The 57,671-nt window shown below is 51.9% G+C and carries 46 protein-coding genes and 3 pseudogenes (2 of these 49 only partly in view); 7 read left to right on the plus strand and 42 right to left on the minus strand.

Going from position 1 to position 57,671, the window contains the following annotated elements; all coding sequences use genetic code 11:
* Together ACFPPD_RS24215 and ACFPPD_RS24220 are read right to left on the minus strand one after the other, a co-directional pair.
* Positions 1-619: the 5' end (the start) of an EAL domain-containing protein gene (locus ACFPPD_RS24215; RefSeq protein ID WP_209744164.1), read on the minus strand. 1,550 nt of this gene lie to the left of the window's left edge; the window shows 619 of its 2,169 coding nt (coding positions 1-619); it begins with the start codon at positions 617-619; its stop codon lies off the left edge, out of view.
* A 231-nt stretch (positions 620-850) separates the two neighbouring features.
* Positions 851-1,873 carry an AraC family transcriptional regulator gene (locus ACFPPD_RS24220; RefSeq protein WP_209744166.1) on the minus strand — a complete coding sequence of 341 codons (1,023 nt, stop codon included), beginning with the start codon at positions 1,871-1,873 and terminating at the stop codon, positions 851-853.
* Between the two features lie 137 nt (positions 1,874-2,010).
* Between ACFPPD_RS24220 and ACFPPD_RS24225 the strand changes: the two genes are divergently transcribed.
* Positions 2,011-2,592: an NAD(P)H-dependent oxidoreductase gene (locus ACFPPD_RS24225; protein WP_209744169.1), complete on the plus strand. Its 582-nt coding sequence runs from the start codon at positions 2,011-2,013 to the stop codon at positions 2,590-2,592.
* Positions 2,593-2,662: 70 nt separating this feature from the next.
* Here ACFPPD_RS24225 and ACFPPD_RS24230 read toward each other — a convergent pair whose 3' ends face one another.
* From ACFPPD_RS24230 to ACFPPD_RS24245, 4 genes are all read right to left on the minus strand, one after another.
* A complete protein-coding gene (locus ACFPPD_RS24230; protein WP_378083738.1) occupies positions 2,663-2,854 on the minus strand; it encodes an SDR family oxidoreductase in 192 nt (63 codons plus the stop codon).
* Positions 2,855-2,901: 47 nt separating this feature from the next.
* Complete coding sequence (locus tag ACFPPD_RS24235; protein WP_209744172.1) at positions 2,902-3,696, minus strand: hypothetical protein; 795 nt, start codon at positions 3,694-3,696, stop codon at positions 2,902-2,904.
* 76 nt (positions 3,697-3,772) lie between these two features.
* A complete protein-coding gene (locus ACFPPD_RS24240) occupies positions 3,773-4,540 on the minus strand; it encodes a TIM barrel protein (protein ID WP_209744175.1) in 768 nt (255 codons plus the stop codon).
* Between the two features lie 24 nt (positions 4,541-4,564).
* Positions 4,565-5,533 carry a Gfo/Idh/MocA family protein gene (locus tag ACFPPD_RS24245; protein ID WP_209744178.1) on the minus strand — a complete coding sequence of 323 codons (969 nt, stop codon included), beginning with the start codon at positions 5,531-5,533 and terminating at the stop codon, positions 4,565-4,567.
* A gap of 129 nt (positions 5,534-5,662) precedes the next feature.
* Between ACFPPD_RS24245 and ACFPPD_RS24250 the strand changes: the two genes are divergently transcribed.
* Positions 5,663-6,499 carry an AraC family transcriptional regulator gene (locus tag ACFPPD_RS24250; protein WP_209744181.1) on the plus strand — a complete coding sequence of 279 codons (837 nt, stop codon included), beginning with the start codon at positions 5,663-5,665 and terminating at the stop codon, positions 6,497-6,499.
* 186 nt (positions 6,500-6,685) lie between these two features.
* Here ACFPPD_RS24250 and ACFPPD_RS24255 read toward each other — a convergent pair whose 3' ends face one another.
* The 8 genes and pseudogenes from ACFPPD_RS24255 to ACFPPD_RS24290 all read right to left on the minus strand — a co-directional run bounded on the left by ACFPPD_RS24255 (position 6,686) and on the right by ACFPPD_RS24290 (position 16,010).
* Entirely contained in the window at positions 6,686-7,654 is a 969-nt protein-coding gene (locus ACFPPD_RS24255) for an NAD(P)-dependent alcohol dehydrogenase (RefSeq protein WP_209744184.1), read from the minus strand.
* Between the two features lie 13 nt (positions 7,655-7,667).
* Positions 7,668-8,629, minus strand: a pseudogene (locus ACFPPD_RS24260) (NAD(P)-dependent alcohol dehydrogenase).
* Positions 8,630-8,651: 22 nt separating this feature from the next.
* On the minus strand, positions 8,652-8,927 hold the full coding sequence (locus tag ACFPPD_RS24265; RefSeq protein WP_209744187.1) for a hypothetical protein: 276 nt from the start codon (positions 8,925-8,927) through the stop codon (positions 8,652-8,654).
* A 168-nt stretch (positions 8,928-9,095) separates the two neighbouring features.
* On the minus strand, positions 9,096-11,729 hold the full coding sequence (locus ACFPPD_RS24270) for a winged helix-turn-helix domain-containing protein (RefSeq protein WP_209744189.1): 2,634 nt from the start codon (positions 11,727-11,729) through the stop codon (positions 9,096-9,098).
* A gap of 34 nt (positions 11,730-11,763) precedes the next feature.
* Positions 11,764-13,602: a UbiD family decarboxylase gene (locus tag ACFPPD_RS24275; protein ID WP_209744192.1), complete on the minus strand. Its 1,839-nt coding sequence runs from the start codon at positions 13,600-13,602 to the stop codon at positions 11,764-11,766.
* A 620-nt stretch (positions 13,603-14,222) separates the two neighbouring features.
* Positions 14,223-14,447, minus strand: a complete 225-nt coding sequence (locus ACFPPD_RS24280) for a helix-turn-helix transcriptional regulator (protein WP_209744195.1) — start codon at positions 14,445-14,447, stop codon at positions 14,223-14,225.
* 1 nt (position 14,448) lies between these two features.
* Positions 14,449-14,895 carry a hypothetical protein gene (locus ACFPPD_RS24285; RefSeq protein ID WP_209744198.1) on the minus strand — a complete coding sequence of 149 codons (447 nt, stop codon included), beginning with the start codon at positions 14,893-14,895 and terminating at the stop codon, positions 14,449-14,451.
* A gap of 191 nt (positions 14,896-15,086) precedes the next feature.
* The gene (locus tag ACFPPD_RS24290) at positions 15,087-16,010 is read right to left on the minus strand and encodes an NADP-dependent oxidoreductase (protein WP_209744200.1); all 924 of its coding nucleotides are present in this window, start codon (positions 16,008-16,010) and stop codon (positions 15,087-15,089) included.
* 83 nt (positions 16,011-16,093) lie between these two features.
* Between ACFPPD_RS24290 and ACFPPD_RS24295 the strand changes: the two genes are divergently transcribed.
* The 3 genes and pseudogenes from ACFPPD_RS24295 to ACFPPD_RS24305 all read left to right on the plus strand — a co-directional run bounded on the left by ACFPPD_RS24295 (position 16,094) and on the right by ACFPPD_RS24305 (position 18,323).
* Positions 16,094-16,378, plus strand: coding sequence for a MarR family winged helix-turn-helix transcriptional regulator (locus ACFPPD_RS24295; RefSeq protein WP_209744203.1), 285 nt, complete (start codon positions 16,094-16,096; stop codon positions 16,376-16,378).
* 269 nt (positions 16,379-16,647) lie between these two features.
* Positions 16,648-17,221: pseudogene (locus ACFPPD_RS24300) on the plus strand (transcriptional regulator).
* Between the two features lie 127 nt (positions 17,222-17,348).
* Positions 17,349-18,323 carry an aldo/keto reductase family protein gene (locus ACFPPD_RS24305; protein ID WP_209744206.1) on the plus strand — a complete coding sequence of 325 codons (975 nt, stop codon included), beginning with the start codon at positions 17,349-17,351 and terminating at the stop codon, positions 18,321-18,323.
* A 111-nt stretch (positions 18,324-18,434) separates the two neighbouring features.
* Here the strand turns inward: ACFPPD_RS24305 and ACFPPD_RS24310 are convergent, their stop codons facing one another.
* The 6 genes and pseudogenes from ACFPPD_RS24310 to ACFPPD_RS24335 form a co-directional block, all read right to left on the minus strand.
* Positions 18,435-18,899, minus strand: a complete 465-nt coding sequence (locus ACFPPD_RS24310) for a DinB family protein (RefSeq protein WP_209744210.1) — start codon at positions 18,897-18,899, stop codon at positions 18,435-18,437.
* Positions 18,900-19,002: 103 nt separating this feature from the next.
* A pseudogene (locus tag ACFPPD_RS24315) lies at positions 19,003-19,605 on the minus strand (IS1595 family transposase); the annotation flags it as partial.
* A gap of 46 nt (positions 19,606-19,651) precedes the next feature.
* The gene (locus ACFPPD_RS24320) at positions 19,652-20,557 is read right to left on the minus strand and encodes a phosphotransferase family protein (protein WP_209744213.1); all 906 of its coding nucleotides are present in this window, start codon (positions 20,555-20,557) and stop codon (positions 19,652-19,654) included.
* Positions 20,558-20,604: 47 nt separating this feature from the next.
* Positions 20,605-21,555: a glycoside hydrolase family 43 protein gene (locus ACFPPD_RS24325; protein ID WP_209744216.1), complete on the minus strand. Its 951-nt coding sequence runs from the start codon at positions 21,553-21,555 to the stop codon at positions 20,605-20,607.
* 18 nt (positions 21,556-21,573) lie between these two features.
* Positions 21,574-22,527 carry a glycoside hydrolase family 43 protein gene (locus ACFPPD_RS24330; RefSeq protein ID WP_209744219.1) on the minus strand — a complete coding sequence of 318 codons (954 nt, stop codon included), beginning with the start codon at positions 22,525-22,527 and terminating at the stop codon, positions 21,574-21,576.
* 10 nt (positions 22,528-22,537) lie between these two features.
* Positions 22,538-24,925, minus strand: a complete 2,388-nt coding sequence (locus ACFPPD_RS24335; protein ID WP_209744222.1) for an alpha-L-arabinofuranosidase C-terminal domain-containing protein — start codon at positions 24,923-24,925, stop codon at positions 22,538-22,540.
* A gap of 111 nt (positions 24,926-25,036) precedes the next feature.
* Between ACFPPD_RS24335 and ACFPPD_RS24340 the strand changes: the two genes are divergently transcribed.
* A complete protein-coding gene (locus ACFPPD_RS24340; protein WP_209744224.1) occupies positions 25,037-25,816 on the plus strand; it encodes a helix-turn-helix domain-containing protein in 780 nt (259 codons plus the stop codon).
* Positions 25,817-26,218: 402 nt separating this feature from the next.
* On the opposite strand, the gene ACFPPD_RS24345 is transcribed toward ACFPPD_RS24340, so the two are convergent.
* From ACFPPD_RS24345 to ACFPPD_RS24400, 12 genes are all read right to left on the minus strand, one after another.
* Positions 26,219-26,431, minus strand: coding sequence for a hypothetical protein (locus ACFPPD_RS24345; protein ID WP_209744227.1), 213 nt, complete (start codon positions 26,429-26,431; stop codon positions 26,219-26,221).
* Positions 26,432-26,574: 143 nt separating this feature from the next.
* Positions 26,575-28,455, minus strand: coding sequence for a hypothetical protein (locus tag ACFPPD_RS24350; protein ID WP_209744230.1), 1,881 nt, complete (start codon positions 28,453-28,455; stop codon positions 26,575-26,577).
* Between the two features lie 86 nt (positions 28,456-28,541).
* On the minus strand, positions 28,542-28,916 hold the full coding sequence (locus tag ACFPPD_RS24355) for a hypothetical protein (protein WP_378083683.1): 375 nt from the start codon (positions 28,914-28,916) through the stop codon (positions 28,542-28,544).
* Positions 28,913-30,322 (minus strand): family 43 glycosylhydrolase, encoded by a 1,410-nt coding sequence (locus tag ACFPPD_RS24360; RefSeq protein ID WP_209744233.1) that lies wholly within the window; start codon positions 30,320-30,322, stop codon positions 28,913-28,915. Before ACFPPD_RS24360 ends, ACFPPD_RS24355 begins: the two co-directional genes overlap by 4 nt.
* A 6-nt stretch (positions 30,323-30,328) precedes the next feature.
* The gene (locus ACFPPD_RS24365; protein ID WP_209744236.1) at positions 30,329-31,252 is read right to left on the minus strand and encodes a glycoside hydrolase family protein; all 924 of its coding nucleotides are present in this window, start codon (positions 31,250-31,252) and stop codon (positions 30,329-30,331) included.
* A gap of 80 nt (positions 31,253-31,332) precedes the next feature.
* On the minus strand, positions 31,333-32,973 hold the full coding sequence (locus tag ACFPPD_RS24370; RefSeq protein ID WP_209744239.1) for a type 2 periplasmic-binding domain-containing protein: 1,641 nt from the start codon (positions 32,971-32,973) through the stop codon (positions 31,333-31,335).
* Positions 32,974-33,029: 56 nt separating this feature from the next.
* Positions 33,030-33,908 carry a carbohydrate ABC transporter permease gene (locus ACFPPD_RS24375; protein WP_209744242.1) on the minus strand — a complete coding sequence of 293 codons (879 nt, stop codon included), beginning with the start codon at positions 33,906-33,908 and terminating at the stop codon, positions 33,030-33,032.
* Positions 33,908-34,867, minus strand: coding sequence for an ABC transporter permease (locus ACFPPD_RS24380; RefSeq protein ID WP_378083688.1), 960 nt, complete (start codon positions 34,865-34,867; stop codon positions 33,908-33,910). The genes ACFPPD_RS24375 and ACFPPD_RS24380 overlap by 1 nt, the downstream gene beginning before the upstream one ends.
* Before the next feature lie 251 nt (positions 34,868-35,118).
* Complete coding sequence (locus ACFPPD_RS24385; RefSeq protein WP_209744245.1) at positions 35,119-36,483, minus strand: response regulator transcription factor; 1,365 nt, start codon at positions 36,481-36,483, stop codon at positions 35,119-35,121.
* Between the two features lie 9 nt (positions 36,484-36,492).
* On the minus strand, positions 36,493-38,247 hold the full coding sequence (locus ACFPPD_RS24390) for a histidine kinase (RefSeq protein ID WP_209744247.1): 1,755 nt from the start codon (positions 38,245-38,247) through the stop codon (positions 36,493-36,495).
* 160 nt (positions 38,248-38,407) lie between these two features.
* Positions 38,408-39,334 carry an NAD(P)-dependent alcohol dehydrogenase gene (locus ACFPPD_RS24395; protein ID WP_209744250.1) on the minus strand — a complete coding sequence of 309 codons (927 nt, stop codon included), beginning with the start codon at positions 39,332-39,334 and terminating at the stop codon, positions 38,408-38,410.
* Between the two features lie 41 nt (positions 39,335-39,375).
* On the minus strand, positions 39,376-40,719 hold the full coding sequence (locus ACFPPD_RS24400; RefSeq protein ID WP_209744253.1) for an ABC transporter substrate-binding protein: 1,344 nt from the start codon (positions 40,717-40,719) through the stop codon (positions 39,376-39,378).
* Between the two features lie 239 nt (positions 40,720-40,958).
* Between ACFPPD_RS24400 and ACFPPD_RS24405 the strand changes: the two genes are divergently transcribed.
* A complete protein-coding gene (locus ACFPPD_RS24405; RefSeq protein ID WP_209744258.1) occupies positions 40,959-42,656 on the plus strand; it encodes a sensor histidine kinase in 1,698 nt (565 codons plus the stop codon).
* A 169-nt stretch (positions 42,657-42,825) separates the two neighbouring features.
* Here the strand turns inward: ACFPPD_RS24405 and ACFPPD_RS24410 are convergent, their stop codons facing one another.
* The 10 genes from ACFPPD_RS24410 to ACFPPD_RS24455 form a co-directional block, all read right to left on the minus strand.
* A complete protein-coding gene (locus tag ACFPPD_RS24410; RefSeq protein ID WP_209744403.1) occupies positions 42,826-44,004 on the minus strand; it encodes an MFS transporter in 1,179 nt (392 codons plus the stop codon).
* A gap of 328 nt (positions 44,005-44,332) precedes the next feature.
* Entirely contained in the window at positions 44,333-45,286 is a 954-nt protein-coding gene (locus tag ACFPPD_RS24415) for an S-layer homology domain-containing protein (RefSeq protein ID WP_209744261.1), read from the minus strand.
* Between the two features lie 248 nt (positions 45,287-45,534).
* Positions 45,535-46,110, minus strand: a complete 576-nt coding sequence (locus ACFPPD_RS24420; RefSeq protein WP_209744264.1) for a dihydrofolate reductase family protein — start codon at positions 46,108-46,110, stop codon at positions 45,535-45,537.
* A gap of 69 nt (positions 46,111-46,179) precedes the next feature.
* On the minus strand, positions 46,180-47,016 hold the full coding sequence (locus ACFPPD_RS24425) for a helix-turn-helix domain-containing protein (protein ID WP_209744266.1): 837 nt from the start codon (positions 47,014-47,016) through the stop codon (positions 46,180-46,182).
* 90 nt (positions 47,017-47,106) lie between these two features.
* Positions 47,107-50,349 (minus strand): S-layer homology domain-containing protein, encoded by a 3,243-nt coding sequence (locus ACFPPD_RS24430; protein WP_209744269.1) that lies wholly within the window; start codon positions 50,347-50,349, stop codon positions 47,107-47,109.
* A 164-nt stretch (positions 50,350-50,513) separates the two neighbouring features.
* Positions 50,514-54,890 carry a helix-turn-helix transcriptional regulator gene (locus ACFPPD_RS24435; protein ID WP_209744272.1) on the minus strand — a complete coding sequence of 1,459 codons (4,377 nt, stop codon included), beginning with the start codon at positions 54,888-54,890 and terminating at the stop codon, positions 50,514-50,516.
* Positions 54,891-55,064: 174 nt separating this feature from the next.
* Positions 55,065-55,886, minus strand: coding sequence for an inositol monophosphatase family protein (locus ACFPPD_RS24440; protein ID WP_378083696.1), 822 nt, complete (start codon positions 55,884-55,886; stop codon positions 55,065-55,067).
* Between the two features lie 31 nt (positions 55,887-55,917).
* Positions 55,918-56,430, minus strand: coding sequence for an MgtC/SapB family protein (locus ACFPPD_RS24445; RefSeq protein ID WP_209744277.1), 513 nt, complete (start codon positions 56,428-56,430; stop codon positions 55,918-55,920).
* A gap of 20 nt (positions 56,431-56,450) precedes the next feature.
* Positions 56,451-57,449 (minus strand): LacI family DNA-binding transcriptional regulator, encoded by a 999-nt coding sequence (locus ACFPPD_RS24450; protein ID WP_209744279.1) that lies wholly within the window; start codon positions 57,447-57,449, stop codon positions 56,451-56,453.
* Between the two features lie 37 nt (positions 57,450-57,486).
* Positions 57,487-57,671, minus strand: the end of a protein-coding gene (locus ACFPPD_RS24455) for a carbohydrate ABC transporter permease (protein ID WP_209744281.1). Its footprint extends 454 nt past the window's final position; the window shows 185 of its 639 coding nt (coding positions 455-639); its start codon lies off the right edge, out of view; it ends in the stop codon at positions 57,487-57,489.

Consider the following 57,671-nt stretch of genomic DNA (forward strand, 5'->3'; position numbering starts at 1 on the left):
CATATCTCGTATAAATAAACCGGCCGTCTTCTTCCTTGAACGCGTAGATCATGCCCTTCAGCTTATTCACGACGTTTAGTAACGCATCGGACACTTTGATTTGCTCGTCCATGCAATTGGCCATGAACCCGATGAACAGTTGCATGATCCGGTCGATCCCGTCCCAACGTTCCTTGATCCGCCTAGTGGATTGCGAACCGAGCGCGGCTTTGCAACGCATCAGAAACTCATCCACGAACAGCGGATTGGGCGGTTGGTTGAACAGCATGTCTTTATGGAAGAAATCCGCGGCCCCCAATGCGAGCGCGTCGAAAGCGAACGTGGAACCTTCTTCGGTGTAGCTGCTCAGCATGACGACGGGAACCGAATGCTCGGACATGATTTTCTTGAGCGCCGTCAACCCGTCCATGACCGGCATTTCCACGTCCATCGTAATTAAATCCGGTTGAAGCGCCGCCAATCGATCCAACGCTTCCCGACCGTTGGACGCCGTTCCGACAACGACGAAAGCCGGTTCCCGTTCTACGATGGCTTGTATCAGGCGTCTCATGACCGCCGAGTCGTCTACGACCATCACTCTCTTCGGATTGTGGGTTGAACCGGCGTTTCCTTCGTTCAAGGGTCTCTCCCCTCCACTTTCTTGTTGTTTTCACTATCCTAGAAGGTTCTGATTTCGTTCCCCCTATTTGGATTCTATTAACAATATAAGGCGAGGTTGTTAGAAGACTTGTGTGGTAAATGTTAGAAATGTATGGATGAAAATCGATCTTTCGACATATGAACCAAAAAAACGCATGCCGCCAGCCCCAATTCGGACGGCTACATGCGGTTCTTAGGAATAACTTCAAACTCAGCGAATGGATGCCTCGGTACGTGCATAAGCCCGGTACTGGCCCGGCGTCTGCCCGGTCCATTTCTTGAAAGCGCTCTGGAAAGCGCTCGGTTCCGAGAAATGAAGCGCGTATGCGATGTCTCCGACCGAAAACTCTCTTTTCTTCAAATAGCCGATCGCGAGTTCTTTGCGCACTCGCGTCGTCAATTCGACGTAAGAAGTATTCTCTTCCTTCAGCTTGTTCTGAAGCGTCCTCGTGCTCGTTCCGAAAGAATCCGCAGTCTGGCGCAACGTGGGGAAGTACGCGGGCATGCACGTTCGGAACCATTCGACGACCCGTTCGGCGTACGCGCCTTCCCTTTCCCATCCGGAAAGCGTGTCTTGGACGATCGTCTCGAACAAGGCCAGCAGCTTCGAGTCAGCATACAGGACCGGATGGTTCAGCGCATCCTTGTCCAGTAAGAGCCTCGTCGACCGTTCGCCGAAACGGGGAACGACGCCGAACGTCCGGACGTAAGGCTCGACATCGGCTGGCGCATCGTGGGCGAAATGAACCGCCCGCAACGAAATCGGTCGATTGCCGAGCTTCGCCATTAACCGGTAAAGCGAATGGGCCATGTCCTCTACGCAATGGCGGGAAAGCGAGCCTTCATGCTGCGTGAACAAGCGGATCGACGCCTCGTCGCCCCGAACGTCCCAATCCAAGTTAATTCCGCTGCACAGAATATCGTTATATCTCCGGTAGGCGGACAACGCGTCGGAGATCGTTTTCGAATGCAGCATGACGTAACCGAGAACGCCCATGTCCGCGAATTCCATCATGCCGCCTTGGCTTAAGCCGAAGTAGTCGTCGTTCGTATAGGCCGCCGCTTCGAGCATCAGCCTCTCCAACTCCTTCCCGTCGATTCTCGCTTCAACGTCTTGAAGAAGCGAATAATCGAAAGAAGCGGCGCGACAAAACAGTTCCGCTTCGTAGCCTTTATGGACGAGCGTTTTCATGATCGGATAAACCATGGAAATCGCGATTCCCCGGGACTTCATGCCGCTCCCCTCCTTTGCGCGAATGAACAATTCCGTTGCGTCCGCGATCATAGGATTCGTCTCCGGATCGCCTTATGCTTAGCACAGATGCTCTTCGCTTAGTGTATCACGGAGACAATCGGAGGAGGAATAGGAGAATGAAATCGAACGTTCTCGTCATTAACGGGCATCCCGATGACCGGAGCTTCTGCGCGGCGCTGTCCGACGCTTACCGGGAAGGCGCGGCCGGCAACCGGGCAACCGTCAAGACCATCGATCTCGGCCGAATCGACTTCGTGCCGATCCTGAAATTCGGCTATCGCCAAAGAATCGAACTGGAGCCGCCGCTGCTGGAGGCGCAAGAGCTGATCCGATGGGCGGATCATCTCGTATTCGTCTACCCGACCTGGTGGGGTACGATGCCCGCCCTTCTGAAGGGTTTCGTCGACCGCGTCTTCTTGCCGGGGTTCGCCTTCAAATATCGGGAAAACTCCGTCTTGTGGGATAAGCTGCTGAAAGGGAAAACGGCGCGCCTGATCGTCACGTCCGACACTCCGTCCTGGTACAACCGGATTTTCTACAAGCGCGCCGGCCATCTTGTCATGCAACGGAACATTCTTAAATTCTGCGGAATCACCCCCGTGAAGATTACCGAGATCGGTCCCGTAAAGTCGTCTACGCTAGAACGGCGGGACCAATGGTTGACCGAAGTCCGGCGTCTCGGAGAGCGTTTGGCGTAACGAAAGAGACGGAACCACCTGCTGAGGCTCCGTCTCTTCGATTGTCCGGCTGACGGAACGGAAGATCGGCTTACAAAAACATGCCGCCCGACGCCTCGATGCGCTGCGCGTTGACCCAGCCCGTCTCCGGCGAGCATAACGCCGCGACGAGACTTCCGATATCGTCGGGCTCGCCGGCTCTGCCGAGCGCGGTCTGCGAACCGATATAGTTCCTCATGTCTTCGCTCGCCTTCAACCTGCCGCCTCCGAAATCGGTCGCGATCGCGTATTACGATGATCCCGAGTATGTTCGCAAATTGGACGAGCACCTTATTCGATTTCGGCAAACCGAAGGTTCGTTAACGTAAATCGTCCCGCTTCATAACGGACATCCGCGTCGATCGTACCGATGTATTCGGGGGTTACGAACGCGACGACGTGCATGCCGGCGCCGAACTGGGCCTTTATTCCCCCGTCCTCCACGATGAACCGGACGATACTTCCGAACAGAAAGCCGTCGTCGATCGGGCCGTAATCGTCGGATTGGTATTTCTTCAGGCTGATCGCGCGGTGCTTGCCTTCGATCGCGATATCCCCGGTCAACTCGCCGTCGACCGTCACGATCTTCAGATCCGTCGCTTCGCGGAGCTGGGACAAGTATTCGTCCGGCGAGAAGAGACGGTCATCGAACGTAACCGGATCCACTAAGCGCAGTTCGTCGACGGATACGCCGGTTCCCGATCCGACGGTAAAGGCAATCGCGAGTTCCTCTCGCCCGTCTCCGTCGAAATCGCGAAGCCGCATGCTCGGTTCGATGCCCCTCGGCGTCATGTACAACCAATCGTCATACGTATGTCGCTTATCCCCCGCCTGAACGATGACGCCGCCGGCTTCACGGCCATATACGCTGACGTCGCGCCCCGGAATCGTTCCCAGTAAGATGTTGTCCTTCCGCGCGGCATCCTCAAGGGAAGCCGCCGCTTGTGCGGTCGGCTCCGCCGCAACGCTCCCGGTTGCGGACGGAATCGATGTTTTTTCGTCTCCGGAGGAACACGCCGTCGCCAGCAACCACGTCCCGAGCGCGACCGCCATCGCGAACGTCGCCTTTCTTTTGCCTCTTTCCATGCCCCGCAGCTCCTTTCGTTAGCTCTTCGCTATCAAAACGATGCCGGCTGGAAAAAGTTGCTTATACTCGGCTGCGTTACTCCACTTTCGACAATATTTCTTCCTTGTATTGACGGATCGCCTCGTCGGTGTCGATCGTGTACCCGCATTCCAAGCCGACGAAGCCGTCGAAGCCGGTCCCCTTGATCGCCCGCAGGATGTTGACGTAATTCAGCTCGCCCGTCCCCGGCTGCTTGCGCCCCGGGTTGTCCGCGATATGGTAATGGTTGATCCGATCGATGTAACCGGTCGCGTTGCGGATGACGTTGCCTTCCGTAATCTGCTGATGGTATACGTCAAAGACGAGCTTGACGTTCGGGCTGCCGACTTGGTCGACGACGTCGACCGATTCGTCGGAACGCTGCAGGAAATGGCCCGCGTGATCGACGAGCCCATTCAGCGGCTCGACCTCCAGCACGATGCCCGCCTCTTCGAACAACGGGGCGCAGCGCTTCAGCGTTTCGACCATGACTTGCCTCTGGGCGTCCCGCGGTACGCCGTCGAGCGCATTGCCGGTCTGGGAAATGACCGAGCGAACGTTCAGCATTTTGCAGGCTTCTATCGTCTGCCGAACGCCTTCCATATACGCATCCCTCAGCGATTCGTCGACCAAGCTAATGAACTTCGTGCAAGTGGCGCTAAGGCCGACGCCGATTCTCTCTTGTTCCTTGGCCGTCCGGCGCAAATCTTGCAAATCCCACCAAGCGTAATACTCCAAGCCGTGAAAGCCGTGATCCTTGATTTTCTCCAGATGATAAACCTCGTCCTTGCCCGGATAAGCCCCGATGCACAATGAATATTTCATAGGAAATTCCGTCCCCTTTCTTGATTAAAGCCGAATCGGTAGTCCCGAAGCCGCGGAGTCGTTGGCCGCGATCGTGACGTCGTGCGTCTTGAGCGAGTCCTCGTAATCGGATAAGATTCTCGACGCGTCCCCTGTGCGAAGCGCATGGAGGAAGGCTTCGTCCTCCGAGAAATAAGGATTCGATTCGTTCGGATGTTTCCTGGTGCCTTCTCTCGCGATCTCCGTCAACCCGTCGCTTCTTAGCTCCAGCACGCCGTTCTCCGTGTACACGTCCAAGCCGACATGGTGACCGACCGGAAGCAGACACGTATTCGAGATCGTCGCGACCATGCCATTCGCCAGCTTCATCGTCACCGCACCGACGTCCGGCACGTCCGTTCCCTCGACTTTGTCCCCCATCACCTTCAACGCGTAAGCCGCGTATACCTCCTTGACTTCTCCGCACAAATAGCGCAACAAGTCGACGATATGCGTCGTCTGCTCCACGAATTGGCCGCCCGATCTCGCTTGAACCCTCCACCAAGGTACCATCGGCATGCCGCCCATCCAATAACCGAGCGCCATGCCCGCTTTGCCGTTCTCCAATATCCGCTTGGCCGCCGCCGCGGATTGGTCGTATCTCCAATGGTATCCGACGGAAGTGATTAGCTTGCTTGCTTTGACTTTTGCGCCGATCGCCTCCGGAAGCTCCCGATCGGTGCCCAGAGGCTTCTCGACGAGAAACGGAATGCCTCTTTCGACGAGCTTCAGTTCCGCTTCACCGTGAGCCATCGGCGGCACGCACACGTAAACGCCGTCCAGCGCGGAATCGTCCAGCATGTCGTCCAGATTGGAGAACGCTTTCGCGTTCGCATGCTCCGAAGCCGCCTTCTCGGCTCGCGAGAGATCGACGTCGTAGAACGAGACCAGGCGCGCGCCGTCCATTTGCACCAAATTTTTAATATGATGATTCGCAATGCCGCCCGTTCCGATAAAACCCAGCTTCAATGTCATGGACCGATCCACTCCCGTAATTAGGATATCGAATAATTCAACTACGAGATCATTGTAGACCAGCAATAATCGGATTAAAATATAATATACTTCGTAATTGATATAGAAAAATGAAACTAGAGGTGCGTCATGTCGACATCTTATGGCAGGCATTTCGTCACGACGGAATGGGATCGTGCGCTTCCCCTTCATCTGACGAGCGTCGGTCTGGTGGAGCATCAATCTCCCATCGACCGGGAGCAAGGTTTCGGGAGCTACCACTGGTTGCACACGGTCGAAGGTTGCGGACAATTCACGGTTAACGGGACGACGACGAAGCTGTTGCCGAACGAGGGCATTCTGATGAGAACCGGCACGCCCCACAGCTATTGGCCGGATTCCGAGCGGTGGACGACGTGGTATATGACGTTCGACGGAGCGCTCGCGAATCCGATCGCCGCGTCGCTCGAACTTCCTATGTCGCAGCCCTTGAGCTGGAGCGACGATTGCCCGCTCGCGTTCATTCATGAGCAATACGGCGAGAAATTCGGCTATAGCTTCGACTTCGCGGGCGTTAACGGATCGCTTGAAGTGTACTCGTTCTTGGCGTTGCTCAAGAAATACGGCCAATCGAGCGGACAACCTTCCTTGTCCAAAGGACACGAGAGACTGAAGCCGATCTACCTGCTGATCGAAGAACGATACGGGGATCCGACGCTCGGACTCGACCGAATGGCGCAAGTGCTCGACATTAGCCCGCAATATTTGAATAAATTATTCCGGACGAACTGGGGGATCAGTCCCTATCAATATTTAGTGCAATTCCGAATTCAGAAATCGAAGGAACTGCTACTCGCGGACCGGAACCGAACAGTGAAGGAAATCGCGGCGGACGTCGGCTTTCAGGACGACAGCCATTTCGTGCATACTTTCCGCAAGCTGTCCGGGACGACGCCGGTGCAATTCCGTTCGCTGTTCGGCAAATAAAGAAAACCATGCCGGTTGGCGTGGTTTCGGGATTCGCTCTTTAAGATTCTTTTATCAAAGTCATAGGGGCGAGTTCTGACCCGCGGATCACGGCAATAACCATGGATAAGCGCAATCGAGGGAGGAACGCGGAATGAAGTTGCGCAAAGCCGTTTACCGCAACATTCGATTCCGGAATTCCTTTTCCTACAAAGTAATGACGACGTTTCCCTTTTTGCGTCCAGTATCCACGTACCGATGAGCCTCGACGATCATCTCCAGCGGGTAGCGTCGGTCGATGACCGGTACGAGCTTGCCTTCATCGATAAGCTCGCCGAGAAATTGCAAATCTTCGATCTTCTCGCTCGATGCGCCCGATATAACCTTCTTGCCCGTCGTCATCGAGGTCCACAGCCCTCGAAACACATGCCCGGTCTCCATGACGGCCAGCAGGTAGAAGCCTTTCGGTTTCAGCATGGCGATGCATGCCGAATAGGGGCTCTTGCCTACCGTATCGAACACGATGTCGTAGCTCTCTCCGCTTCGAGAGACACTCTCTTTCTCATAATCGATCACCGCGTCCGCACCCAGCGCCCGAACCCATTCCGCGTTGGCTGCACTGCATACGGCCGTCACCTTCGCGCCAAAATACTTTGCCAGCTGCACGACATACGTGCCTACGCTTCCCGAAGCGCCGTAGACGAGAACGTTGGATCCGCGCGCGATCTTCCCTTTACGCAGAAAATGCAACGCGGTCAGCGCCCCGACGGGTACGGCGGCGGCTTCCTCGTAGGTCATGCCGGCGGGTTTGGCTGCAATCGCCGTCTTTTCGGGAAGGCAAATATATTCCGCGTACGTCCCGAAGGCGAATCCCGATACTCCGAACACGGCGTCGCCGATCCGGAATCTGCTCGCCTCGCTGCCTACGGCGTCGACGACGCCGGCGAATTCGATGCCGAGAATCGGTTTTCTCGGTTTGCCGAAGCCGAGCACGAATTTCATCGGAAGCCAGAACATCGGAGGCGGCGTGAAGCTCCTCACTCTGCAGTCCCCCGCCGACACCGTCGTCGCGATGATTCTGATCCGGATCTCATTCTTCTTCGGAACGGGCATTGCTACGTCTTGGATCTCCAGCACTTCCGGAGGCCCGAACTTGCGGCATACGGCCGCTCTCATACGCGTAACCCCCTTATCGGATGTCGATGACGACGTTTCCTCTCTTATGGCCCTGCTCCACGTACGCGTGAGCTTCGGCGATCCGCTCTAGCGGATAATGCCGGTCGATCACCGGTCGGATGCGGCCCGCTACGGCAAGCTCATTCAGGAACAGCAGGTTTTCTTTGTTCTGCTTAAGGCCCGTAGCCGAGAAAATCGCCCGCTTGTCGCCGAATTTCTTCGTCCACATCGTCTGAAACAGAATGGCGGGAGTCGGCACCGTCCCGAGGTACGCGCCCCCTGCTTTCAGAATGCTTTTGCATTTCGAGAAAGAGCTCTTCCCGACCGCGTCGAACACGACGTCGAAGGCTTCGCCGAGTCTCGTAAAATCTTCGTTCGCATAATCGATCGCCCGGTCGGCTCCATGGGAGAGGACGAGCGGAGCGTTCGCTCCGCCGCATACCGCTGTCACGTCCGCCCCGTAATGCTTGGCAATCTGCACGGCGTAGATGCCGACGGCCCCGGACGCCCCGTTGATCAACACCTTTTGCCCGCTTCGGATTCTCGCGATGTCCCTCAGGAAGGTCAGAACGGTTAATCCTCCGTCGCAGATCGCGACGGCCTCCCCGTAAGTCAGATGGGTCGGAATCGGCGCGAGGGCGCCCATCTCGGGCAAGCATTTGTACTCGGCATGCGCGCCGAAGGAAGTGATGGCGGACCCGTATACGCAATCTCCGGCCTTGAACAAGTAACCGCTTTGCCGACCGCCTCGACTTCCCCGGCCAGCTCGCAGCCGGGGATGTATTTGGGCTTCGTTAACCCGGCGATAAACCTCGTGGCGAACGGATTCGCCTTGCGGATAGCGCAGTCCGACGGCGTGACGACGGACGCCATGACTTTAATCAGCACTTCGTCGTCTTTGGGTACCGGCTTCTCGAACTCGCGTAACCGAAGCACGTCCGGCGAACCGTATTTAACCGCAATCGAAGCTTTCATCTTGCCATTAGAGACGCTTTGGCTATTCATCCCTGCATTCCCCTCTCTTGACCGGAGGGACGACGACGCGAAGCACCGAAATCAACGGTAAACCTAGATCGCGTATTTTCCTGAGCAACCCGTGCAACGCGGCCTGATCGGCCACGACGCCTTCGATCGACGAATCGCCGCACGGTTCCGGAATGATGGTCAGTCCGTCGAACCAGTCCGACCATCGTTCGTCCAATTGGCCCTTGATTCTGATTTGATACGTCGTCGGCTCGTTCGCTTCCGTCGGGGGGTCGTTACGGTTCGTCATCGCCTTGCACCTGCCGCGACCGAGATTCGAATCTCGGCCGCTTGATCAATTTACTCGTATTGTAACTCCGGGGCGATGGCGACGTGACCCTACTTAAGTAGGGTTCGGGGGGATTACGAGGCTGTCGTAAGGGAATGCGAGAGGCAGCGCTTCGTTCGCGCGGAGGAATCAGATCAAGCCGAGCTCGCGGGCCCGGGCGACCGCTTCCGTACGGCGCCGCACTTGCAGTTTATCGAAAATAATCCGGTTATAACCTTTCACCGTACTTAAGGCAAGAAAGAGACGATCGCAAATGTCCTGATTCGAGAGGCCGTCGGCGATGAGCCGCAGCACTTCCGATTCGCGCGTGCTGAGCGGCTCGATCAGAAGTCGAGTCAGGGCCGGAGCGGACGTGCGCGAATCGGGAAGACATTCGGTCTCGAAGACTGCGAGCAATTCGGCCGCGTAGTCCGATGTCGATCCGCGAGGGGATACTTCGGACAGCAGACGGCCCATCGGCCTGCCTTCGTCGACGAAGAGGCGAACGAATCGTTCCGGCTCCGCTAGCTCCATAGCGCGGTCAAGCAAAGGAAGCGCTTGTTCTTTCTGCCCGAGCGCGCGCAGCGAGATCGCACGTACGATCATGACTTTCAGTCGTTCGTCTTCCCAGCCTCTCTCCTCCGCTTGCAGTTGCGGTCGCTCCAGCGCTGCGATCGCGGCGGACGCGTTACCCTGCGCTAAATACGACTTGGCAAGGCTGATGGGCAGGTCGTGCTCGACGGCGACTCGGGCTGCGGCGTCCGAATCTCCGCGGCGGATCAACGCCGCGACCTCCGCCGCCGCGATATCGGGCAATTGATGAAGGTAGCCGTGACGACGAGCGAACCGGCCGGCTTCGGCCACGATGGCGGCGGCTCCCGCCTCGTCTCCCCGGGCGAGTCTTATGCGGGCGAGCATCAACTCGCAGGCGACGAATCTGTCCGTATTCTCCAGCATCCGGGCAAGCTGAACGCTTTTCCTTCCGTGTTGTTCGGCCTCGTTCAGCTCGTTCCACTCGTAATGGAGCTTCGCCAAGCCCAAATGCGCTTCGCAAACGGCGGGTATCGGCGAATCGCCCGCCATCCTCAACACGTGCCGGTACGTATCGGCAGCCGATCTGAGCCGGTTATCCGAGTGTTGGATGAGGCCGAGGCCGATCGCGGCCAACGACGCGATAAGGGAATGGCCAATAGATTCGCCGACGGCCATCGCCTCGGCGTAGGCTTTGCCGGCGGCAGCCCGGTCACCCATCAGATGATAGGCGTAACCGAGCGTCCAAGTCGTCGCCGTTCGTACGGGCAAATTCCGCGGATGCAAATACGCGAGCGCGCGGTTGGACTCGGCCAATATCGTCTCGACTTCATGCCGGCTGGCAGCCGCGGACGCGCGAATCGAGGCGATATGGCCGATGAGGTCCCTGACGTTGCCGTCTTCCTGATCTTCGATCGCGAGCCCGGCTTCTGCGACTCGCAGCTTCGGTTCGACGCCGCCGGTCTGTCCGGCCATCAACAAGACCGACGCGTAGACGACGCATAAGGAAGGTCTCGTCTCAAAGGCCAGCTCCGGCAACGACTCCAGCCAGTTCAGCACCGGAACGAATTCGCCTCGGAAGTGGAGCGGCAGCCCCTTTCCTTCCGCCAGACGGGCAGCCCTCTCCACGTCTCTCGCAGCGACCGCATGCCGGAACGCCTCCATTTCGAGGCCGTTCTCCTCATACCACTCGCTGGCCCGCGCGTGCAACGCTGCGGCGGCCTGTTCGCCGACGCTCAGGAGCAACCGTTGCTTGAGCAACTCGGCGAACAGATGGTGATAGCGATACCAACGCCGCTCGTTATCGAGAGGGACGATGAACAGGTTGATCTTTTCCAAATAGGCGAGCGTCTCTTGACCCGGCATGTCTGCGTCCCGAAGCAACACGGCATCGGCAAGAGGACCGCACAGCCGGTCCAACACTGACGTGCGCAGCAAGAACCGCTGCACGTGATCGGGCTGCCGATGAAGAACCTCTTCCAATAGATAATCCAATACGAACCGATGGCTGCCGCCGAAAGACCGGATGAAGCCGGTTGTGTCTTGATGGCCCTGCATGGAGATCGCGGCCAATTGAAGACCGGCGATCCAGCCCTCCGTCCGGGCTTCCAGCGTAACCACGTCGTCCGGCGACAAGATTAGACCCATCGCCGAGTTCAGGAATCCCGTCGCTTCGGCCAACGTGAAGCGCAAGTCCGCGGCCCTCAGCTCGTTCAGTTGATCCCTCGCGCGCAGCCGGGCCAGCGGCAAGTTCGGATCTTCCCGCGTCGCGACGACAAGGTGCATCCCCGGAGGCATGCGTTCGATGAGAAAGGCAAGCGCTTCGTCGACGGGTTTGGCATCGATGACGTGATAGTCGTCCAGCACGAGCGCGATCGGTTCGGCCCTTGCGGCAATGTCGTTCAGAACGGTCGTTAGAATCGACTCCGCGGGCGGCGAATGGGAAGATCGGAGCGCAACGAAAGCGCCTTCCCCGACATTCGCCCCCGCCGACCGCAAAGCGGCGAGAACGTAAGTCAGAAAACGCGCGATATCATTGTCCCCTTCGTCGAGCGATAGCCATGCGACCGACCGTCCGCAACCGGCGATCCATTCGCCGAGCAACGTCGTTTTGCCGAAACCGGCGGAGGCGGACACAACGGTCAGTTTGCGGTGCAACCCTTCGTTCAAACGTTCGGTCAAACGTGGCCGGCTAACGGCTTTCGGCCGAGGCGAAGGCCTATATAGCTTAGAAGACAACAACGGTACGGACATGGGAACACGAGCCTCCGGTCGTAAGGATGATCGCTTAGGTCAGGCGAATACCGTGAAGACTGCCGTCTTTTTCGAACAAGCGCTCGATGTTCTTGGCGACCGTCGGATCCGAAATTAACGGCGGCGCTTGATGCGGCTTCGAGCGGGCATCGATGATCGCGTTATCGCAAGCCCAGTGCTTGTTCTCGAACCCGGCGTTGACGCCGTGAATATCGTGGGAAGGATTGCTGCGGGTGAACGTCGCCCACAGGAAATTGGAAGTCGTCGCGCTCATGAACTCGCTATCGTCGCAGACGATGATCATCGGACAGGAGTCGAGCGGACCTTGGGCGCGGATGGCGTCGCATAAGAGTTCGATATCGCGAACCGAGGCCTTGTAATCCGAGAACGGCGATCCTTGGACGGCGACGATGCCGGGCATGACCAATCTCGCGTTGCCGAATCCCTGCAGCCCTTGCAGCGCTTCGGGAACTTCCCGGCAGAGCTCCCTCTTCTTCTCCCCGACGGCGGCGAAAACGACCTTGCTGCCGCTGTTTAATCCCGTACCCGAATAATCGAGCGTGTCGATCGTCGTATTCGTCTGGAAATGGATGTCGCGGCGAAGATCGATTCGTTCCAGCATATACGTCATAAACTCCTCCACCCGATGAGTATCGAGCGGCCGATCCTCTTCCGCCGTGATGAACAAATACTTGGCCAAGCTCAGTTGTCCCGTACCGAGAATCCGGTTGGCGATCGTAAGGGTCTCGGCAGGCTGCCTGATCGGCTGATAAGGCGTGTACCGCTCGCTGCCGATCGCGAACAGCAACGGATGCACGCCGGCGTCGTCCACCGCGTGCACTTCTTTGACGCCAGGAATTTCTTGCCGGATCGCCCCTCCCGTCAGCTCGTGGATGAGCGCGCCGAACGCGGTATCCTCTTGAGGCGGCCGGCCGACGACGGTGAACGGGAAAATGGCGTTCGGTCTGGCGTACACCTTGTGAACCCGCAGGACGGGAAAAGGATGCGTCAGGCTGTAATAGCCGAGATGATCGCCGAAAGGCCCTTCCGGCTTCGTTTCTCCCGGATGGATCTCTCCCGTGATGACGAAATCGGCGTCGTTGCTGACGCAGAAGCCGTCGATATAGCTGTAGCGGAACCGGTGGCCGGACAGCAGCCCCGCGAAGGTCAATTCGCTCATCCCTTCCGGCAAAGGCATGACGGCCGACAGCGTATGCGCCGGAGGACCGCCGATGAAGCAGCTCACTTTAAGCGGAACCCCTTGTTTGTTCGCCTTGTCCTGATGGATGCCGATGCCTCTATGAATCTGGTAATGGATGCCGACCTCTTGATCCGTGACGTAGTCGTTGCCGTTCAGTTGGACGCGGTACATGCCCAGGTTGGCGTTCATGATGCCCGGCTTATCCGGGTTCTCCGAATACACTTGAGGCAAGGTCACGAAAGCTCCGCCGTCCCCTTGCCAATGCTTAATGAAAGGCAAATCGGAAATTTTGATTTCCTGAAGGGCGACCGGCTTGCCGTCCGCTTGCTTGTGCGGCAACGCCTTCCATGCCGCCAATCCCGTGCCGACATGCTTGAACGGGTTCTTGAAAGCCGCCATCGGATCGTTGCGCAAAGCGATGACGTTCTGAACCGATTCCCACGTATCGCGGAAAATAAACTTGCTCCGTTCGACCGTCCCGAACAAGTTGGATACCGCGCGGAATCGGGATCCCTTAACGTTCTCGAACAGCAAGGCGGGACCGCCCGCTTCGAACACTTTCAAGTGGATCGCGGCCATCTCCAGGTGGGGATCCACTTCTTCGCGGATGCGAACCAAATGGCCGTGCCTCTCCAAGTCTACTATGCATTCTTCTAAGCTACGATACGTCATCTCTATACTCCAATCGTGATAATCCGGATAAGGTCTGATTACTTGCTCTGTATCGTTATTGTACCACTCCGGGAGGACGTTTAATAATCCCAAAATCGCAACCGCGACGGCTAGAGCTGAACAATCGGGACTTCACAAGGGCTTGATTCGGACGGACTTCTACATCGACGAGTTAGCCGTTTCGCCCCTACAGCCAAACAACCTGCAAATGTGCAGGTTGTTTGGCTCGTTTATTCAATGTTCGTAGACAACCTGCAAATGTGCAGGTTGTTTTCTGCTTTTCGCGAGAAACGCCTCATTTCGACTCTACAAACTGCATTTTTGCAGGTTGTTGAGTCGTTTTTACGAGATTGCCCCGAGCAAACTGCATTTTAGCAGGTTGTCGGGGACGGCGTATCAGCGAGCGGCAGAATCCAGGGAGTACGCAACATGTCCGATGGAGCGAGACTTTGGATACAAAAGAGCTAGCAGGTTTCTCGACAACCTGGCAACCCTTGACGGATTGCGCAACTAGTTATGGCGTTCATTCGAAATCCCTTAAAAGATCAGTCCGATGATGGACGTTACCGCCGCCAAAATAAACAATATCCCCGTGATTCTTGCGATACCCGACTCCGCGATTAAGCTTTATCATCTTCGTCGTAGGAGAATACTTCTTCTAGAGGGAGGTTGAAGACGCGCGCAATACGAAAAGCCAATTCCAACGATGGCGAATACTTTCCTTTTTCGATTGCGACGATCGTTTGCCGTGTCACGCCGACCCGGTCCGCGAGCTGCTGTTGGGTCATTTCCTGATGGTTAAACCGCAAAGTTCTAATGTGATTGTTAATGTGACTTTCGGCCATCTTAGACTCCTTTCCGGTAGAGATAGAGCCTCCAGAGAATGCCGGCTACCTCGGATACGAATCCCGCGAGAAACAAAATGATGAACATCGTCGACACGGGCTCGCGCATGACCAATGTTCCCATCGCGATCAGGAAGCCGAGTATGAATACGAAAAACGTCACTCGGATCGCTTTCAACTCGATTAACTTATCCAGTTCGTCCGAGAAGTTAGGAGCCTTTTCCTTCGTCGCGATCCCGTTGACGATCATGAAGATGATCTCGATGACGATTCTCGCGACCACCGATACCGGAATGAGAATCAAGATGACAGCGCCCCAGAAGCGATAGAGCTCCGTCCCCTCCAGGTTCGCGTCGTCGTACCGTAGAAACACGTACAAGCAATAAGAGCCGAAAATCAAAATCGAGCTGAACAGCGATACGACGTTCTTCTTTTCTTGATAAGACATGGGACTTCTCCTCCGCTTACTCGTTTATTATTTTACAAGTAAAGTTTTCCATACACAATGTAATATTTAAAATACTTAATGTCAAATATTTTTTACATCATATTCGAATTCTTCGCAATAAAACATGCCCCTGTCGGCGTGTTTTCCCTCTATTCTGTCCCGTTAAGACTGAAAGAATCGGGCGTTCCCGCTCACTCCATCCTTAGCACGATCCGGCCCCGGCCGTGTCCGCTTTCGCTAAGCAGATGCGCTTGCGCCGCTTCGCTCATAGGGAATACCCGCTGAACGATCGTCTTCGCCCGGCCTTCGCCGACGAGGCTCGCGATGTCCGACAAGTCTTGACTCGAAGCCAGACTGGACGGCAGCACGCGAATGCCCAGTTCCTTCCCCCGTTCGATCGGCGGTTGTCCCGTGATCGTAATAAGCGCTCCTCCTCGCTTGAGGATAGCCCACGAACGTTCAAGCGTCTCCCCGCCGACCGTGTCCAAGACGAAATCCGCGTCCCGGACGATCTCTTCGAACCGGACATTCGTATAGTCGATAGCCGTATCGACGCCGAGGGAACGGAGGAAGTCGATATTCCCGGGCCCCGAAGTCCCGATCACTTCGGCTCCTTTGATCTTCGCGAACTGGACGGCAAACAAGCCGACGCCTCCAGCCGCGCCATGCACGAGAACCCGGTCTCCCGCCTTCACGCCGGCGCTCTCGATCGCCCGCCATGCGGTCGTCGCGCCGCCGGACAGCGTCGCCGCCTCGTCGAACCCGATCGACTCGGGCTTAAGAGCGATCGCATCGGCGGGAACGGCCGTATATTCCGCATACGTTCCTTTGACGCTTCTCCCGAATACTTCTTGCCCTTGACGGAAGACGCCCGCGCCCGGTCCGACTTGTTCGACGATGCCGGCGAACGCGGTGCCCGGAATGTTCGGAAACCGAACGGACATCGGGAACAAACCTTTGCGAATTTTCCAATCGACGGGTAATACGCCAGCTGAGACGACACGCACGAGCACCTCGTCCTCTTGGGGCGCGGGCCGCGGAACCCTTTCGAGCTTCAATACATCGGTACTACCGAATTCATGGTATCTAACGGCTAACATCGAATGTTCCGACATGCGCGATCCATCCTCTCTTTGCGATCCGACAAGAACGATTTACCGCTTGATTGCGGCGGTCCGCCGCCGCAGATCAAGTCCGCATGGGCGATATGGCCGTCAAATGCGGCATCGCCCCTCGCACGGTTACGCAATTCGTAGACGCGCTCGAACAAGCGAATCTGCTCATCCGCATGCCGGATCCGGACGACCGGCGCGCCACGTTGCTGAAGCTGACCGAATCCGCGTTGCCTTTGATCGCCAAGGCTAGAACGGCGATGCAGGCTTCGGCCAAGAAGGTTCTCGCCCCGCTTCCTCCGGAGAAGCTCGCGCAACTATTCGAGATCTTGTTGCAGCTTTCCGCGCCAGTCGAGGCAGCCTCGGATTAACGCCGACATTAGCTTCATTATCTAACGGCTGCCACTGACGCTATTTCAACGAAAATAGGTGATTTGAACTTTTAACGGAACTGAGCGCCTCAATTCATAGTCGCATGGCATACTTCTACTGAAAAATAATCGAATAATAGCGATCATTTCCGTTAGAAGATAATCAAATATTAGGTATGAAGCACATACCGCATTGATACGAACAGCTCCTATGAGCGATGGCGTATTGAGGCGGTTTTTTGCTTGTTTCCGCCGGATGGGGTGAAGAGATGAGTTTGTTCGATGAAGTTTACGAGGGATGGCTTGAGAATCAAATCAAGGCGGAGAAGAATCCGAGAAGACGCGAACTGCTTCTTAAAGGATTAGAGCACGGAACATTGACGTTTTTGCGTTCGATCTGGTTCCCATCCATCGGCAACCTGAACCATTTATATCCCGAGTACGAGATACGGGATTTTAACAACGGCTGTCGCTATCTCGATCTCGCTTACATGCCTCATGGCGCTAAAGGCTGCATCGAAATTCAAGATTTCCGACGATTGGATATTCCTTCCTATCGCTTACTTGTCCATTAGAGACGATCCCGGCGTCTGCAAGCAATTAACGCTCTCCTTCGTCGGGAAATTCCTCTCCGCTAAAGTTCCGGTCGAACTGGACTAGGCGGAAGCTGAAACGATTCGTTTCGCCCGCAGATTGATGCGCCCTTTCGCGCCCCGAGAACTTTCAGCGCATTTGCGGCTATCGGAACGCCACACGAGAACGGTTCTTCATCGGTTGGCACAACTAAAAACGATCGTCGTCGCCAGCGGAAATCTAAGGTATCGCACATACCGGCTTGCGTAAGGCAACCAGCGGTGCCGTCCGACAGTAACACAAAGGTTACCAAGTGAAGGAAAAGTGCGTACTTTTCTCACGTCCGGCGATATTATATGATTCGGATGAGATCATCGAAAAAGGGGAGCAACAAAGAATGAAATATAGACGCGTAGGCAACAGTGGAATCAAAGTCAGCGAGATCGGTCTTGGCAGTTGGCTGACCTATGGTACGGCATACGAGCAAGAGGCGGCCGACGCATGCATCCGTAAAGCTTTCGAGTGCGGCATCAATTTCTTCGATACGTCCAACGCCTATAATGGAGGAGAGGGCGAGAAGGCGCTCGGAGCGGCGCTTAAGCCGTACGAACGTTCCAGCTATGTGCTTTCCACCAAGGTTTTTTTCCGGATGGGACCGGGTCCTAACGACGGCGGACTTTCCCGCAAACACATCATGGAGCAATGCGATGCCAGCCTGAAGCGGCTCGGAGTCGATTATATCGATATCTATTATTGCCACCGTTATGATAATGAAACGTCGCTCGAAGAGACCCTTCGCGCGCTCGACGACCTGACGGCGCAAGGGAAAATCCTGTATGCGGCCGTCAGCGAGTGGAGCGCCGCCCAGATCGCCGACGCGGTCGGCATCTCCAAACGGCTGAACTTGCGTCCGCTCGTGTCCAATCAGCCGATTTACAACCTGTTCGAACGTTATATCGAGCAAGAAGTGCTTCCGGTCAGCGAGAGCGCGGGCATCGGGCAAATCGTGTTCTCGCCGCTCGCGCAAGGGATTCTGACCGGTAAATACAAGCGGGGAGCCGAGCTTCCGTCGGGCAGCCGCGCGGCGAACGGGTCGGTAAACGGCGTCGTCAAAAGCTATTTGCGGGACGATGTGCTCGATTGCGTCGAAGAGTTGGACCGTTTGGCGAACGAAACCGGCGTTTCGCTTGCCCAGCTTTCGCTGGCATGGGTATTGCGCCAGCCTGGCGTAAGCTCCGCGTTGATCGGCGCGACCCGTCCGGCGCAAATCGAAGAAAACGTCAAAGCGGTCGAAGTCCGATTAAGCGCCGACGTCTTGAATGAAATCGAACGGATTTTAAAGCAGGTGGAAGGCTTCGCCCCGCTTCGGTAACGATCCTTGTTCTAAGCCCTTTCGAGGGCTTATTTATTTGGCTCTGTTTTCTTTTATTGTTGATTATTGAGGACGATAAAACCGCCCAGTGAGGCGGTTATTGACCTTATGCTATCTAACCGTTTGAAGGTGTTGCATTATTTGTTTTTCGTGATGCTTGTCATGATTAATAAACATTTCTTTTAAAAAAGTTTCCAACGTATACGCACTATTATGGAATTGTCTGATGAATGCTGATTCAGAAACCAAATTGAGTTTTAATATCAATTGTTTGCGTTGCGAAATTGCTTCCTTTAGTAAATCATGCGGTTTCATTTTCCTACCGAAAGCAACGGATGCTTCGTTAAATGCCTGCACATCATGATGTTCTTCAAGTTTTACTTCTTCATTGTTTATAATCTGATTAAGTGTCTTAATAAAGTTTTTGTCCCAACCCATAATATGACTGATAATGTCCTGAATCGACCATGTACCAACTATTTGTTTGCAAAGAACTTCATCAGAGTAAGGGGTTAAATTAGAAATAAAAACTGTCAATCTTTCTAAGTCCTTAGAGACATCAGTAATCGTTGCCACATTAAATTCCTCCAATATAGTTTTGAAAAAATCTCCGTTTAGGCTGTGAAATATGCCTTTCTAAGTTGATGGTTCGTTTCAATTACAGCATGCAGGCAGGAGATAACCAATTTGTTGCAACACCGTTAAAGCGGTCCAACCATTTTTTCAGGCGGCTGTGATAGCTGTTAACGTTTTGGATATGATACACGCCTTTTACACGCTGTTTCCCATCGGACTTAAAGCGGAAATGAGCTAAAACTTTCGCATTCGCGTAGGAACTGAATGCCCTCCACGAAACGGTGCAAAGCACGTTTGAGTCAGATAGAGTCCAATTCGATGATTCCCTGGAATGCATCGGTTGGAATTTGCTTTAGAGCGGAAAGGATCTTATGCCGCCAGTAAAATAAGGTTACATGTGTGACCTCGCCATGCATCTCCTCAGCACATTTTCTTAGTGAGTATTCAGGCAGGATTTACAACGGTAACGTTGCCGTTTGACCTCTCCGGTACGCGTTTTTACGACGAATTTCCCAAACCGCACGACAAAGTGATTTTTACAATGTGGACAAACAAGCCCATCTTTAGGCTTCTGCTCTTGAATTTCATCTATTGCTCAAACTGGGATCGTCATTCCCTTTGTTCGGGATTGCAAAAAGTAGATAAGCTCTCGTTTTCCGCTATCGTCCAAGGCATCAGCAAGCCTTTTCAATTCCTTCAAATCCATGGGTAAACCATCGGGAGCCACCTATTGACCGCTTAGGGCTATTCATTTAACGAAGCTCGTCCATCCCTTCCTTGATCATGCGCACGGCCCAGTCGTACACGCCCCGCCCCTCATAATGCCGATAATCGCATTCCAATGCCGAGATCAAAAACAAATACATATCGTACCACCGGGACCTCTTGCTCTGATTGCGGGTCAACTGTCCGATGCCGTAGCCTTGGAGAAAATACTTGTTGTTCGCGAACGTCCGAAATCCGACTTCCATGAATACATCTGCCCATAAACATCTTTCAAAGTCGATAAATCCTGTTACCGTTCCTTGCTCTATAAAGACATTGCCCGCCCATAAATCCCAATGAACTAACCTCGGTTCGGTTACTTCATCGAGATAGGCCTTGTCTCGCTCCAAGAGCTCCATGAGGACCCGCGTATCGCATTGCAAATCGATATGGAGCGCGTCCGCATCCCGAATCGCGTCTTGAAGCATGCTCTTGAAGACATCAAACCAAATAAGGCCTTGCTTATCCGCTTGGCCAAAATAACCGAATCGCTCGCCGACGATCCCGTTGATTCGCGCGTTATATTGACCGATCTGATAGTCGATCTGTTCTTTTGCCGAATCGCTAAGTTCATTCGACAGTGAATGATAGCTGGCGCCCGGCAATTTCTCTATGAAGAAATATTCCGCTTCGCAAATTTCATGACTGGCATCATAGAAGAGAACCGACGCTACGGGAACGTCGGTTTTCTCTGCAACCATGCGAATGGATCGTGCTTCGCTATCCATCATGTTTTTCTCGTGACTCATGATGATCGCGTCGGCGGGAGGCGCTATTTTCAATACAACTTCTTTGCCGTCGGATAACTCGATCAAGTAAGCCGCGTTAAAGAAGCCTTCCGTCAGCTCATTAATTCGGATCGCCGTCAAGCCGGGAAAGGCCTTTCCCGCCATCCTATGGATCGTTTCCCGCGACTGCTTGTTCTTCGTCGAACTCTCCATTATTCCATTTTCGCTTTCCGGTTAAGTTGGTTCTTTATTCTGTCATACTCTTCCTGAGTAATCTTCAGTACCGTTCCGTGCTTGAAGCGGTAAGGGAAGCTGAAGCTTTCATCCGATCTGATAAAGAGTCCGCTATCCATCTCATCGGCTACAAAAGGAACATAGCCCTGCCCTTCTCCCTCGACGCCGAAAAAGTCCAGCATCAGGCACCATTGGCCATTGCTCAGCTTATACGCTGTAGGCGCTTCATAGGCGGGGGAGCCGAGTTTTGCCATTTCCCCGTTAAAGACCTCGTTGGTTGCGTATTCACCGGTAAGGGAATCTCCTTTTTGCAGGATAATGCCTATAGGGTTGGCCTCGCTTTTGACAAACCGGTAGAACATGCCGTTTTCCTCGTATATGGCGGAATCAATGACCCCGCTGTCTTCCTTGCGGTACAGCAGCTGCGGTTTCGTATAGCTTTCAAAATCCTTCGTTCGAGAGTAATAAATGGCTTTATGCCCGTATTGATTGGACGCATGAGCCGATGACCAGTGAATGACGTAATCTTCGTTCACCTTATCGTAAATCACGTCCGGCGCCCAAAGACAGCCGAAATCCTCGTCGCCTAATTCGATCATTCTCTGCTCCGACCAGTTCACAAGGTCGGTCGATTCCCACAAGCAAAGGCATTTGCTCCCCTCTCTGACGATGTTCTCCCAGTTCCCCTTGTATTTGGTGTTAAAGTGGTTCGCTAGGCTCAAGTCAGTGGCGAGAATATAAAATTTGCCGTCATTCGTTCGCACGATCGTATGGTCGCGAACTCCTTGGTCGCCTTTATCGCTCCAGATAACGGGTTGTCCCCCGTTTACCTGTTCCCAGTTAAAGCCGTCCATACTAAGCGCAAAATAGATCTGCTCGCCATCAGGGGTTTTCTTTTCCTTAAAATGCACGAATAAATAAGCTTCCATTAGAATGAATGGCTCCTCTCACTCGGGTTCGCCAAAATCCGGGAACCCCTCCGCGTTCCAATTTAATTCTTTGGCGCGAGCATGACGATTGGGATCGTAAAGCGGATCGCCGACGATCTCCTTATAGTCGCGGGAATGGTAGACCAGGATATCGGCCGAACCGTCTTCCGAGACGGTGAAGCAGTTGTGGCCAGGGCCGTATTGTCCGGATTGTTCGCTCGTTCGGAAGACGGGCTCCGGAGATTTCGTCCATGAATTCGGGTCTAGCAGATCGCTATGATCCAATGCGCTCAGCAGCCCCATGCAATAATTGCTGTCCGTAGCGCTTGCCGAGTAGCTGATAAAGATCCGTCCGTTCTTCTTCAGTACGGCAGGCCCTTCATTCACCAGGTGGCCGATGATCTCCCACGCATATTCCGGTTTCGTAAGCAGGACCTGCTCGTCGCGAATCGTCCATGGATCGGACATCTCGGCGATATACAGATTGGAGCTTGCTGGCGTTTCCTGATCGTATTGCGCCCAAACCAAATACCTTACGCCGCGATGCTCGAAGGTTGTGGCATCCAAAGCGAAGGATTCCCAATCGGTCCGAATCTGCCCTTTTTCCGCCCAGTTCGGCTCCAGCGGGTTGGCCGAGTCATTTTCCAGAACGTACATACGGATCTCCCAATCCGTCTCAATCTCATCCGATCCGCCGGCGGCAAAATAGATGTACCATTTGCCGTCGATATAATGGATTTCGGGCGCCCAAATATGCCCGCTCATTGTGCCCTTCTCGTGTTTGCGCCAAATGACAACCGGTTCGACGGTCCCGAGCTCCTGAATCGTTCTGGCCCTTCTAAGCTCGATGCAGTCGTAGGCGGGAACCGAAGCCGTAAAATAATAATAGCCGTCCGTATGTTTATAGATCCAAGGGTCGGCCCGCTGTTCGACGAGCGGGTTAGGGAATTGGCGGTTGGTATTTGTCAGCATCATATACTCCTTATTTCACCCTGAAAACGGTAATAGAATGTTTAGGAAAATCGTATTGAAACCCGCTGCCTTCCGTACGGAATTCCTTCTGTTTCGGCGACACGCGCTCAGGCGACTCAAATGTGTTTTCGTCATCCAGCGCATGGCCGGACATCTCGTATACTTCAACGGTTAAGGACGTTTGTTGCAAATCGGTCAACGCAATCTCCGCGCCGACGCTATTCTCCTGTACGTTGATAACCTTGACGATGACATCTCCGGTCGAACGCTCGTAGCTTGCCGAATAATACAGAGGTTCGATCACCGGAAGCTTGTCCTCCGTGTCATTGATTAACACGTTGTCGATGTAAGCCCGGATCCGTCTTCCCGAAACTTCCAATGTCAACTCGTATTGCTTGTCGGATTCCACGTTAAATATGCTTTGCGTCAAGACGGAGGTTCTGCCGTTCACGCTGGAACACAACGCGGAATCCTGATTCTGCCATCCGCCAAAGTCCCAATACAACTGATTGTTTGCGTCTCGTTTACCAAAGTAAAGGTTGAACCCCTTAGGTCCGCTCATTCTTTGGGCTTTCAGACTCAGCGTATAATTCGACCAGTCCGACTCTCCCAGCTCCAGCGTTTGAATTGACGTTCCGTTGAGCCGGTCTTCGTCCGTATCCGACAGCTCGGCAGACGAGCCGCCGTGCAATTCTCTCGTTTCTCCGGTATCGTTATTAACCACTTTCATGTCCCAGAAGCGGAAGGAACAACGGTCTGTCCCGAGCGCAAAGGCTCCGTTAATCGGCTTCGCTTTGATTTCCTGTTTTTCCTCAAACCCGTTTGCTTCAATCGGTAAGAGTTGATCTCCTTGATGGTGCATAAACAGCTTCTGCACATAATAATTGGCCGTTCCGTATACTTCATGATTGTTAAACCAAATCATGTCCGGCTTCCAGTTGATGTAATCCACGTTGCAGAGCATCGGCGCATAGCAGGCCAGTCCCACCGCATGAGCGTTTTTTTCCAGTCCGGTCATAAAAGCGGCTTCGACGAGCGCATTATAATAGGTGTTTCCCCACGAAGCGTATTCTCCCAAAAATACTTTCGGGTCTTCTGCCTTAAAATCGTCGTAACGGTGGTAATTCGCCAGAAACCATTCCGGCGTCTGATAATAGTGCTCGTCCACAAAATCCGATTTGTTTTCTCTTGCGGATTTCCAGCCACGATCATATTCGCTGCCGGCCGCGAACGGACCGCTCGAATTAATGATTTGGATGTCCGGGTATTTCTCTTTGATGGCTTTGTGGAAATACGCATAACGTTCGAAAAACGGCTCGCCGACTTCTTCGTTGCCGATGCCGATATACTCCAGGCCGAACGGCTCCGGGTGACCAAGCTTTGTCCGTATGCCTCCCCATTCGGTTGACGGGTCCCCATTGGCAAATTCGATCAAATCGAACGCGTCATCAATCCATGGCTGCAGCTCATTAATCGGAACGATTAGTTTATGGTGCGGGTTATATCCGGCCGGCAGGATCGGGATCGGCTTGGCGCCAATATCCTCGCAGAAAAGAAAGTATTCATAATAACCTAAACCGAGCGTTTGATTGTAGCTCCAATTATTCCGTCGGGCCGGTCTTTGCGCGAGATCGCCTAACGTGTTTTTCCAGCGGTACATCGAGTCTCTGTCGTCGGGGTTCAAGGAACCGTCATGGATCAAGCAGCCACCCGGAAATCGCATAAACTTGGGTTTCAGATCCGCGATCAAGGCTGCAATGTCTTCCCGCATGCCGTTCGGCCGATTGAGAAAGGTCTTTTCCGGAAAAAGGGACACCATATCGAGATAAAATTTGCCTTTTCCTTTCGTCACCATGACAAGACGGCTGCTGAAATCGGTATCGATCGCAGTAAGCTTCGCTTCATATTTCGTCCATTCGGACGATTGCACCATGATCGTTGCCTCGCCATGAACGGAGCCGTCCGTCCCTTCGATCGTTACGACAACCGGTTCGTCAAAGCTGGCTTCCCGCCGAGCATAAACCGAAAACAGATAAGTCTCGCCTCTTTTAACGGGAATGCCGCTGTTAAAGCCCAGGTTCATGATTCCGACGCCGTCGCCCTCGGATTGAATGTCGATGACAACGTAATGCGGATTGCGCGGGTTTAGAGGAAAACCGTCTTCAACGGCGATTTCCGCTTTTCCGCCGCCTCGTTCGATTTTTTCCCAGGCGGTCAAGGCATGGTATTCCGCGCGATCGATCGGATCGAATTCAAAAGAACGGTTGCGAACAAGCTCCGCATAAAGCCCGCCGTCCGCCGCATGATTCAGATCCTCGAAAAAAATGCCGAACAAGTCGCCTAGCTCCTGACCTCTATCTTGCGTATGAATAGTCAATGTCGGTTGTACGCTCTTCACGATGACATCTCCTCAATCCTTTTCATTCGATTGTATGCGCTTGTTCATCCGGCAACAATCATTTATAATGGCTAAAAACTGACCTATCGTGCTTTTTATGGGGGAGGTAAAATGATTCGTCTGTTAAGCTGCGGATATCATTTTATTCATGAGGACGGGATCACGATCGATCGTCCGGCTGGTGCCGGGAACTATGCCTTTGTTTTTTTCAAAAGCAAAGCGGAGCTGATCGTGGACGGAAAGCCGCTGGCAGCGGAAAAGAATTCCTACATCCTGTTTCGCCCCGCTACGCCCCATCTTTACCGGGAATTGAATGAGCCATTCATCAACGATTGGTTCCATTGCGACGGCGATGATATCCTGGAATTCCTCGCGCAGCTGAAGCTGCCTTTGGACACGCTTGTCAAAGCTACGGATCCGCTTCTGATTGCCGGATGCATCCGGGAAATGCAAAGCAGCAACAAACTGGGCGGCCCGCTTCATGATCGGATTATCGACTTGGATATCAGATCGCTGTTTATGAAGCTTACCAATCTAATGGAGTTAGCCGACCTGCCCGATAAAACAAGTCGATATTTCCGCCAGTTTTCCGAATTACGGAGCGAGCTGTACAGTTCGCCCCATACCCATTGGACGGTTGAGCAAATTGCTTCGCGCGTCAATTTAAGCAAATCGTATTTCCAGCATATCTATAAGGATCTGTTCGGGTGTTCGGTCGTTTCGGACATGATAAACAGCAGACTCGAATATGCCAAATATCTTTTGGGGAACAGCTCGTTATCCGTGTCGGCCATTTCGAAGATGTGCGGGTACGAGAACGACACCCACTTTATGCGTCAATTTAAGCGCTTCGCGGGCATTACGCCAAGCCATTTCAGGTCGAGACGATAAAAACAAAAACCGGACAATCCTTTGGTAAAGGATTGTGGTGTCATACTTGTCGTTGATCGCTTCCTTTTAGCCGGTTGGCGTTCAGTTTCCTCCAATCTAGCTTGAGAGCTGACATTAGATCTAAGACCTTTGATGGTTGCTGACTTTGAGAAAATGTACTTTTCCAGGGAGAAATTTCTAGAAAGCTGATTGATCAGTTTTTGTGCAAGTTGCAGTTCCTGACTATTGGATTGAATTGAGGATTCCCAGGAGGTAGGAGCGCCTTCCGGGGGATCGATTCTTAAATGGGCCGGTCCTTCAGACGGCCTGTAAAGCCGGTAACGAGATCGACTCCGAAATGGTGGGCGTTATCGATCAGACGCTCCCAGCTTGCAAGCGTGTCCCGATTATTTCCTTCACCCGTCACCGGGTTCCCAAAGATGGAGAGGCAGGAAATCGTTCATCCTTTTCCGCTAACATTTCATTAAGCCGTTTCGCCGTTTCCGGCAGGTCCATATTGCCGATGGTTTGCCAAAAGGTAAGGGTAAAGCATTCAAACCCATGCGGCAAAATTGGCGGAATAACCGTTAATGCGTCTCCACCCGCAACCAGTGTGCCAATGCGTAACTTTTGCATAGTAAAAACTCCTCGTAGGGTAAATTTTTTTAAACCAGACATCGTGATACATACCTTGGAATGTAAAAGACGATCTGTACCCGATTACCCGATCGTCTATCCGTCCTCGCGTAAGGCCTGGGGGACCCGGAATGGCAGTAACGCTACTCCCTTAATGCTTCTACGCCGACCCGGCGCAACACTTCAAGCCGGAAGGCTGTCGGCCACGCCACCAGCCATTGCGTAACTTCAAACGGATCTTTCCAGCGGGTGTGACAGAAGCCCTCGTCCTGGCTGCCCTCTGGGCGCAGCTTGCCCATAACCGTCAGGCTGCCGTCCGAAATGCCAATCGTCGCATTCGCCCATGCGGCAAGAGCTCTTTCGCGCCACATCCTGTTACCGGTGAGAGCGGCCAGCTCAAGCCAGTCCTCGACAAAAGCCAACGCGTAGGGATCAATATGATGGTGCTGTGTGGATACCGCCGTTCCACCGAACGTATCGTACCCCATGTCTCCCAGTGCTGTCCCCGCATCATACCCGACGGTATGATGCCACTGCCATGTTGCCAGATACCAGGCTGCATGCTCCGCCCATTCGAGAACCGTCCTCTTGCCGGTGACTCGGAACAGTGCAAGTCCCGCCTTAAGCAAAGGGATGGCAGACTCCTTGTCTACGCAATACGTATCTAGCGCCCCCGCCGTCGTGTAGCCGTTGTCAATTAGCTCCCTCATATAATAGCGGTAGCCAAGCTCTGCCCCGTGAAGATAAATTTCGTTACCTGTAAGCTCGTATGCCTTGACGAGAGGTGGGACGAGGAAGCAGCCGACCGTGCCCTCCGGATCATGCGGAGACCCGTCGTTCTTCCATGATTTTCCGATCCGTCCTTCCGGCGACTGCACAGATATGGCAAAATCACAAATGCCGAGTGCGGTTTCGCGGTAGATCGAACGCTCCACTCCGCACCTCAGGGCCAATTGCTCCGCCTCGAACAGGTTTAATGCTGCCGTGCCGAGGTTGCAAGCGTCCTGTACTTCCAGCTGTGCCTGCTTGAATAATAGGACGTAATCGTAGTGACAATGAATCATCCCGTTCGGCAGCCTTCCGCCAGCTGTCCAGCCGTCCAGCACGGCGAGGCCTCTATGAAGCGAATCCTCATTGCCGGAATTCAGATAATCTGCAAGCATGGAATTGGCCAGCGAGGCGTTCTGCCCGCACCAGCCGATTTCGTAATGACGAGCCTGTGCCCACTTCTCTCCGTTCCATTTTCTGCCGATTGCGAATCCCCGAAAATCCCCGTCTTCGGCCCATAGGCCATTCTTGGCATACGCCATGCCAAGCTCCCAGATACGTTTCGGATCATACCATGCCCGAACCGGGCGCTTTTGCATCCGCCAGGCCTCAGCGAGCATCATTCTCCATGACGTGCGCGGCACTGTGTAAGCATGAAGCGCCAGAAACGCACGGGCCGTAAACGTCTCCCCCGGCACAAAGTTCCTTTCCGCTTCGTATGCCTCACCGTAACGGTCGCGGTCATTGTAGGTCGCGGGCGACTCAGACTCCGGCCAGATCAGCCGATGGATGACTCGTCCTGCAACCGGCTTGAGTGAGCAGGAAAAGCCTTGCATATCCCGGGGAGGCTCACCGAATAAGGCCACGGAGATCCCGCCTCCCTCGGAGTAGGTGGCACCGGCCACTGCCGTCCGATGCCACGCATATGCCCAAGGCTGCCCATCGCGCTCCAGCCCTTTCGGCTCCAGGCCGCTGCCCCAACCGTTACCGTTGTAGGTGACGGAAGGAATCATATAATATTCAGGCTCGAAGTTGGTAGCGAAGTCCATTGAAAGCTTGCACGCCTCGGGCGATTCGCCTCGATAGGTGAACTTCCGCGTCCACTGAACCAGTCCTTCCTTTATTGGTTCGAACGTATCGGTTATTGCGAAGTGTTCATTCTCGAACGGCAAGACGTCGCCGATGGTCCACTCGCCCAGGAGGAACCTATACCCGTTGTCATTATCAAGTTGTTTCCAGTTAATTTCCGTTGTCATATCAATTTTCCTCCAATACTGGACCGAGTAATTTTAACAGTCAAGAAGCTCTTCGGTTACGTTCGTTGGATGTATAGTTTCACCCTTTATTCCCCTTCCGGCAGCAGTTCGATTTCAAACGGCTCGTCGCGGTCGCAAACAAGCACGCCGATCCTCGATCCAGCCTTTCCTTGTTCCTTCCGGGATGCGTGAAATAAAAAATGTAGGCCTGCTCTCAGATCGGTGGCAAGGATGTAAAACTTGCCGTTCTTCGCCCTCACGATCGAATGGTCTCGGACTCCCTTCTCTCCATTCTCGCTCCACAGAACGGGCCTTCCCTTGTTCACCGTCTCCCAATTGAATCCGTCCTGGCTAAGCGCAAAGTAGATTTGCTCGCCGTCGGGCGATTCCTTCTCCCGAAAATGCACGAATAAGTAGGCATCCATGACTTCATTCCGTCCTCGTTGTTTGATTGTAATCATCCTGCTTGATAGCTGATGTCGCCGAAAATCGCACGTCCCTCGCCGGTCGCGTCGAGCGCGATGCGCAGGCTTAGGAAGGAACCGAGCACATTGTTGTGGAAGCCGGACATCTCGAAGCCGTGATCCAGCTTTCGCCATTCGTCGCTGTTGACGCGGTAATATAAATCGACTTCATGGCGATCGTTCACGAGGCGAAGCGTAACCTCGCCGCAGGCAACTTCCGTATGCTCCGACTTGTAGTCGTTACGGAACGCAAAGACCCGCCTGCCGTCAAAGCCGATGCCGCACTGGAAACCCGGTTTGTAGAACAGGCTCAATCTGCCCGCCGCGCCTTCCTCGACCCGAACGGTCACGCTAGTCTCGTATGCATGATGAAACGGAATGCAAAGCAGCGGTTCGATCCGATCCGCGGGAAGCCCTTGTAGATGAAGCCGACCTCCTCCTACGGCATATTCGTTCGTCCGGTTGCCGCCGTAGAAATGCCACTGAGGAGACAGCTCGTTGGAGTTGAACCGATCGGACAGCGAGATTGCAGCGGCCGGATGCGATGAAGGATTCTCGGCTACCGTCCGCTCCCGCTCCGCGATGCGGAACCAACCGTCCTCATCCCATCGGACAGGCTCCATAAGCGTTTGCCGTCCGAGCGTAGCGTAATCCTTCTCGTAGGCGCGATAGACGACGAACCAGCGGCCGTCCGGCGTATCGACCAGCGTTCCGTGGCCTTTGGACAGCCAGCGTTCGTCGCGATGCCAAGTGCGCAGGACGGGATTGTAAGGCGAGTTCTCCCATGGCCCGTGCAGAGACTTCGCCCGCGCCGTTACGATCATATGGCTGGTCGCCGGTCCCGCGGTGCCTCCTTGCGCGCTCGTCATGTAGTAGCAGCCGTCCCGATAAGTAAACTTCGGAGACTCCAGGTAGAATCCTTCGGTCCGCCATTCCGACGGATAACGCCATCCTTCGTAGACTTGCACCAGCTGGCCGACCGTCGCTAGTCCGTCCGTTGCCAGACGAATTCGGTGGCCGCCGGATAGGAAGAGATACCGGCTGCCCTCCGCGTCGGCCGCATGCCCGGGATCGATAAGACCGACGTTCAGGTCGACGGGTTCGCTCCATGGACCGGCCGGCGATTCCGCGGTGACGACCCAATTGGTCGGGCCCGCCGGAAAGTAAATATAGTAGAGGCCCTTATAGAAAATAAGCTCCGGGGCCTGGATATTGCCGATGTGCCGATGAATCGCGTATCCGACCCGCTCCCAGGACAGCAGATCCCGGGAATGCCAAATAAGCAGCCCGGGCGTGTAGTCGAACGAGGAATGGGTCATGTAATAGTCCTGACCCACTCGGATGATCGAAGGATCGGGATAATCGCCGGGCAAGATCAGAATCGGTTCGCCTGCATCAAACACTCCGAATCACTCCGCTCTCAAATTCAATTCATTCTGCTCGTTCCGATCACAAACAAGAACGCCGTTCTTGACGTCGAGGCGAGCCGCCTGAATGGATGACCGCCGCTGCTCGTAACCCGTCTTGCCCTCGGCGTCGGCCGATGCCCGTCCTGGGTGCGTGAAGTAGAAGATGTAGGCTTCGTCGCCCGACACGACGACGTCCGCGTGATAGCCGAAACCACCGTCGTCTTCGCGATCGCCGGAGACATCCAGAATAAGACCGTTGCGCTCCCATCGATCCAGATCGTCGGACCGGTAGACGCCCTGTCCTCGCCATTCGTCGATGATCATCCAGTAGCTCCCTTTGAAGGCGAAGACGTTCGGTCCCTCATGGGCTCGGTGAGTAAGGACCGGACCGATGGATTCCCAACGGTACAAGTCTTCGCTATCGGCCGCGTAAGTGACCGAGCCGTTGGCTTCGTCCTTGTACCACATCCGGAACCCGCCGCCCGGCTTTTCGTGGACGCAAGCGTCGATCACTCTGTCCGAGCCGAGCTTCAGCGGCCCCTGCAGCTTCCATTCGAGCAGATCCGCGCTCGAATAATGTAGAATCGTTCGCGATCCGACCCATTCGGTCTGTACGCCCTGAATATAGCTGACGTACATATGATAAATCCCGTCATGCCAGAAAATCTCGGGAGCCCAGAACGTATTGCGTCCCCACTCGAAGTCAAGCCCCGGCAGCGTGCCGCGGTACGACCAGTTCTTGCCTCCGTCCGAAGATACGGCGACTCCGAGATCGGAGCCGTGAACCCAAGCGACCCCCGGACCTTCCGCAAGCGCCCGGCGGCTCGTATACACCATCCACCACTCCCGTGCAGCTCTATTATAGATTATCGTCGGATCGGTTGCTCCGTCATTTATCGGATCTCTGAACAAGGGTACATTCATTCCCATCCATCCTCTCGATTCGAATAGAAGAAGGGATGCTCAGCGATATCGGCTGAACATCCCCATTTGTTAGTCTGCTCTTATTGGATGCCTTGCTCCTTCGCCTTCGCGGTCACTTCGTTGATCGCGTCTTGGAGACCCTTCTTGTCGAATTCTTTGAGCGTGGCCTCCCACATCTTGGCCGGGTCGTCTTTGCCCATAACGACTTTGGCGATCTCGTCGTTGAGCGTCGTGAATACCGCTCCGAACTTATCCTTCGCAGGCGTCGACATGAGCATGACGTCGAAATTGGTCGGCGTCGGCGTATCTTCCTGTTTGAATTTGTTAAACGTCGAGATGTCCAGCTTCTGCCAAGCCGCAACATCGGGATTCACGTCTAACACCTGCTTGCCCGCCTTGTAGAAGGCACCTTGCCAATTCGCAAGCACGGCGAGCACGTTCGTGATCGGATACTTCGTGGTAAGAGACTCGCCTTCCTTAAGCAGCGATACCGCTTTATCTCCGTCAATCTTGTAGTCGACGCCCAGGATGCCGTTCTTGGTTAGGGCGGAATATTCTTCGGAATCCATATAATCGATCAATTGAAGCGCCCTCTTGTAAGTGCTGTCGTCCATCTTGTTACTGAAGTACGTCTCCGACCAATACGGCGTCTCGACGAAGGTGTACCGCTTGCCGTCCGCGGCCGGCCAGATGTTCATGACGCCGACGACATCGGCGGGCGCTTTGCCGTTCGCTTTTTTGAAGGCATCGGAATTGGCTTGGATGCTTATGGGGCCGCCTAACGAAATGAAGGATTGGCCGTTGACGAATTTAACAAAGCCGTCTCCGTCCTTTTGAATGGCAAAGTCTTTATCGAGCAGGCCATCTTGATACAGCTTTCTCAGTTGCTGCAAGCCTTCGTTGATTTTCGGCGAAGCGTACGCCGGAATCCACTTCCCGTCCTCGTTCACCCAGTTCTTCGGGTTGGCCATCTGCGGGAAGGTTCCCAGGAACAGCGTGGTCAAGTACCCTTTGCCGTTCAGCGCGACGCCGGCGGCGTTCGGATGCAGCTTCAGGACGGCCTTGATCATGTCCACGAACTCGGTAAAGCTCTGCGGTTCGGTCGTGTAGCCAGCCTCCGCCGCCCAGTCCTTGCGGTACAGAATCGGGCGATCCATAATCCAATCGCTGGAGTCGTCGTACGTCATCCGGGGAACCATGTAGAACTTGCCGTCCACTTTAAGCGGCTGAACCGACGGAAGGTCCAAGTATCTCTTGATGTTCGGATAGTCGCTCAAATCGTCCGGAAGCGGCTTAATGATGCCTTGTCTAGCCCAGGAAGCATAGAGAGCTGGATTGTCCAACGCGATGACGTTCGGGAAAATATCCGGCAGTTGGCCCGAGGCCGCCCAAACCTTCGCTTTCTCTTGCCAGTCGTTCCAGGTCACCTGCACCGGTTCGATCTTCACGTTCAGCTTCTTCTCCATATCGTTGAAGACGGTGTCGTCTTTGGCGCCGGCCGCGTTGAAGCCGTCTTGAATGCCCATGAACGAGACTTTGAGATTGACGGTCTTCTCATTCGCGGTCTCTCCTCCCGCGGCGGAAGAAGCCGCGCCGGAAGCGCCCTGCGAATTGGCCGGCGATGCCGTCCCTTTGTCGGTATTGCCGCCGCAGCCGGCCAGCATGGATACGGCAAGCAAAGACGCTAGCGTCGTTGCGGTCGAAACTCTGATTCTTTTCATTCCGAATTCGCCCCTTATGTCGATTTAATTATAATAATAGCTTATCGCTAGTATTATCAGCCTTTGATCGAACCGATCATGATGCCTTTCGCGAAAAATTTCTGAATAAACGGATACACGAGAATGATCGGAACGGCGGAGATGACGATCATCGCGGATCGAACCGAATCGCCGTATACGTTCTGCATGGACTTGGCTAGCTGCAGACCGACGGAGTTGTTGATGATCTGGCTCAAGTTGGTCAATGCGTTGCGAAGGACCAATTGAAGAGGATACATATCGGCATCGTTAATAAACAACGTCGGCAACCACCATTCGTTCCACTTGTCCACCGCGTAGAACAAGACCATGGTCGCCAATATCGGCATGGAGACAGGAACCACGATCCGGATCAGAACGACGATATCGTTCGCGCCGTCGATCTTCGCCGATTCTTCGAGGGAAGCCGGAATCGTATTGAAGAAGTTCTTCATCAAGATGAGATAGAAGGTGTTGACCGCCAGCGGAACGATCATGACCAGCATGCTGTTCTGCATATGCAGCTTCTGTACGGTCAAGAAGTAAGGGATCAAGCCTCCCGAGAAGAACATGGTGAAAATGATGGCGTTAAACATCAAATTCCTTCCCGGCATCGTCTTCTTCGACAAGGCGTACGCGCCTGCCGTCGATACCGCCAAGCTTAGCGCGGTACCTGCCACCGTCACGATAATCGAGACGATCAGACCTTTCACGACTTTCCCGTCCACGTATAGGTAATAATAAGCGGAGACGTCGAACTTCGACGGATACAGGAACACTTTCGAAGAACCCGCGTCAATAACGGTCGAGAACGATAACATGACGGTTTGGTAGAAGGGAAACAGCGTGATAAGAGCGATTATGCCCAGAAAAAACGTAATAATCGCATTCGGAACGTCGATTTTCTTCTTATGCATTAAAGCCCCTCCTCCTTGCCGATCGTTCTGACCAGATAGTTCGCCCCGAAAAGAAGCCCGAAATTAATGATGGATTTGAGCAAGCCGACCGTCGTCGAGAAGCCGAATCCGGTCGCGTCCGTAAACGCGCTGCGATAAACGAAGGTGTCGAGAATGTCCGAACTCTTATACACGGCCGCATTGTACAAGTTGAAGATCTGATCGAAGCCGCCGTTCATGACGTTGCCGACGGCTAGAATGAACAGGACGGCCGCCGTCGACTTGACGATGGGCCACGTAATCGCTTTCATTTGTTGAAAACGATTCGCTCCGTCCACGGATGCGGCTTCGTATAGCTCCGGATTGATCCCCGCTATCGCCGCCAAGTAAAGAATGCAAGACCATCCGGCCTCCTTCCATATGTTCGAGAGGAAGAGAATCGCCGTAAAGCTCGGGCCGTCCGTTAATGCCGATCTCTTCTCCAACCCGAGCGAGGTCAGGATTTGATTGTAGAGTCCTTGATCGTTGAAGATTCCGAGGATGATCCCGCTGATGACGACCCAGCTAATAAAGTGCGGGAAGGTAAAGATGGTTTGGAAGAAACGCTTCATCTTCCCTCGCGAGATCTCGTTCAACATGAGCGCCAGCACGATGGGGACGGGAAACTCAAACAACAATCTCCCCAAGCTGATCAGGACCGTATTGCGGAAAGCGTTCATGAAGTCCGGATTCGCCCATACTTGCGTGAAATTGTCGAAATGGTTCCACGGACTGCCGAGTATCCCTTTCGAGTAATCGAACTCTTTGAAAGCGAGTACAATTCCGTACATCGGAACGTAAGAGAACACGATGTAATAGATAAGGAGAGGCGCAACAAGAATATACAAATACTTGTGCTTGGCGATCTCCCTCCGCATTCGGCTGCTCAAATCGCGAGAGGGTACCGCTCCGGTTCGAGCTAAATGAGCTTGTTTTTCCATCGTTTCGTCCACCTCTATCTCTATCGTTGCATAGTTACATGATAAAGAAGAAACGAATGAAAGGGCATTCATTACGCTTAGATGTTTATGGACAATATTCATGAATGTAAGCGCTGTTATTTGCATGATTCATCGAACATCACCTAACTGGAATCCATGAAAAACCTACACAATTCGCTATTTTTCGACAAAAAAAGCCGAAGGTCGTATTCGACCTGCGGCATTTCTTGAATCGGACCGTTCTTGTTTGATTATTGACGGTTCCGGTATAGACGAGGACTTGTCCCCGTCAGCTTCTTGAATACCCGGCTAAAATAGAAGTAATCCTCGTAGCCGGCCTTCTCCGCGATCTCGGCGATCGAAAGATCCGTTTGTCTTAACAGTTCGCAAGCATGCTGAACGCGGAGCGTCGTTACGTATTCCGTAAACGTCAAGCCGACTTCTTTCTTGAACAGTTGGCTGAAATAGTTGGGATTAATGCTGAATTTCGCCGAGATGTCATGAATGGAGACATCTTCTTGGAAATGCATTTTGATATAATCCTGAATGGGTCCGATGAGCCGGTTCTTCGTAAGAGCGTGGGTCGCTTCGCGACCAAGTCCGCGCAGGAGCTCGTCCAGCATCTCTTGCGCGTCTCCGAACGTTCGGGCCAACTTGTCGTACGTAAATATCGTTTCTTCCTGTTGGACGCGATTATAGATGATCAGCGCATCCTTAATCGTTAACCGTCCGTCTGAGAACAAAGCGCGAACCTGCTCCAATAACGTCCGAAGCTTCGCCCGATCTTGACTCGCGACGGCCTCGTTCAGTTGTATCGTCAATTCCGGGCTCGAAGGTTCGGCGTCCGCGTCCGTCAACAGGCCTTCCCGGCCTGTAACGAAATAACGGTATGCCCTTTCTTCGGCGGACTCGATCGCTTCTTTGATCTGCCCCAAGCCGCGGAACGGATCGCTCGCGCCGATGCCCTTGATCGTTTCGCCTTCCGTTCCATTCCGGAGAGCGTCCGTTAAGCTCATCTCGCGGATCAAATACGCCGTCTTGCCGTAACCGATGCGCAGGCTAACCGCGTTCTTCCATCCTTCCGGGGCTTGCTTGCTTTTCCCCAGAACGACGACGGCAAGATAAGGATCACCGGACCCCAAATCGACGCCTCTCGCGAGCAGGGCTGTGCGCAACTCTTCTATCGACGACTCGCCGTCCTCCAGCATATCTAACAGCTCCGCGTCGAGAGAGGGCTGCCGGTTCTTAAGGAGGGTTCGCGCTTTCTTCAGGTACGAGGCGATCTCTTCGTCGTCGAAGGGCTTCAAGCAGTAACCGAACGCGCCGTAGTGGATCGCTTTTTGAGCCAATGCGAACTCGGCATACCCGCTAATGATGACGAATAAAGCTTGGTTGGCAGCGTTTTTCAAATTTCGGATCAGCTCCAGACCGCCAATGCCGGGCATGCGAATGTCCGTAAACACGAGATCCGGCTTCAGCCTGCTAATCTCTTCGAAGGCCTCCGTTCCGCTTAAGGCGTGTCCCGCGATCTCGAAGCCGTATTCTTCCCACCGCATGCTCGCGATCAGACTCTTGATGACGAGCAGCTCGTCGTCCACGATAAATACTTTATACAATGGGCTCACCTACTCCAAATAAGGAATCGTCATGATGATCTCCGTTCCCTTGCCCGTCTCGCCGGCTATGCGAACGCCGTATTCGTCTCCGTAATTCAACCGCAGACGGTTGTGCACGTTAACCAATCCGACGCTATTCGAGCGTTTGCCCGGAATCGCTTCCTCCTCCGGCTTTGACGACAAATACTGTTCGATACGCTTCCGATCCTGCTCCGAGATTCCGACGCCGTCATCCATAACGGATAAGATAATCAGATTGTCCGAACGATGGCCGCGCAGCGCCAGATTTCCCTTTTCCAGTTTGGGCTCGATACCGTGGAAAATCGCGTTTTCGACGATCGGCTGCAGGATCATCTTCGGAATTTTGCATTCCATCAGTTCATCGGGGATTCGGTATTCCACTTCTAGCCGATCCTCGAAGCGGATCTTCTGCAAATAGATGTAGTTCTGAACGACCGTCAACTCTTCCCGCAGCGTGACGACGTCCGCCGCCCTGATGCTGTAACGGAATACGAGACCTAACGCTTTGGACATGTTAAAGATGCGCTCCGACTTCTCCTCGGCGGCGATCCCTTTGAACGACTCCAGCGTGTTGTAGAGGAAGTGCGGATTGATCTGGCTTTGCAAATAAGCGATCTCCGATTGCTTCTTCGCGAGTTCCGATTCATACAATCTTCTGTTGCTCTCCAGCAGCCGATGCGTCAAATCGTCGACTTCATCCAGCATGCCGTTGAAATTTTCCGCGACAACGATAATTTCGGCATACCCCTGCAGACGGATCCGTTTCTTCAGATTGTTTAGTTTGCCCAGCTTGATCTCGTTCATTAAGCGCATGAACTTCTTCAGCGGTTGAGTGATATTGTTGATTACCAGTCCAAATGGCAACGACAACACCAACAACGATAAGAACAATATGATAAAAGCCTGACGGCGAATGTCGTTGATTCCGCTTAGAAGCTCGCTTTGAGGCAGCTTGATCGTGATCTTCCCGGCGATGTCGGGGATCTCGCCTTGCTGAACGATATACGGAGAGTCGTTACCGGATTGCTCGGCTTCCACGTAGGACTGGCCTGGAGAGACGGCATCGTCGTTGGTGAACATTACGTTGCCGTCGCGATCCGAAATATAGATTTTGCTGCCGCTTGCCCATAGCATTCGGTCGGTGTCGCCAAGCAGGGCGCTCGGATCCAACGCGATCATAAGCGTGCCGATCTCGCCGGTGTTCTCGAAGTTGGTGGTCGAATAGATCTGCGAACCCGCGATAATGACTTTCTTATGCTCGGTGTTGATATTAAAGACCAAGTCCTTCAAACCGGTAAAGTGGTAGAGCTGCTTCTTTGGAATCTCGTCGATAATCGGGTACATATTCGATATATAGCCGTTGATATTAAAGTTGGACCCGGCCTTGCTAATGAGAGCAATGTCCACGATGCCGTCCTTCATGCCGATCATATCGGAAATATAGCTTTTCAATTGCGCGTATTCCGTTAATCGCTTAATCGGATCGGTCTCGTTCAAATAAGTTTGAACGATTGATGAATTATAGGAGATATTCTGAACCAGCCTCTTCACGACGTCGGTATTGGAGGAGATCGTCTGGTTCATCTGCGCGATCATCTCCGTGAAATAATCGTTGTTCTTCTTCTCTACGACCTTGGCCGCTTTGTGGTAGTTGACGAAGATGATAATAATGATAGCGATTACAATAAAGGAAGCGAGCAAAGACAACTGAATCCTAATGGGCGTTTCCTTCAGTAATTTCAAATGATCACGACCTTATGCGAGCCTAAGTACATCTTCTTATTATTGTAATCGGATTCGATCCGTATTCGTATGGATTATTCTCATTCGGATCCTGGTATTATCTAACTATTGTCCATGTAGGAATAGCCCGAAAAACGCGCCCGGATGGGCGCGTTCCAAGTTAGATTTTGCGTTCGTGATTTACCGTGATGACGACATTTCCCTTTTTATGCCCTTTATCTACATACCGATGAGCTTCGGGTATTTGCTCCAGCGGATAACGCCGATCGATGACCGGTTTTATTTTTCCCGTCTCGATAAGCTCTTTCAGCAAAATTAAATCTTCGACAAGTTCCTTTGCGATCCCCTGCCCGTCAACGGTCACGAACGTTCCGTTCGGCGTCAGCGCCTTCTTGTAATCGGATTTCGAGATTTTCCCGACCGCATCGAAGATGATATCGTAACGCTCATCTCTGTTCGTAAAATCCTCTTTCGTGTAATCGATGACCTTATCGGCTCCGAGAGATTTCACCAATTCGATATTCGCGGCGCTGCATACCCCGGTAACGTGCGCCCCGAAATACTTGGCAAGCTGTACCGCGGATGTCCCTACCGCCCCGGAAGCCCCATAGATCAGAACGCTTTGACCGCTCCGGATTTTCCCTTTCCGAAAAAAATGCAAGGCTGTCGTTCCGCCAAAAGGGACTGCCGCGGCTTCCTCGTAGGTGGCATTCGCCGGTTTTAAGGCCATGATTCCGTTTTCGGGTAGACAAGCGTACTCGGCATACGCGCCGAAACGCATCCCGCTTAACGCATACACCTGATCGCCTTTCTTGAATCGCGTCACCTTATCTCCCGTTGCTACGATTTCTCCGGATAGCTCCACGCCAAGAATCGGTTTTCTAGGTTTGGTCAGACCTAGAAATAGTCGCATCGGGATCCAGTACAGGAGAGGACTATTGAAGCTTCGAACTCTGCAATCCCCCGACGTTACGGTTGTCGCATGAACTTTTATTAACACTTCATGGGCCTTGGGAACAGGCTTCGCTACCTCTTTGAGCTCCAGAACATCCGGCGGTCCGTACTTCGTGCAGACGATCGCTTTCATGGGATTCCTCCAAACCTCCATTTGCGATTAGTTTATCTTCCTTATTCATTTTTCGCCAACTCTTTACGAATGGCGGCATCCGCTTTATCTTTAATGGCTCGAATCGTATCGTCTAACGAACGTTGGCCCGTGAGGTAATGATCGCTTTCCGATAATATAATATTGCTGTACTCGGTTGCGGCAGGCCCTATGTTTTTTTCCTGAATAAAACCTAGATTGTTATCAAAGAACGCCTCGGATAATTCGTCCACGGTAACGCTGCCTCCGGAAGCGTCCGCAATTTCTTTAAGCGCCTCTTTTTGGGCAACCCGATCCGTAAATGCGGGTATGACTCCTTCCATTTTAGCCGAATTTTCCGCCCTGAATTTCACATATTCCAGAGCCTCTTTGGGATGAGCCGAATTCTTATTCACGGCGTATGTGAAAGTAACGCCGAAATTGTTCATTCCCTTCCCGTCCGTTGGAATTTGGGTTACGCCCCACTTCCAATCCTTCGGGTAATCTTTCTCGTTCGTCAGCAGTGCCGTATACCAGGTGCCGATAAGATGCATCCCGTATTTCCCGGACATAAACCCGTCCCATGGCAACTTATTCGTTTTGAATTGTTGCCAGTTAGGTTGAATCTTATGGACATCCCCTAAATCGCCGAATAATTTCAAGCTTTCCTTGAAAAGCGGATCGTCGTAATTCGATGTTCCATCGGCCTTGTAAGCAGAAACGTTATGTTGTTTGGCGAGCATAAATAAGTAGATATCGTAATCCAGCATATACGATCCGTAGATTCCTTTTGCAGGATCGGTAAGTTTTTTTGCCGTTTCAATGTATTGCTGCCATGTCCATTCCGAAGGCGGATAAGGAACGCCCGCGTCATCGAATATTTTTTTGTTATAAAATATGGCCCACGTAGACACTTGTTTAGGCAAAGAATAAATCATTCCGTCATACTTTGTTAAATATGGGCCAAATCTTTTATCCGCGTCGTATTGATCCGATTTCAACAAATCGTTAAACGGTAGCAAATAATTTTTATTTACATATTTATCGAGGATTAACGGTTGAATCAAAGGGATGACATCAACGGTACCGCCGGAAGCAAGATCCAAATCGATTTTCTTGTACATATCGTTGCCGGCGCCGGGAACCATTTCCGACTCTACATGAATTCCAGTCTCGGCTGTAAACGCTTCATTAATTTTCTTGTAAAACTCTTTATCCGAATAGTCCGTACCTAAATAAACTTTAATTGTGACTTGCGGCTTATCGGCGCCTGATGTGCTTACTGCTTCGATTGAAGACCTGTTCGCCGTAGAACAAGCGGTTACGAGCAGCAACAGTACAATCATTGTCACTATTTTATATGAGTTGAATTCATGTTTATTTCTCATCTCTTATCCTCCAACAGCTTTTGTCGTTTTATTTACATCGATGTTGTAATCATGTAATACTAATGATAGATTCTTCTGTTCACGGATATAGGGAGGAACCTTCGATTAGAATCAGATTTGGCGTACGGGGAAAGCTATTTTTGATCTTTTCGTTGTTGACATTGCTGCTTATCAGCATATCATTTACCTTTTTTTACTACTATATCTCTCAACGTTTGGAGAAACAAGCCATTGAAAACATGGAAGAATTAACGCTAAAAATATCGAAACAAGCCGCGTTGATCTACAGCCAGTTGAATCATACGTCATTTCAAATCATCAATACTTCCGAATTACATGTTACGATGCAAAAAGCCGGCGAATCCAAGGAAAAAGTGAACTACTTCGCACGCCATACCGATGCCGAACGGCTGGTAAAGAACTACTTATCCATCTATAAAAGTCCGGGTCTGAATCTGTCGAGGATCAGTATCTATAATAATCGCGGCGATTATGTAAGTTTGGGAGAGTTACGGGAAAATACGGATACGATCCGTTCCTACTTGCTAAGCGATAAATTCAACTCTTTATATACTCATTTTACTGAAAACGACAACATTAACTTTATCAGTCCTCATAAAGATCCCTATTACACGGATGAAAATGAAGAGATGGTCTCTTTTTATCGCGTATTGCGCAATGAGGTTGAAACATTCGGCTTGATCGAATTTCAGCAGACCGTTTCGAAATTCGAAGAGACATTGGGATTGCCGTATACCGGAAAAACGGAGGTGATCTTATTCGATAAGAATGGACAGCCTGTATACATGGGTCGGACATCATCAGGCGCGGCAAATCCATACGTGACGTTAAAGCAATTGCTTGGAACCGAAGTCTTAGACGAATCTGCCGTGTCAAACCCCGAATCTATCATCGGATCCGATCATATTTTAACCTTTATACGAACCCCTTCAAACCCATGGACTGTTGTCCTTGTCATACCAAAGTCCGATATTCTTTCGTCTATTAAATTAGTAGGCAGACTTATTGTCATCGTAAGCATTTCTTTCATCATCCTTACTCTCATCATGAATTTTGTGATAGCCAAACAATTTACAAAAAAGATACGCAGGACGGTCGACATGATTCGACAGGTTCGATTGGACAATTTAACGATACCGTTGGATAAAACGGATGATGAAATGGTTCAGATACATAATGCCTTCAATAGTATATTCGAACGCCTAAAAATTTCGATGGAAATCGAAGTACACGCGCGTTCACGCGAAACGAAGGCACGTCTATATACGCTGGAATCGCAAGTCAATCCGCATTTTCTGTACAATGTTCTGTCGGTCATTGGATCGGTCGGAGAGGAAGCCGGCGTAGATAAGGTGGCTGAATTATGCGAAAAACTAGGTTCGATGTTCAGATATACGTTGCAAAATCCGGACAAAGAAGTAACGATTCGCGATGAAATGACGTATTCACGGCTCTATCTGGAACTAATGAAGGTCAGGTACGAAGATCACTTGAAATACCGGGTGGAGATAGAGGAAGCCATACTTTTCCATAAAGTACCTCGCCTCATCTTCCAGCCAATCATCGAAAATTGTTTTCATCATGCATTTCAAACATGCCATCCGCCGTGGGAAATCCACGTATCCATTAAGCAAACTCCCGAATATTGTTGGTTGTTCGAAGTGAAGGATTGGGGAGATGGCTTCGATCCGAAGGTGATTGCCAAACTCCAATTATCAAATGACCACTTTGATTTTTCGGGCAGCGACAATATAAGCAATACCGAAGAAACGTCCGAAAATGATGGCGGCGTAGGTCTTATCAATACGATAATGCGCATGAAGCTGACTTATGGCGATTTGGTTTTTTATGAAATTAGCCCAAACCATCCGAAAGGGTCAATCGTTCGTATCGGAGTAAAGAAGGACCTTCCCTAGCAAGCTGCCGAACGATGCCGTACTCATTCGCCTCCGGTTCCGTCCACTCGGAACGCCCTAGTTTGGTTCGATCAGCTTTAGTCCACAGAAAACAATAACGCAACCCTTATCGGGTCGCGTTATTGTTTATTTGGGCGGACCCTACGACTGCATGCAATAGACGAAGCAACTATGTTGTATACTCCATGCTTTTCTGAATTCTCGATTGTTTCGGCTTCTGTCCCGAGTAATTGAGGATTAAACACGCCAATGCGAATATGGCCATAAAAGCAAATCCTAAATTGTATTGGCCGGTCGAATCCATGACGATACCGAGCACGATCGGCGGGAAAAATCCGCCAATGCCTCCTGCGGCGCCAACAATTCCCGTAACCGTCCCCGTATTGCCGGAAGAAACTTCAGGCACCATTTTGAACACGGCTCCATTGCCTAATCCAAGTAGCAAGGAAAGCAACAAGCATATGATGCTAAAATGAACAAAATGATCAAGCGTTACAGACAAAACAAACGAAGCAACCAATATACCGAAGAATACAATGTTTAATACTTTCTTACTGCCGTATCGGTCTGCCAAGTATCCGCCGGCTGGCCGAATCAACGTAGCGGCTAAAACAAAACCCGCTGTCCTCAGCCCCGCATCTAAAGCTTCTAGCTGAAACAAATCTTTAAGAAGAGTAGGCAAGTAAACGCTAAAGGCAACAAATCCGCCAAAGGTCAGAAAATAATAGATGGACAAGTGCCAAGTCGCCTTATATTTCAAAACGGACAACGATTGTTTCAAGGTCTTGGGTTCGGCTGGCTTCGGCGGATCCTTAGTAAAGATTTGGAACACCCCTGCCATAATCGCTATTCCAATGGCCAGGCCAAAAAACACCCAAGAAATGCCGAGCGACTTTGAAATGGACGGAATCAGAAAATTCGCTCCTGCGCTACCCAAATTGCCAAGTCCCGCTATACCCAATATGAATCCCTGGCGTTCCGGCGGATACCATCTGGATACAAAAGCTATTGAAATAGCAAATGCGGTGCCAGCCATGCCGACAAAAAGGGCGCAAACCAACATCCATGCATATGAATCAGCGAATCCGGCCGCAACCAACGGCAGGATCAAGAACAGCATCGTGAGCGTAAACACTTTCTTGCCGCCAAAACGATCAGTTAGAATGCCCATCGGAATCCGCATGATCGATCCAAGCAAAACGGGAGTTGCAACCAGAATGCTCTTCTCAAGCGTACTCAGGTTGAACAATTCCTGAATCTGCCCGGCAATTGGCGGAAATACCGACCAGATCATGAATGAAACGGTCATCGCGACGGTTGAAAAGACAAGAGCTTTAGTTGGATTCATTGTCATGATGTGCTAAACATCCTTTCTTTTTTTCCGCATGCCTTAGACAATAGATAAAAGTAGATCTACCCTTTTGAGTAATATATTCTTACACGTTATCGCATTTCAACAAATTTATCAATAAATAGTGTAATGTAATTTAACAATTTTTTAAACGTTCAAATGAAATTTAAACAAAAATGCAAAATGGCGGTATATGATGTCATTAAGCATGCCGCAATTTTTCGGGTCGCCCCCCATTCCGAGTTTCCCTCTCCTTTGGCAATTCACCAAATAAAAAAATCCACGATTCGTGATCGTGGATGAATGGGTTTATGGGTCTTTGATATCAGTCCATCATTCCAAGCGTTTGCAGCGTTCTTACTAGTACGATCGCCGCCTGCGCGCGTGTTGTCCCACTCTTCGGACTGAATTCCGTTGTTCCGGTTCCGGTCATGATTTTAAGGTCAACCATTAGGCGAACGTCCTCCAAATAAGCTGGGTCCACGCTTCCGATATCCTTGTAGCGATCTAAGCCGACAACTTCCTTTGTGATCGGCAGTTTCTCGAGTGCGATGACGGCTGCCAGCATGCTCGCCATTTCCTCGCGGGTCAGCGGTTGATCGGGCTTGAAGCTATTGCCGCTTGCAAAGCCCAGTAGTCCAAGCTCCTCTGCTTTGGCCACAGCATCGTAATACCATACGCCGGGCTTCACGTCGTCATACGGCGCGGTGCTGCCGCTCGATGTGTCGCGTCCTAGCGCCCGGACTAGCATAGCCGTGAATTCCGCCCTCGTCACGGATTGGTTCGGCGCATACTTCCCGCCGCCGACGCCTTCGGCCAATCCTTTTGCCGCGGCAAGCTGAACGATCGATTGGCCCCAGTGCTTAAACATATCGGAAAAACTCACGGTATTTTCTGCCACGACGTACACGCTGTTTGAATAGGAGCTAATCATCATATACCATACGCCGTCAATCTGCTCCTTACGGGCGGCGACAAACTCGAACTTCTTCGTCGTTTCGTTATAGCGGAACGCGCCCCATTGCGAAGGCATGTTCGCCATGCTCTTCGGCATCGGAATCACTCTTGTCAGCGCCTTGCTAAACTTGTCAGCCTTGAAGCTGATATCCTCTATTTTGAGATTGTTTGTAGCAAGCAAGTCCTGAAGCCCCGGAATGAGCGACGCCAGATTGACCGGCGCTTGATAGCTGCCGTAAGGCGTTTTAATCTCAATGAAGAAAGTGGCGTTTTTACCCTCAAAGCTGGATAAAAAGCTGGCCGGTATGCTGACATAGGTCACGCCGTCCTTTGGTGTAACTACAAGCGTAACAGACGACTTCGTGGTGTCGATGGTAGCCGGGTCAAGGCTTATGCCATTTTGGTCGATAGTTGGCTTGGGAATGGCAGGCGTTGTTATTGTCGGCGCTGCCGGAGCCGGATTAACACCAGCTCATACGCCAACAACGAAGTGGAACAAGATCGAATTTGGAATCTGACGATCGACCGGATCAGTGAACATCAAGGCTAAATATTCACTATTGATTAGCGCTATTTATTCATCGCGTAATGAAGCACGACGTTTCCGGACTCAAACGTTCTCGCCTCTACCGGAGCAAGGGCAAACTGCTTCACGTGCTGAAACAAAGGTTTCCCTTCTCCCGCCACGACCGGACTGACGATGAAGATGTACTCATCAATCAAATCTTTCTCCGCAAGCTGCTGTACAATTGACCCGCTTCCCAGCAGAAGGATGTCGGAGTCAGAGTCTCGTTTTACTCGTTGCACGTCTTCGATCAGATTGCCGCTATAAAAATGTGTATTTTCCCATTCTGATTGTTTGATCGTGCGGGAGAACACGATTTTGGTCATGTCGTTCAGCTCTTTGGCTATTTCCTTCAAATGATGAGGCGCATCGGCATCATGAAGGACCGACATCCAGTAGCGTTCAAATCCTCGGAAAGTCGTTCCTCCCAGAATAAGCGTATTCATTTTCCCGCCCATCGCATGTGCCGCTTGGTCAACCTCCGGGTCGTGGATAAACCAATCCATCCCGAAAGTCGCTTCATTCCGGCTGGCAAAATAACCGTCGATCGATATACGGTTCAACATCTTAATCTTGTTCATCGCTTATCACTCCTTGGTATGATCTTACCCGGAATGGCGATAAATAAATTGTACAAAACCGTCCTTTTTCTACAAGTACGAGGACCCTGCCAAATCGCTATGGAACTCACTAACTTTCATCGCAATATGTTTGGGGCTTACCCACGAGAACAACTTCATATCGCGTATAAAATGGGACTGATCGTAATAGTTCAGCGTATAGGCGACATCGGACAATCTTTCGCACTTCCCTGAGTGCATCATCCGCAATGCTTCGTTAACGCGTCTTACTCTAATGAACAGATTCGGCGGCATGCCTACGACGCGGGCGAAGCGTTTCTGGAATTGCCGCTCCGAAATATGAAATTCAACGATCAGTTCATGCACTGAAATACTTGCGATATGGTCGCGAATGTAATCCAGCGTCGACTCGATGAGCTCGTCCCGCTTATTTGTCCGTTTTACAGCTGCCATTAAGAAGCGGTTGAGCAATTCTACCCGTTCGTCAACCGAGCTCGCGGACAGAAGCTGCTTCTCTAGTTCCACCGCGTCGAATCGATCCGGAGTCAGGAGGCCTTGGTTGTGGACAGCCGAGTCCCAGCCGAACAAGCTATATAAACCATGGGGTTTAAACACGATTTGGATCGTCGTATAGGGTAATCCTCGGAAACGCATGATGCTCGGTTCCGAACCTTGTCCATGCAGAAACAGAAAGGGAATATGAGAGGATTGCGCGGAGCGGATCGCAATGCTTTCGATCGCCGCGTTGTTATCGGAAGCAAGCTGGAAGACGATACCGGGATAGCCGCTCGGACAAACCTTTACCTCGAGCGACCGATCTCCTGAGTAATCGGCGATCCGAAGGCATTCGATATCCCGGCTTAATGCCGCGGGAGGAGGCAAAACGTTAAAGTGAATTGTTGTCATATTCTTATTTTACAGCAAAAGACCACTGAAGAACTTATCGTTCTTCAGTGGTCTCCAACTATACATATCTGGCATTAGGATGATCTTCGCTTACTTGCTCATATGCGCCAGCATATTCAGCAAAACCGTTACAGCCTCTGCTCTTGTCGCATGGCCTGATGGGGCGAATTTATTGCTGCCTTTGCCCTGCACGATACCTGCTTGCTTCACGTAAGATACGCTGGCTTTCGCCCACGCCGGGATATCGTTGTCGTCCGCGAAGCCAGTAACGGTATCCTCGCCTGCAGAATAACCCAAAGCTTTCGCGATCATCGCTACCATCTCTGCGCGAGTAATGACTGCATCTGGACGGAAGCTACCGTCTTCATAACCTTTAATAATGCCTAATTGTACCGCTTGCGCGACGGCTTTCTGCGCCCAAGCTCCTATCTTCGCTGAATCGTTGAAAGTAAGAGCCGCTTCTTCACTTTTCGGTTTCAACGCGTTCATCAGCATGACCGCAAATTCAGCGCGCGTTACGGTTTTCTCAGGCTTGAACGTGCCGTCAAGATAACCATTGACGATTCCACTGCTAACCGCTTGATTGATGTTCGCCTCAGACCAGTGTCCAGCGATGTCGTTGAAGTTAATCGTCGGTTTCGTGTCTGATGTTGGCACAGTTGCCTCTTTACCTACAGCGAATACCGCATATTTCGTAAAATGGTCTACCTCTACAGTGATGTTATTAGCGTTTACTTTACCGCCGGGAACTTCCACCCATTCCTTCTTCGTTTCGTCATAATAGAATACGGCTACGGTTTGGTCGCCGCTCAACTTGGCCTTATCGAAAGCAAAAGTCAGCGTGACCGGTTTACTGAAGTTCTCAGAAAAGTTTTTCAGAATCTCATAGACCGGGCTGGCTAGAACATCTTTATTCGTTAAAAGCGGAGCTGTTTCCAGCACTTTCTCAATCGTTAATTTCAGTTCTTTGTCAGTAGCGCCTGTCGGAATAGTGATCGTGACCTCTTTCTTCAAGCTAACCTCGCCTGTTTGACCAACAGGAAGCGTTAAAGTACCATCCGTGGAGGTCACTGGGGACAATGGTGCTGTTGGCCCACCGGTAACACCTGGCGTTGGTGTCACTGGCGGAGAATTTGGTTCCACCGGCACTGCACTCACTTGGCTGGAAGCCACGCTATCTCCATCGGCGTTGAATGCATTCACGGCAAAATAATAGGTCGTGCCGTTGGTCAAGCCTGTCACTGTGCTGCTGTATACTGACCCGCTAACTGTGGTAACTTCGTTTCCAATGCTTCCCGAAGTCACACTCTGGAATACTTTGTAGCCTGTCGCATCGTTTACCGGATTCCAAGTAAGCGTTACTTGACCGTTGCCTGCCTCCGCCGTTACTCCTGTTGGGGAGCTTGGCATGAGCAGCTTCTGGATGCGATGGTTATTAGTGTCAGCCACGTACACATTACCGTTGCTGTATATCGCCACTCCACCTGGATAATAAAACTCGCCCAAGCCGCTTCCTGATACTACGCCGCTCTTCACCCACTGGCTCCAGACCCCCGACGATACCGTAAGCTTCTGGATGCGAGAGTTATAAGTATCAGCCACATACACATTTCCGCTGCTGTCTACCGCTACTCCCATTGGATAATTAAACTCACTTAAGCCGCTTCCATATCCGCCTCCGCTCTTCACCCACTCGCTCCAAATCCCCGTCGATACCGTCAGCTTCTGGATGCGATTGTTCTCAGAATCAGCCACATACACATTTCCGCTGCTGTCTACCGCCACTCCACTTGGATAATAAAACTCGCCCAAGCCGCTTCCGTCTCCGCCGCCGCTCTTCGCCCACTCGCTCCAAACCCCCGTGGATACCGTCAGCTTCTGGATGCGATGGTTTTCAGAATCAGCCACATACACATTTCCGATGCTATCTACTGCCACACTGCTTGGATAATTAAACTCGCCCAAGCCGCTTCCGTCTCCGCCGCCGCTCTTCCCCCACTGGCTCCAAACCCCCGTGGATACCGTCAGCTTCTGGATGCGATGGTTATAAGTATCCGCCACATACACATTACCGTCGCTGTCTACCGCCACACCTTGTGGACTATTAAACTGGCCCAAGTCTAATGATTCGTCGTCCGTTCCCCAACTACTCCAAACTCCCGTGGTTACCGTCAGCTTCTGGATACGATCTCTACCCGCATCCGCAACATACATATTACCGCTGCTGTCTACCGCCACTCCACTTGGATTGTAAAACTCCCCCGGGACCGAGCCGTAGGTAGGTCCAATATACCCCCATTGACTCCATTCACTTGTAGATACCGTCAGCTTCTGGATGCGATGGTTACCAGTATCAGCCACATACACATTTCCGCTGCTGTCTACCGCCACTCCCTGCGGCTGATTAAACCCGCCCAAGCCGCTTCCTGATCCGCCCAACTGGCTCCAATCCCCCGTCGATTCCGTTAGCTTCTGGATGCGATTGTTATACCAATCAGCCACATACACATTACTATTGCTGTCTACCGCTACTCCACTTGGATAAGTAAACTCGCCCAAGCCGCTTCCATATCCGCCGCCGCTCTTCCCCCACTCGATCCAATTCCCTGTCAATACAGTCAGCTTCTGGATGCGATGGTTAGATTGATCAGCCACATACACATCACCGTTGCTGTCTACTGCCACTCCACTTGGACTATTAAACTGGCCCAACCCGCTTCCAGTTCCGAGGCCCAAACTGCTCCAAGCATCCGGTATCCCCGGAATTGGGGACAACGTCAGCTTCTGGATACGATTGTTATAACTATCAGCCACATACACATTTCCGCTGCTATCTACCGCCACCCCACCTGGATAGTAAAACTGGCCCAAGCCGCTTCCTGAAGCGGGGATTCCGGGATTTCCTGAATCTTCTACTTTGGCCCCCCACTCGCTCCAGACACCGTCCGTAAGCTTCTGGATGCGATGGTTATTTCTGTCGGACACATATACGTTACCGTTGCTGTCTACCGCCACTCCATTTGGATTATTAAACTCGCCCAAGCCGCTTCCAGCTCCGCCGCCGCTCTTTCCCCACTCGCTCCAAACCCCAGTGGATGCCGTCAGCTTCTGGATGCGATGGTTAAACGTATCCGCCACATATACATTCCCGTCGCTGTCTACCGCCACACCTAATGGATTATTAAATCCTCCTGAATTTGAACTAGCGATAGGCGCTATTTTGGCATATTGACTCCATGGCTCTGCTGCCTGTACTGGAATTGCAAATGTAAATAAACTTACAATTAACAATACCAAGCTTAGCATTTTTCTTGAATTCTTGATTGTCGTCATGTTTTTTCTCCTTCTTGTCAACTTTTGTCACTATAGCCCTACTATGTCGAATTGCCCCTCACTCGGGCTAAAGTATAGTCCCTATACGCGAAAATCGTATCATCCAAAAGTATGAGATCAGCAATTTATCGAAAAACGAAAAAACCGAAGCCTATTGGCCCCGGTTATTCCAGCAATTTCAATTCCCTTGCCTGCGCGATCGCTTGCAATCGCCGTTTGACGCCGAGCTTCCCGTACAAATTAGACAGATGCGTTTTGACCGTAGCTTCCGTTAACCCGAAACGGTGGGCGATCTCCTTATTGGACAAGCCATCCGACAATGCGTACAAAATCTCCGTTTCACGGTCTGTCAGCCGTTCAACGAGCGGCTGTGAAGCTTGTGCGGAAACTTCCACGCTGCTGCGACCTGATTCACTTGAGACGCTAATCTCCTCGCGGGAATCCTCGAGCGATTTCAGATAAACCATTCGGCTAATCATCAGATCCAGCGCTTCCAGCCTCATCTCGGTAAAAACGCCGGAGATCAGGTTATTCTCCAAATAAAGCACGTACGGCAGCGATTTCCCCGGAAATAGAACCGGCATGCAGAGTATCGATCGCGGCTTAAAGCGACGGATGTAACCATCGGCTGCATAAGCGCTATCCGATGCGTCCGCAAGTACGACCGGTTCGCTGCTGTTGACGACATAACGAACGATAGCTTCCGCGTATGAAGGCACTTCCGAGGGTTCCTCCCCGCTTCCCGCTCGCGCTTCTATGGAAAAACCTTCCTCACGGCTGTTCAGCACGTATCCCTTCTCCGCGCCTGAAAAGCGGAGCGCCGACTCGAGGAAACGAACCATCACATCCTCATTGTCCGTCGAACTCGACCATCCCGAAATTTGCCGGATGAGCGCTTTTTCGTCAACGATAAATGGCATCGCTTCGCGAGCGGCTTCATCTTGCCTTGCTTTTTCAGCGATCGCCCTTCCGTCATCTTGCGCTTGAACCATAGACAATGGCAGCTCGGGGTACGCCTCTCTCAGCTTGCTTACTTTGACGGCGGCGCCCCACCTTGAATACGCAGCACAGGCATCGGCCATGAGCGCATCCGCAGCCGTTGTCATCCCCGCTTCTCTGTAGTACATAGAAGCCCGTTCACAAACGATCGCTTCCAGCAAGCCGTATCCTTCGCTTCGCGCTGCCTGGATAGCGTCCTCATATCCTTTTGCTGCAACTGCCCGATTCCCTTCTATCCACCGCAATTCGGCAGTAATTAGCATATAAGCCGACAACATGGATTCTGAAGAATAGTAAGATTGTTGCTTCATGGAGCGCAGTTGCTTACTCAACGCGGCACGAATGCCTTTGGACCCTTCCGACTGATCCTCCCAATAAAGGGCGGCCAGAGACAACGACTTATATATAAGCTGTTTGCTCGTTAGCAGCGGATTTTGCTGAGTCTCATTTAATCGGGCACGTGCTCCCCATTCTAGTGCCATTCGGTAACCTTTTGCCAAATAGGCCGTTTCCATTTTGCATGTGCAGTAATAGAACGCCTGATTTTTTTGGTTTACGTTAAGAGGTTCCCCTCGCACCGGAACATCGATCTCATCCAGCGTGCCGAATTCACCCTGCAGTTCACTCATATACATGCGCGTAATACGAAATAGCTTCAGCGTTACTTCGTCCAGCGCTTTCTCATATGTTCGTTCGCAATCGGACAGGAAGGCAGACAACGCATACAGGTCGCTGGTATGATTAATAATGCGCAACACTGTTGAATAGGCAGCGAATGTCATATCGCCTACCTTCAGCCCATAGTCTACAGACTTCTCGAAATGCTTCACCGCCTCATGCGGACTGCGGTATTGCGCGCTGAGACCCATGACAAAATGAAGACGACCTCTAAGCACTGCGCTTTCAAAGGATGTCGAAAGCTCATAAGCGAGCTTCGTTAATCGTGCGCCTGCATTGTAACGTGGAAATCCAAGGTCAAGCATCATGCCGTATGCGCCAAGCATAAAAATAAACGCTTCGTTGGTTCCATGTTTCAGACCGTAACGGATGAATCTGGGGTATAACACGGCAGCCAGTTCGGGACTTGACACAAACACCGAAGCCGACATTGTCATGACCAAATCCGATATGGCTCGATAAACTGGATCACGGTTAATCGGCAAACACGGCAATTCGGTACGTGTCCGATACAGGGCGAATTGTGTCAGCGCCACTTCTTTTGCCATTGCAGCTTTCGAAGGCTTCACAGGCAAATTCCAACCTAACTCCGCTAGCGCCTGAAGCCCAATATTTAATGCTGCATCGTCTTTTTTCAAATAAGCATTCATCGCGATTCGGATGAGGTAAATGCGGGAACGCTCTACTCTATCCGTCGTACGGGTCATCAACTGGTCAAGCAGCTCTTCCGCACGATCTACGCGACCGCACATGTATTCGCACTCGGGCAGCTCTAGCATAATTCGGTAGGCAACAGAGTTGGTTCCCTGCTTATCGTCCGTCGCAAACCGCAAGCCGGTTTCCAGAAAATGCAACGCAGCCGCAAACGCCGTAGACGCCTTCGACTTCAAGCCGGCCTGAAGATTGTAGGCAGCCAGCTCTCTTTTCTCCGCTTCATCCGTTATCTCATGGGAGCCCCGATTCAGGTGATAAACCCTAGCGAAAATCGATTCTTCCTGCTCGCCCGCCCCATGGCTGCGCATCGCGCGTCCGATCCTCAGATGCAATGCGGCTTGTTCCGATTCGGGGACAGCTTGATAGGCGGCCTGCTGCACGCGGTCATGCAAAAACTTATAATAACCGTCAACCGTTTCCGCTTCATCGGTATCGTTCTCCCTGCATAGTAAGCCTTCTTCCTCTACGGATCGCAACAAATGGAGCGTATCGGATAAGGAGCGGCCGCTTACAAGCGCTATCGTTGCAGGGCGGAAACGGTGCCCGATGGCTGCCGTTATCGCAAGCAGCTCAATCGTTTCATCCGGCAGCATGCGAATGCGAGTTCCAATCAAATGAAGGATGTCAGGATGTTCGGATAATTGTGCTAATGCATCTGCATCCCAAGTCCAAATGGCTTGTTCCTCATCAAAATAAAGCTTGTTCTCGCGGTACAGACTGTCCAAAAGACGATGTAAGTATAGGGGATTACCGCCTGTACAATGGTAAAGCGACTCCGCAAACCATCGAACGCGAGCCGTATTTTCATGCAAAATATGCGATACGAATTGTCTTACTTCGATGTAGGACAGAGCTTCGAGCGCGATATGCCGAACCCGTAGCGGAGATTCAGCTTTATGCAGAGAAAGCGCCTGTTCAATCCACTGAGCCGCCGCAGCTTGGTTTTCTCCGTTGTCCACCCAGCCTGGTATCGATTCCTCTCGGAATGCGCCTATCACTAATAATCCATACAAGGATCGGTCATGCGCCAACATGCGAAGGACATCCAGCGTCGCCGGATCAGCCCATTGGAGATCGTCCAGAAACAACACAAGCGGATGTTCCTTACCAGCAAAACTCTTCATGAAAATAGGCAGCAGTCGTTGAAAACGGATCGCCGCTTCTGCAGGAGGTAACGGTTCCACGGCAGGAAAGTCGCCAAGAAGCGTTGCCGCTTCCGGCAAAAGCCGAGCAATAACGCCCGCTCCTGTGCCTAAGGATTCCGCTAATCGGACCTTAAGCTTCGCCACTCTTTCAGGCGATTCACTCCAAATTTGCCGAATCAATCTACGCAGCGCTTGAAGGATCGGTTCAAAGGGAATATCCCGATTCATCAGATCGCATTTGCCCGCGATGAACTGACCTCCATCCTTGATTACCGTAGCTTGAAGCCCTTGGATCAAGGCGGTTTTACCGCTGCCTGCCCTGCCGCTAACGAATACGAACGGAGATGCTCCCGTACGCGTCTGATCGAAAGCTCCGCGTAGCGCTTCTGTTTCCGCCTCACGGCCGTAAAGCGTCCGTGGAAGCCGAAATCGGCTCGCCTCATCTGCATGAGCGATTTCGAAAGGAACGATCTCTCCATGTTGCTCCAGAGACGCAAAGCACTTTTTCAAATCGGATAACAACCCATAAGCACTCTGATAGCGCTCCTCGGGCGACTTCGACAACAGCTTCATGATGATGTCCTCGAGTGGACCTGCCATCTTTGGATGCAGCTCGCCCAGAGGAGTGGGCACCATTGCAAGATGGGCGTGTACCCACTCTTCCTTGCTCTGTGCTTGAAACGGCAAGCTCCCTGCAAGCATCTCGTAAAACATCACGCCTAGCGCATACAAATCACTGCGCTTATCAGGCGTATGATTGATTCTGCCTGTTTGTTCGGGAGCTAAATAGGCGTAATCCATCTCACGATTGCCTTCGAGGGCAGCTAGATTTATGTCCGATTGGATTCGAACGCCTGTCGGATTCAAATCGCCAATCATCGTATTCCGATGATGAGCCGTTTGAACTAATTTCGTCAGTGCTATTGCCGTATGTAAAAAAGGGAGGATTTCCATTGCAGTCCCATTCAGTAATTCCTTGATCTTGATACCCTCTGAGTGCGACATGCTGTCCAATCCCCCAGTTGATTCGGATAATCCGATACGAGTAAAACCTTTTTACTTTTTTATTCTAACATTTAATAGAGTAACTGACATGACACATTCAATCGCAGTCCACCAACAAAAAAACACGCCCAAAGGCGTGTTTTTGGTGATGTGAGGTTCTTCATTTATGACGAATCACAAAAGGAGATCCAACGCACCTACAATTTCTCCATGTACCTCCGGCGGAGCGGCCACAACCCCCCCATTATAAAGCCAATTGATGTCCCTGCCTTGCAGATCGGAGAACTTGCATCCAAGCTCCTCCAAAATAACTCGCGAAGCCGCATAATCCCAAGCTTTCACATTGTACTGAACATAGGCACCGAGTTTCCGCAGCGCAATATCGCATAGCTCCATCGTAGTCGCACCGTATACACGGATCCCTCTTGCCTTCGTAACCAACGCCAAATATGCGGTACACTCTTCCGCATTATGCCATGGCAAGGTTATGGCGATCAATTCATTCTCCAGCTTAAGCCGGTCAGGCAGACGGTTCAGCTTTCTATTGTTTACAAAAGCTCCCTTGCCCTTAACGGCACGAAATAATTTGTCGCCCATCACATCGTAAACAATTCCGAAAACAGCCCGATTCGCTGTGCATAGCGCAATGGAAATGGCAAATTCCTGGTTTCGGTTGATCATATTCGTTGTTCCGTCGATGGGATCGATGATCCACAAGTATTCGCTCGAAGAAGTGCGGTTATTTATGTTTTCCTCACCCAAAATCGAGTGATCGGGAAAATTCATAGTAATCCTTTCTACCAACCAACTTTCCACTTTCCGATCCACTTCGGTTACCAAATCCGAATGGCTGGTTTTCGTTTCAAATGAGATAGGGTTCGCGTCTATTTTTTCCTTGATCATCCGTCCCGCATCCATTACCCACTCTATCGCTTGTTCAAAAGTATGCAACTCGAATCTTTCTCTATCTCTTGTTACGCTTCTTTCGGGCCCCATACGGTTCTCAATCCTCTCCTAGAAATAGCTCTTACTCCAACTGGATCCCGGCCTCGTGCTCCAATCTTTTGGACACTGTCATTCGCTTGCTTTCCAGATGATTTCCAAATTTCGCCATCACCGTCGATACGAAATAAGTGAATAACACTAACCCGTAGAAACCTGCACCGATCCCGATGCCGATTCCCCCGACGTAAAGAATCATGGCGGCTGACGTCAGACCTTTGACTTGCAATCCGTTCTTCAAGATGACCCCGGCGCCCAGAAAACCGAGTCCGGAAACAATTTGAGCCGCCAACCGCATAGGGTCCATCATCGTGTTCGTTCCGAGTTCGCTAAATTTTTCCACACTGTGGATCGAAATTAATGTAATCAAACAGCAAGCCGTGCAAACGTACATATAAGTTTTGATCCCTGCCGGCTTGCTCTTGCTTTCCCGGTCCCAGCCGATCAGAAAACCTATCGCGGCGCTTAATAAAATTTGAAAGAAAATAACCGCATGATTTGTTAAATACGTAGCGATAAACGATAATACATCCTCCATCCTTCGTCCCCCCTACAGCCCTAAATTGATGATCGCTGGATGAGCTTCGATGGAAGCACGTAATGCTCCTGAAAATCGGCTGAAGGCGAGTTGATCCTCTTCAGCAATATTTCCGCCGCTTTCACGCCCATTTCAAAAGTCGGCTGCCTGATAACCGATAAGCTTGGTTTCGTAATCGAAGACCATTCGTAGTCGTCAAAGCCGATGACGGCGATTTGACCGGGAATCTCGATTTGACGGTCGATCAGATATTGCATTACTTTGATGGTCGTTTGATTGTTGACGATAAATACGGCGGTAATTCCCGCTTCGAGCAATTCTTCGATCAAACGCTGCCCTTCGTGCCCCGTCCTGTCCTTCGACCTGTGCTTGATCAACCTGTCGTCCAGAGCGATGCCCGCTTCCTCAAGGGCAGCCACGTATCCAGCCAATCGTTCTTTGCTCGTGCTGATATTCAAGGTTCCATTAATGATTCCGATTTTTTGATGGCCCTTGCGAATCAGCGTTTGCGTCGCTTCGTACGCCGCTTGAAAGTTGTTGATCGTAATGCAATCTTTCTTGCATCCTAACGGATTTCTGTCAATGAATACGGCAGGGAAATCGTCCGATAAGCAATCTTCCAGATGGGAATATTTCTCGGCCAGAGAAGCTATTATAATGCCGCTAGCATATTGATCGACGGATTGACGAATATACTGCTTCTCTTTGTCCAAGCTGTACTCCGAATTCATGACGATTAATTGAAGGCCGTTCTCGGTAAGCACGCTTTGGATCGCACTGGCTAGCTCGGTAAAAAAATAGTTCATCAAATCGGGGACGACAAAGCCCACGATATTCGATCTGCCCTTACGTAACGTCTGGGCGAAATTATTCGGTTTATAGTTCAGAGCTCCCATGGCATCCAGCACTTTCTTCCTTACGCTCTCGGAAACAAATTTGTTTCGATTGTTAATGACATTGGAAACCGTTGCCGTCGAGCATCCGGCCAGCTTAGCCACTTCTTTAATGGAAACCTTCATCGTGTTCTCCTTCTATCCATTCAGATGATGAAACGAATTATCCTTTAATCCCGGTAGAGGCGACGGAACGTATGAATTGTTTCTGAGCTGCGACAAACAAAATCAGAAGCGGTAGCGACATCATAGTGGCAAATGCAAAGATTTGTCCCCATTGCATATCCGATTGGGCCATAAACAACGTTTGCATCGCCAGCGGCAACGGACGAACCGCTTCTCCCCGAG

The organism is Cohnella suwonensis, from assembly GCF_042655365.1.
Lineage (GTDB): Bacteria > Bacillota > Bacilli > Paenibacillales > Paenibacillaceae > Cohnella > Cohnella suwonensis.

Coding starts and splice junctions, on each gene's coding strand:
- ACFPPD_RS24280 (WP_209744195.1), bottom strand. CDS start 14,447: ATGGCCGAAAGTCACATTAACAATCACATTAGAACTTTGCGGTTTAAC.
- ACFPPD_RS24395 (WP_209744250.1), bottom strand. CDS start 39,334: ATGAAAGCGATCGTCTGCACGAAGTACGGACCGCCGGATGTTCTGGAG.
- ACFPPD_RS24420 (WP_209744264.1), bottom strand. CDS start 46,110: ATGAACAAGATTAAGATGTTGAACCGTATATCGATCGACGGTTATTTT.
- ACFPPD_RS24450 (WP_209744279.1), bottom strand. CDS start 57,449: ATGAAGGTTTCCATTAAAGAAGTGGCTAAGCTGGCCGGATGCTCGACG.
- ACFPPD_RS24220 (WP_209744166.1), bottom strand. CDS start 1,873: ATGAAGTCCCGGGGAATCGCGATTTCCATGGTTTATCCGATCATGAAA.
- ACFPPD_RS24405 (WP_209744258.1), top strand. CDS start 40,959: ATGGAAGAATTAACGCTAAAAATATCGAAACAAGCCGCGTTGATCTAC.
- ACFPPD_RS24240 (WP_209744175.1), bottom strand. CDS start 4,540: ATGAAATATTCATTGTGCATCGGGGCTTATCCGGGCAAGGACGAGGTT.
- ACFPPD_RS24245 (WP_209744178.1), bottom strand. CDS start 5,533: ATGACATTGAAGCTGGGTTTTATCGGAACGGGCGGCATTGCGAATCAT.
- ACFPPD_RS24325 (WP_209744216.1), bottom strand. CDS start 21,555: ATGGAAGCTTATTTATTCGTGCATTTTAAGGAAAAGAAAACCCCTGAT.
- ACFPPD_RS24320 (WP_209744213.1), bottom strand. CDS start 20,557: ATGGCGGGAAAGGCCTTTCCCGGCTTGACGGCGATCCGAATTAATGAG.
- ACFPPD_RS24345 (WP_209744227.1), bottom strand. CDS start 26,431: ATGCAAAAGTTACGCATTGGCACACTGGTTGCGGGTGGAGACGCATTA.
- ACFPPD_RS24285 (WP_209744198.1), bottom strand. CDS start 14,895: ATGTCTTATCAAGAAAAGAAGAACGTCGTATCGCTGTTCAGCTCGATT.
- ACFPPD_RS24400 (WP_209744253.1), bottom strand. CDS start 40,719: ATGAGAAATAAACATGAATTCAACTCATATAAAATAGTGACAATGATT.
- ACFPPD_RS24410 (WP_209744403.1), bottom strand. CDS start 44,004: ATGAATCCAACTAAAGCTCTTGTCTTTTCAACCGTCGCGATGACCGTT.
- ACFPPD_RS24440 (WP_378083696.1), bottom strand. CDS start 55,886: ATGGGGCCCGAAAGAAGCGTAACAAGAGATAGAGAAAGATTCGAGTTG.
- ACFPPD_RS24355 (WP_378083683.1), bottom strand. CDS start 28,916: ATGATTACAATCAAACAACGAGGACGGAATGAAGTCATGGATGCCTAC.
- ACFPPD_RS24235 (WP_209744172.1), bottom strand. CDS start 3,696: ATGGAAAGAGGCAAAAGAAAGGCGACGTTCGCGATGGCGGTCGCGCTC.
- ACFPPD_RS24305 (WP_209744206.1), top strand. CDS start 17,349: ATGAAATATAGACGCGTAGGCAACAGTGGAATCAAAGTCAGCGAGATC.
- ACFPPD_RS24365 (WP_209744236.1), bottom strand. CDS start 31,252: ATGAATGTACCCTTGTTCAGAGATCCGATAAATGACGGAGCAACCGAT.
- ACFPPD_RS24350 (WP_209744230.1), bottom strand. CDS start 28,455: ATGACAACGGAAATTAACTGGAAACAACTTGATAATGACAACGGGTAT.
- ACFPPD_RS24275 (WP_209744192.1), bottom strand. CDS start 13,602: ATGACGTATCGTAGCTTAGAAGAATGCATAGTAGACTTGGAGAGGCAC.
- ACFPPD_RS24225 (WP_209744169.1), top strand. CDS start 2,011: ATGAAATCGAACGTTCTCGTCATTAACGGGCATCCCGATGACCGGAGC.
- ACFPPD_RS24330 (WP_209744219.1), bottom strand. CDS start 22,527: ATGCTGACAAATACCAACCGCCAATTCCCTAACCCGCTCGTCGAACAG.
- ACFPPD_RS24380 (WP_378083688.1), bottom strand. CDS start 34,867: ATGGAAAAACAAGCTCATTTAGCTCGAACCGGAGCGGTACCCTCTCGC.
- ACFPPD_RS24255 (WP_209744184.1), bottom strand. CDS start 7,654: ATGAGAGCGGCCGTATGCCGCAAGTTCGGGCCTCCGGAAGTGCTGGAG.
- ACFPPD_RS24435 (WP_209744272.1), bottom strand. CDS start 54,890: ATGTCGCACTCAGAGGGTATCAAGATCAAGGAATTACTGAATGGGACT.
- ACFPPD_RS24340 (WP_209744224.1), top strand. CDS start 25,037: ATGATTCGTCTGTTAAGCTGCGGATATCATTTTATTCATGAGGACGGG.
- ACFPPD_RS24295 (WP_209744203.1), top strand. CDS start 16,094: ATGGGCGATATGGCCGTCAAATGCGGCATCGCCCCTCGCACGGTTACG.
- ACFPPD_RS24445 (WP_209744277.1), bottom strand. CDS start 56,430: ATGGAGGATGTATTATCGTTTATCGCTACGTATTTAACAAATCATGCG.
- ACFPPD_RS24265 (WP_209744187.1), bottom strand. CDS start 8,927: ATGACGAACCGTAACGACCCCCCGACGGAAGCGAACGAGCCGACGACG.
- ACFPPD_RS24370 (WP_209744239.1), bottom strand. CDS start 32,973: ATGAAAAGAATCAGAGTTTCGACCGCAACGACGCTAGCGTCTTTGCTT.
- ACFPPD_RS24430 (WP_209744269.1), bottom strand. CDS start 50,349: ATGACGACAATCAAGAATTCAAGAAAAATGCTAAGCTTGGTATTGTTA.
- ACFPPD_RS24425 (WP_209744266.1), bottom strand. CDS start 47,016: ATGACAACAATTCACTTTAACGTTTTGCCTCCTCCCGCGGCATTAAGC.
- ACFPPD_RS24270 (WP_209744189.1), bottom strand. CDS start 11,729: ATGTCCGTACCGTTGTTGTCTTCTAAGCTATATAGGCCTTCGCCTCGG.
- ACFPPD_RS24290 (WP_209744200.1), bottom strand. CDS start 16,010: ATGTCGGAACATTCGATGTTAGCCGTTAGATACCATGAATTCGGTAGT.
- ACFPPD_RS24250 (WP_209744181.1), top strand. CDS start 5,663: ATGTCGACATCTTATGGCAGGCATTTCGTCACGACGGAATGGGATCGT.
- ACFPPD_RS24375 (WP_209744242.1), bottom strand. CDS start 33,908: ATGCATAAGAAGAAAATCGACGTTCCGAATGCGATTATTACGTTTTTT.